The following is a 57671-nucleotide window of genomic DNA, read 5'->3' on the forward strand; positions in this document are numbered from 1 at the left end:
CGCATCACCCCTCCGGGCCACATGGCAGGAAGCGCCACCGGAGAAGATCATCCCTTGGTCCCCGAGACACATCCAGGGAATTGGGCAACAGAGTCATCGGTCTGGACAAAACCCATCTGCAGCACGTCTTCACTGCAGCGGCCGTAGACTTCATGCGCGTCCACGCCTGGCCGGCCGGGATACCGCTGGCCATGACCAGAACCTCATCGTTCACCCGGCTCCGGCCTTCCTGGAGCACCGATGAATTCGCCAACAGTGTCCTCCGAGGACGCGACCGTCAGTGAGCCAGCCGTCCGAGCATGGCCGAAGCGGCAGCGATCCCGACAGCGGAGGCCACGGCTAGCACTGCGAAGTCCAGCGGCAGGGCGGAGGGGACCCCGAGCAGCAAGCCGCGCAGCGCGTCGACCTCGTAACTGAGCGGGTTGATCGCGCTGATGGCCTGCAGCCACTCCGGCATGGCCGTGATCGGGTAGAGGGCGTTGGAGGCGAAGAAGAGCGGCATGGTGATGGCTTGCCCGATGCCCAGCATGCGGTCGCGGGTCCGGACGATGCCGGCGATTGTCATGGACAGGCAGGAGAAGAACACCGAGCCGAGGACCACCGCCGCGATCACCCCGAGCAGGCGCAACGGGTGCCAGCCCATGCTCACGCCCAGCAGCGCGGCGATAAGCACCACCACCACGGCCTGAACGATCGCCTTGACCCCGGCCGCGAACGCCTTCCCGGCGATCAGTGCGGCACGCGGGGTCGGGGTGACCAGGAGTTTGGTCAGCACACCGGAGTCCCGCTCCCAGATGATGTGGATACCGTAGAAGATGGCGACGAACATGGTGGACTGCGCGATGATCCCGGGCGCCAGGTAGTCGCGGTAGGCCATGCCACCGGTCGGGATCACGTTGAAGCGAGTGAACGTCTCCCCGAAGATCAGCAGCCACAGGGCGGGCTGGATCGCGCGGGTGTAGAGCTCGGTGCGGTCGTGAGACAGCTTCTGCAGCTCCACCACGCACATCGCGACGACCCTGGCCGGGATCAGGCGCCACGCCGGCCGGGGTCGCGGTGGGACGAGCAGGAGCCCGAACCCGCCGTCAGCCGACGCGGGAGGCGGTGATGCGGGTGCGGCGGACATCGTGGAACTCCCCTTCCTGATCGAGGCCGCTGCCGGCGACGTCACGGAAGACGTCCTCCAGTGTCGGTGACGAGCCGTCGCCGAGACGGGTACGCAGGTCGTCGACGAGCCGGTGCGGCGTGCCGAGCGCGCGGATCCGGCCCCGGTGCATGAGCGCGACCCGGTCGCAGTACTGGTCGGCCTCATCCATGTAGTGCGTGGTGACCAGGACGGTCATCCCGATGGCGGCGCGTACCGCCATGATGTGCTCCCAGACGCCGGCTCGAGCGATCGGGTCGAGCCCGATCGTGGGCTCGTCGAGTATGAGCAGGCGCGGCGAGCTGACCAGCGCCTGTGCCACCTCCAGGCGTCGCACCATGCCACCGGAGTAGGTGCCGGCCAATCGGTCGGCGGCGTCGGAGAGCCCGACCGCGTCCAGCGCCTGGGCGACGCGGGCGGCACGCTCGCGTCGCGGTACGTCGAAGACGCGGGCGAAGAGCGAGACGTTCTGGCGGCCGGTCAGGCTCGCGTCCGCCGACAACTGCTGCGGCACGTAACCGAGCAGGCGGCGCACCGCCATCCGCTCAGAGGCCACGTCGTGCCCGAGGACCCGCACCATGCCGGGCGGAACGCGCAGCAGCGTGGTGACGCAGCGGATCGCGGTGGTCTTGCCCGCGCCGTTGGGCCCGAGCAGGCCCAGCACCTCACCCGAGGCGACCGCCAGGTCGAGCCCGTCGACGGCCTTGGATCGGCCGAAGGAGAAGCTCAACCCGGTGATCGTGACCGCGTCTCCCTCCGGAGGCATGCTGCCCGTCATGCGAAAGTGATGCAGTCCGGGTTGGGGACGGACATGGATTTTCCGGTATCTGTCAGCTTGCCGGAGTTCCGATCGATGCTGAACAGGTTGACGGTGCTGCTCGCCTGGTTCGCCACGAGCATCCATCTACCACTGCGGTGGATCGAGAAGGTCCACGGAGTCAAGCCACCACTGGGAATGCGCTGGACGAGCGTGAGCCGGCCGCTTCCCCGGCCGACCGCGTAGACGACGATGGCGTTCTCAGTGCCTCGGCTCGTGGCGTAGAGAAAGCGCCCGTCACGGCTCATGCCCAGTTCGGCCCCGCTCTTGGTGCCGGTGTAGTCGGGCGCGACGATCGACAGGCTCTCATCGAGCGTGATCTGCCCCTTCCGGGGATCCCAGCTGAGGATCTGCAGGTCGGCCGAGAGCTCGTTGAGCAGATAGAGGGTCCGGCCGTCGGGGTGGAACAGCAGGCGTCGCGGACCCGACCCGGGGTTGACCGCGTAGGTCCGTGTGCCGGACAGGACGCGGGTTCTCCGGTCGAAGTCGTGGATGAAAACGCGGTCCGCCCCGAGGTCCGGGACCAGCACGAACCTGCCACCTGGATCCACCACCGCGTGATGCGGGTGCGGGCTGGCCTGCCGCGGGTGCGGGCCGGAGCCGGTGTGCACCACGACGGAGGCCGGAGCGTCGACCCCGCCGTCATGGCGGATGGGCATCGCCGCGGTCAGGCCCGCCGCGAAGTTCGCCGCCAGGACGGTGTCCGAGCGCCGGTCGATCCCGATGTACGACAGTCCGCCCGGCGTGCCTGCGCTGTCCGACTTCGCCTGGCCGATCAGGTCGAGCGCGCCGCTCGACCGGTCGACACGGAACGCCGAGACGGTGCCGCCGGCGTCGCCGCTGCCGACGTAGAGAACCGGCTTCGACGGATGCGTCGCCTGCCAGCTCGAGTTCACCTGCGCCACGATCCCGAACGGGGTCATGATCCCGTCAGCGGGATCGAACCAGGCGCCGTTCACCTGGGTGCCCCGCCATGTACCGATGTAAAGGAGTTCCTGCCTCCTCCTCGCCGACGCGTGTGCACTCTGCGCACCGGCGAGCATCGGCACGGCCGCCGCCGCGGCGGAAGCCGCCAGTGCGCCCAGCGCTTGTCTACGGGAAGGCCGCCAGACGGATCCGGCCGGCGAAGTCTCGGGTTCGGCGTGTTCGGAGTCCCACATTGTCGCGATGACCTCTCTGTTCGTGAAGTACACCAGTCGAGGACCAGCCGGGCGATCCATGAGAACGCCCGACGCGCTGATGGGTCGGCTGGAGTAGATCATTGACGGCTTCCGGCGATCCCAGGAACCCCCTCCGGCGCAACGTAAGGTTGCGCCGTCCGAGGCTGCCGCAGGAGCGGGCCGGAGCCATCCTCGTGTCGGGCGACCGTCCTGCCTGCAGACGATCCACATGCAGGACGGCCCCTTGATTGTTAGACAATCAAGGGTGCGAGATCAAGTGTTTTGCCCTGAAACCTTGCAGGTATGAGTCGGCGCTGTTACGTTTCGCTCAATCGCTTGTCGGACAATGTTGAACGAGTCTCAAGTGAATGGATCGGCGTGTGAACGCCGGACGAACCAACCGCGAGCTACGCACCAGCGACTGCGCGAGTGCGGGTGACACACCCGGATACGCGCGCAGAACTTCCCTACCCGCCACCTCTGCGCGGTCAAGGAGGCACACAGATTGTCGAACGACCATCCCGCCCCCCATCCGGAGGCGCTCCGCTTCGAGAACGTCACCTTGGAGTTCCCCGGTGCCCACCGGCCGGCCATCGAGGACGTGTCATTCCAGGTCGGACGCGGCAAGTTCGTCGCCGTGATCGGACCCAGCGGGTGCGGCAAGAGCACCCTCCTCAACCTGGCAGCCGGACTGCTCTCCCCGACACGGGGCGAGGTTCACTTCGACGGCCGGCCGGTCACCGGCGTCAACTCCGCGGCGGCCTACGTGACCCAGCAGGCCCACCTGCTGCCCTGGCTCAGCGTCAGGGGCAACATCGGCCTGGCGCTGAAGTTCCGCAAGACCCCGAAGGAGGAGCGGAACGAGAAGATCGACCACTGGATCAAGCTGGTCGGGCTCACCGGATTCGAGGACCACTTCCCCCGGGAGCTCTCCGGTGGCATGCAGAAGCGCGTCGCGATCGCGCGAGCGCTGATCTACGACCCCTCCATCGTGCTCATGGACGAACCGTTCGGCCCGCTGGACGCCATCACGCGGCTCAGGCTCCAGCAGGACCTGCTCAACCTGTGGGAGGAGCAGCAGGGCACGCTCGTCTTCGTCACCCACGACCTCAACGAGGCGATCTACCTCGCCGACGAGGTCGTCGTGATGTCCGAAGGGCCCGGCACGATCCGCCGGGTGCTGCCGGTCCCGTTCGAGCGGCCGCGCCAGATCGGCTCGCTGGTGGAGTCGCCGGAGTTCTCCGAGCTCTACAACGACCTGTGGAGCCTGTTCAGTTCCGAGGATGTGCGGCATTGATAACGATCACTGAGGAGATCGCCGTCCCCAGCACCCCGTCCCGGGTCTGGGAGATCATCTCCGATCCCGCCGAGGTCGTCTCCTGCATCAGCGGCGCCGAGCTCGGCGCCTCCCACGAGGACGGCTCGTTCGACGGAACCCTGGTGGTCAAGTTCGGCGCGGTCCGCGTCAAGTTCGCCGCGGTGGTCGCGCTGGAGCTGGACCCGGAGACGCTGGAGGGTCGCCTGACCGCGCGCGGCCGGGACGGCCAGCGGGCCACCCGCTTCACCGCCGAGGCCACCTTCCGGGTACGGCAGGGCGACGGAGAGACCCGGGTGCAGGTGGACGGCGAGATCAGCCTCAACGGCAAGCTCGCCTCGCTGGTCGAGGCGGGAGCCGGGGCCGTGGTCTCGCGGATGACCAAGGAGTTCTCCGACCAGCTGATCCAGCGCTGCGCCCCGGAAAGGGCCCCGGAGGCCGCGCCGGGCATTGCCTTGGTGACCACCACCACCACCCCGCCCGCCCGCAGCCTCTTCGGCAGGTTGCGCGCCTGGTGGGCCCGTCTACGGAGGAAGGAAGCCCATGCCAAGGCTGAATAGAGTGATCAGCGGCTTGGCGGAGAACACCCACGTCTTCGCCTCCTTCTCCGCCGCCGATCCGGCGGCCGCCGCCGAGTTCAGCACCACCGGCTACGACGCCCTGATCTTTGAGGGCGAGCACAAGCCGTGGGACGTTCCCGCGCTGCGGGACAGCCTGCAGTACCTGCTGACGAGAGACCGAACCCCGATCACCCCCCTGGTCCGGGTCCCCGCCAACGGCGCGGAGAAGTCGCAGTGGCACGCCAAGCAGGCCCTGGACCTGGGCGCCTACGGCATCGTGTGGCCGCACATCACCTCGGTGGACGAGGCTCGCAACGCGGTCTCCGCCTGCCGCTACCCGAGCCTGCCCGGCACCTCGCGCCACGAACCGGCGGGCGTGCGCGGCGACAGCCCCGCGGCGGCAGCCCGCTACTGGGGCATCTCCGCCAAGGAGTACTACGCCAGAAGCGACGTCTGGCCGCTCGACCCCGACGGCGAGATCCTCGTGGCGATCATGATCGAGTCCCAGCGCGGGATCGACAACCTGGGGGACATCCTCGACCAGGTCCCGGGCATCGGCCTGGTCCTGCCCGGGGAGGGCGACCTGAGCCAGGAACTCGGAGTGCCCCGCCAGTACGACCACCCGCTGGTCACCGAGTCCAAGCGCCGCATCCTCGACATCTGCGCCGAGCGAGGGGTCGCCGTGGGCCACCCCCATGTCACGGCCGACAACGTCAAACAGGTCATCGAGGACGGCTACCGCTTCCTCATGACGGCCCCCGTGCGCTCCTACCCCGGCCTGGAGCTGGGCCGTACCCTGACAGGGAGAGACTCGTGATCATCGACTGCCATGGGCACTTCACCACCGCCCCGCCCGCGCTCGGGCAGTGGCGGGAACGGCAGATCCGGGCGTTCGAGGAGTCGGGGGCCCGCGTGTCGCCCGACGAGTTGGTCATCACCGACGACGAGATCCGAGCCGCCATCGAGAACGGCCAGCTCAAGCTGCAACTGGAGCGCGGCACGGACCTGACGATCTTCTCCCCGGGAGCGGGGAAGATGGCCCACCACTACGGCGACGCGCAGACCAGCCTGGACTGGTCCCAGGTCAGCAACGACCTGATCGCCCGCGTGTGCGAACTGTTCCCCGGCCGGTTCGTCGGAGTGTGCCAGCTCCCGCAGTCGCCGGGCGCGGGGCTCGAAGCCTCGATCGGCAACAGCGTCGCCGAGCTGGAACGCTGCGTGGAGGAGCTGGGGTTCGTCGGCTGCCTGCTCAACCCGGATCCCTCCGACGGCTACTGGCAGGCGCCCCCGCTGACCGACCGGCTCTACTACCCGCTCTACGAGAAGATGGTGGAGCTCGACGTCCCGGCGATGATCCACGTGGCGATGTCGAGGAATGAGGCACTGCAGGGCACCTGCGCGCACTACCTCAACGGCGACACCGCGGTGTTCATGCAGCTGTGCATGTCGGATTTGTTTACTGATTTCCCGACTTTGAAGCTGATCCTGCCGCACGGTGGCGGCGCCGTGCCGTACCACTGGGGCCGCTACCGGGGCTGGATGCTCGACCAGAAGCGCCCGCCGCTGGAGACGATGCTGAACAACGTCTTCTTCGACACCTGCGTCTACCACAAGCGCGGCCTTGAGCTGCTGCTGGACGTGATTCCCGAGAGCAACGTGCTGTTCGCCTCGGAGATGATCGGCGCAGTCCGCGCGGTGGATCCCGAGACCGGCCGCCGCTTCGACGACACCAGATTCCTCCTGGACCAGATCCCCATCAAGGACCGCCAGGCGGTCTACGGCGGCAACGCCCAGCGCGTTTTCGGAAGGCTGAAATGAAGGTTTACGAAGTACTCGCCCAGGCGTTCGTCGCCGAGGGGACGAGCGATGTCTTCGGCATGATGGGCGATGCCAACATGCACTGGATGAACGCCCTCGCCCAGCGCGGCGTGCGGTTGTACGAGGTGCGGCACGAGGGTTCCGGCCTGGGCATGGCCGACGGGTGGGCGCGGGCGGCCGGACGGCCGGGAGTCGTGACGACGACCAGCGGCCCGGGCGTGGCGCAGCTGGCCACCTCGATGATCTGCGCGAGCCGGGCGCGCACCCCGCTGGTGGCCTTCTGCGGCGAGACGCCCTGGGGTGACCAGAGCGCCGTGCAGTACCTGGACCAGCGGCGCTTCGCCGCCGCCATCGAGTGCGGCTTCGTCCACGTGTCACGGCCCGACCTCGCCGCGGAAGCCGTACAGAAGGCCTTCTACCTCGCGCGGACCGAGTCCCGGCCCATCATGCTCAGCGCCCCCATCGACGTGCAGAAGCAGGAGTGCGAGAACGACGACTACGTCCCCTCCCTCAACCTCCTCCCGCGGGTCCGCTCGCTGCCCGACCCTGCGGGCATCGAGGCGGCCTGCGAGATCATCCGGGACAGCAAGCGCGTGGTGGTCATCGCGGGGCGCGGGGCGCGCCGCGCGGACGCCGGCGAGCAGATCCTGCGGCTGCAGGAGCAGACGGGCGCCCTGCTCGCCACCACCCTGCAGGCCAAGAACTGGCTGTGCGACCGGACCGGTTACCACGTGGGCATCGCCGGGCTGTACGGCAACAAGGCGGCGATGGAGCTGCTACAGGAAGCCGACTGCGTGATCGCCGTGGGCGCGAGCCTGAACCACTACACGATCGAGCACGGCTACCTGTTCCCCGAAGCCCGCTACATCCAGATCGACACCGCACCGCACGTCGTCATGGGCAACGGCGCGGTCGCCGACTGCTACCTCCAAGCCGACGCGGTCACCGCCCTCACCCAGCTCAGCCAGGCGCTGGAGAGCCGCTCGGTCAGGCTGGACGGCTACCACACCGCCGACGTCCGAACCAGGCTGACCATCCCGCCCGTGGAGTTCCGCAGCGAGCCCGGCCGGCTCGACCCGCGCGAGGTGATCCAGGTCCTGGACACCGAGCTGCCCGGCGAGATCGGCCTGGTGCTCGGCAGCGGCCACCAGACCGACTTCGGCACCATGCTCTTCCAGCGCTCACGCGAGGTCATGTCGAACTACGGCATGTTCGGCGCCATCGGCCAGGCCCCGCTGCTGACCATCGGGGCGATCGTGGCAGGCGGCAACAAGCCGGCCTTCGTGGTCGAGGGCGATGCCAGCTTCCTGATGCACCTGCCGGAGTTCGAGACCGCCTGCCGCTACGACATCCCGGTCCTGGTCGTCGTGATGAACGACGAGGCGCTGGGCGCCGAATACCACAAGGCGATGGCCAGCGGGCTGGACCCGGAGCTGGCTGTGATCCCCACGCCGGAGCTGGGCCAGGTCGCGGTGGCACTCGGCGGAGGTGGAGCCACGGTACGGACTGCGGAGCAGCTGCGTGCCGCGCTCAACGAGTACGTGCGCAACCCCCGCCCCACCGTGATCGATGTGCGGATCACCCGTGATGTCGTGAGCGTGCCCTACCGTCGCCTGCTCTACGGCGAAGACGTATGAAGCCGCTCACGGTCGTCCTCGGCTCGCGCAAGGACCTACCGGGCTTCGAGTTCCCGCAGGTCTCCCCGCTGTATCCGGCCTTCGCCCGCATGGTCAGGAACCTGGAGTTCGACGTCTGCGAGCTGGCCCTGGCGACCTACCTGCAGGCGCGGGGGGCGGGCGTTCCGATCACCCTCATCCCGGCGGTGATGGTCGGCGGCACGCACCACCGCTCGCTCACCCGCCTGCCCGACGGCCCCGAGCTCACCCCGGGCGACCTCGTCGGCAAGCGGATCGGGGTGCGCTCCTACAGCCAGACCACCGGCCTGTGGGTGCGCGGCATCCTCAGCGAGGAGTATGGCATCGCCGCCTCGGACATCACCTGGGTCACCACCGAAGAACCCCACGTGGCGCAGTACGAGGAGCCTGCGTGGGTGACGCGCTCATCGGCTGGACGAGTCGCCGATCTGCTTCACCGAGGCGACGTGGCGGCAGCCGTACTCGGTCCTCGCGCGATCGGCGGTCAGGGCGAGGGCCTGGTTCCGGTCATCCCCGATGCCGAGGCGGCCGCGCGCGCCTGGGTGGATCGGCATGGTTTCGTGCCGGTCAACCACGTGGTCGTGGTCCGCGATGACGTGCTGCGTGCCGTACCGGACCAGGTGCGCGAGCTGGCGCAGGCGCTCGGGGCGGGGTGGAGCGACGAGCTGCGGGCCTGCATGGAACTCGCCGCCCGTTACGCCCTGGAGCAGGAACTGCTGCGCGAGCCCATCGATCTCGACGTGATTGAGAAGGAGGCGACCCGGCTGTGGAGTTGAGACAGCGAGGCGACACCCCCGCTCGGCGGCCGGCCGTGATCTCGCCGGAGTTGCAGGCGAAGATCGACTGGCGGCGGCGAGCGGCCGACGAGCCTTTCCGCGGAGTGGTCACCTCGGATGGCCTAAAGTCCGGACTTTTCCCCCTGCGAACGACCGGGCTGGACGTCACCGGTGTCCGGCGGGCGGCCGAGGACTACCTGGCCGCGCTGGCTCCCGGAGAGCTGGCCGAGGCCCGCTTCGCCATGGACGATGTCAGCTGGCGGCACTGGGTCAACGGGATGCGCTACTTCCTGCGCCACGGTCTGTGCCTGGAAGACCTGGAGGAGGCTAAACGGGACAAGGCGCTGGCCGTCATCCGCCAGAGCCTCAGCGCCTACGGCTACACGCAGGTCATCGACCTGATGCACCTCAACTTGACGATGGGGGAGCTGCGCGGCGAGGAGTACCAGCTCAACGAGTGGCTCTACTGGTTCAGCGTCTACGGCTCGCCCGAGGACGGCGGCCCGTGGGGCTGGCAGCTCGACGGCCACCACGTCTGCGTCAACTGCGTTTTCGTCGGTGACCAGATGACGCTCACTCCCACCTTCCTCGGCGCGGAACCGGTCGTGGCCGAGGCCGGCAAGTACGCCGGTACCGTCGTTTTCCGCCGCGAGGAGGCCATCGGCCAGCGGCTCTACACCAGCCTGACCGCCGAGCAGCAGGGCAAGGCGCTGATCTCGGCGGAGCTGCCGCCCGAGCTGTTCACCGGCGCCTTCCGCGACAACTTCGAGCTCGACTACGCCGGCCTGCCGTTCGGTGATCTCACCGGGCCGCAGCGGCAGATCGCCGTCGACCTGCTCGGCCTCTATGTGGGCAGGGCTCGCGAGGACCAGGCCGGAGTGCGGATGGAGGAGGTGCTCGCCCACGAGGCCGACACCTACTTCGCCTGGGCGGGACAGCCCGGCGGGGTGTTCTACTACCGCCTGCACAGCCCGGTCATCCTCGCTGAGTTCGAGCACATGGCCGGCGTCCTGTACGCCAACGACTATCCGACACGCAGGCACATCCACACCGTGGTGCGCACGCCCAACGGCGGCGACTACGGCATCGATCTGCTGCGTCAGCACCACGAGCGGTTCCATCGGGAGGATTCCAAGTGAAGTTAGTCCTGGGTCGCGACGACCTCGCGGAGGCGGCTGTCAACGCGATCGGCACGCAAGCCGAGCGCCTCGACATCCGTCCCGTGCACAAGGCGGCACGCGGCATGATCGCCGAGTCCTCGGTGGACATCTGCGAGCTGCCGATCGTGACGCTCCTGCAGGCTGTCGCCCACGACAGGCCGGTGCTCCTGCTCCCGGTCGTCGCGCTCGGCCGTCCCCAGCACCAGACCCTGGTGACCTGCGGCGAGCTGACCGTCGAGAACGTCGAGGGCCGCAGCGTGGGCGTGCGCTCGTGGAGCCAGACCACCGGAGTCTGGATGCGGGGCTTCCTGGCCGAGCAGTACGGCGTCGACCTGCGCAAGGTGGATTGGGTGGTCTACGAGGGCGCCCACGTGGCCGAGCAGCGCGACCCCTTCTGGGTGCGCCGCGCCCCGAGCGGCTGCCGCCTGCAGTCGGATTTCCTCGACCGCAGTCTCGACTTCGCGATCATGGGCAACGAGCTGCCGGTGGACGAGCGCATCCGCACCGCCATACCGGAGGCCGCCCAGGTCGCCGCCGCCTGGTCGAAGGAGAAGGGATTCGCTCCGGTCAACCATGTCGTGGCCGTCAGCGAGAAGGCCGCGCGAAAGCACTCGGCGGACGTCTGCGCCGCCTACGACGCGATGCGGGAGCTGGTGGCCGCGGAGCTGGCGGGCTTCGAGGCGCTGCGTGGGCCGGTGACGCAGGTCGCGTCCTACGCGCTGGAGCAGGGGGCGCTGCCGCGGCTGGTGGAGTTCGACGAACTGGTCGCGCGGAGCTGTGAGGCTCTGGGCGTTTCTCCGGACCGCTTCGAAACGGAGGCCGATCGATGAAGGTGGCGCTCGGGGACTACCCCCACGCCCGGTTCGAGGTGGACGGCTACAAGGTCGAGCCGGTGGAGGTCAAGCCGATCATCGCCGCCTACCGGCGGATGATCCGGGACCTCGAGTTCGACGTGTGCGAGCTCGCCCCGGTGTCCTACCTGATGGCACGCCAGGAGGGGGTGCCGCTCACCGCGATCCCGGTCTTCCTCAACCGGCGCTTCCACCACGAGGACGTCCAGTGCGCCGCGTACTCGGGCATCCGTGTGCCGCGCGACCTGGAGGGCCGGAAGGTCGGAGTCCGCGCGTACACGGTGAGCACCGGCGTGTGGGTGCGCGGCGTCCTGTCCGAGGAGTACGGCGTGGCCCACGAGAAGATCACGTGGGTGGTCGACGACGACGACCACGTCGAGGGACGCGTCCCGGCCAACGTCGAGCGGGTCACCGACAGCCGCTCCCTCGGCGAGCTCCTGCGTGCCGGGGAGATCGACGCCGCGCTCACCGGCAACGCCGGGACCGGCCGGGCGGGCGCCCCCCGGGCGAACTGGACCGCCGCCCAGCAGGACACCGGCGACTCCTACCCGCTCTTCCCCGACGCCGAGGTGCTCAGCGCCGACTGGTACCTGCGCACCGGCATCTACCCCCTGCACTCGGTGATCGCGATCCGCTCCGACCTGGTCGAGCACGACCCCGGCCTGTCGACCGCGCTGTACGCGGCGCTGGCCGAGAGCAAGCGCCGTCACCTGGCCGCCGACCCGGACTGGGCCGCACTTCCTCGCCTCGCCCGCCAGGCGCGGCAGATCGGCGGTGACCCGATCCCGTACGGCATCGCGGCCAACGAGCCGAGCCTCAACGCAATGGTCCGCTTCGCTCGCGACCAGGGCCTGCTCGACCCGGACTTCCCCACCGACGTCCGCGAACTGTTCGCCCCCGGCGACTACCCCGACGCGTGAAAGGAGCATCGGTCATGCACGTGGTCGACGCGCACTGCCATATCATCTCCGACGACCTGACCGCCTACCCGCGAGCGCCGATCGGCGGCAAGCAGTCGGAGTGGGCCGAATCCCGGCCGGTCACCGCCGACGGCCTGGCAGCCCTGATGGACGAGACCGGCATCCGGCAGGCCGTGCTGGTGCAGGCCACCACCGCCTACGGCTACGACAACTCCTACGTGCTGGACAGCACCAAGCGGCGGGCCGACCGTTTCGTGGCGGTCGGCACCTTCGACCCGCTGCGCCCGGATGCGGCATCCGCTCTGGAGGACGCGACCGGCGACGGCGGCCTGGCCGGAGTACGGCTGTTCACCAGCGGCAGCACCGTGCCCGTCCAGGGCGAGTGGTTCGCCGCCCCGGAGACCTACCCCTTCTGGGAGAAGGCAACGGAGCTGGATGTGCCCGTCTGCCTTCAGATGCGCCTCGGGCCGGCCACCAAGCAGTTGGAGGAGGTGCTGGAGAGGTTCCCCGGCGTGCGGGTGCTCCTCGACCACATCGGCTACCCGGACATCGCCGCCTCACCATCGGGCGCGGGCAGCGAGGTGGCTGAGCTCGCCCGGCACACCAATCTGTACCTCAAACTCACCCATCGCAACCTGGAGCGGTTGCAGGACGCGGGAAAGGAGGCCGCTGGTTTCCTTGAGCCGGTAATGGAGGCGTTCGGTGCCCGGCGGATCGCCTGGGGCTCGAACTGCCCGGCCGCCGAGCAGTCCCTGCCGGAACTGCTGGCGCTCGCCGAGGAGGTCCTCGCGGAGCTGCCGGACGGTGACCGGGAGGAGATCTTCTCGGGTACGGCACGGCGGTTGTATCCGGGCCTGGCGCAGGTCCCACCCCTGGAAAACTGAGGGCCATGGTAGATGACGTGCAGGTTGTGGACTCCGGGAAAGCCTCGCAGACCCGGGAGATCTCGGCATACGAAGGACTGCGTTCGCTGCTGCTGTCGGGCAGCCTCACACCGGGCACCCGCCTCACCGAGGCGGAGCTGACGAAGAAATTCAACGTCTCGCGCAGCACCATGCGCTCGGTGCTGGTCCGGCTGACCCAGGAGGGTTACGTCACCAGCGAGGTCAACCGCGGGGTGCGGACCAGGTACTTCTCGGTCGAGGAGGCGCTCGACATCCTGGAGGCGCGTGAGGTGCTCGAGTCCGCCCTGGCCGGCAAGGCGGCGGAGCGGGCCACCGAGGAGGAGATCCGCGAACTGCGCGCCACCCTGGACGCGATGCAGGACTGCGACCGGCGCGGCGACTCGGCCGCCTACTCGCGCGGCAACCGCCGATTCCACCAGCAGGTCAAGGAGGCCGCCCATCAGCAGACCCTGGCCCGGGCCTACGACACGCTGCTCTACCCACTGGTCATGCGCCAGTACCGCAACCTGTCCGCCCAGCACCCGAGGAGCGGGTCGCTGGAGGAACACCAGGCGATCCTGATGGCCATCGTCACCCGCAACCCGGACGCGGCCGTGGCGGCGATGCGCCATCACGTCGCCTCCGCCCGCCGGGCGCTGCTGCTGCAGACGGCCGAGCCAGGGCAACACCCCCCGAGTTCGATGCGCTCATCCAGCATGGATGAAGCTTTGTGACAGGAGATGTCATGCGATTCCACCCCCCCTCTCGCCGTACCGCGTTAAAGGCGCTGACGGCGCTCGCGACCGCTCTCTCCCTCGCCACGCTGACAGCCGCATGCGGTGGGTCCGCTCCCGAGGAGGGCGCCCAGGCCGGCCAGGGCGGCCTGACCAAGATCACGATCGGCTCCGGCGACAACATCATGGACCTGCCGATGAAGGTGGCCGAGGCCAACGGCTACTTCCGCAAGCAGGGACTCGAGGTGACGTTCGTCCAGACGAACGCCTCGACCGGCCCGGCGGCACTGGAATCCGGCTCGGTGCAGTTCCTCAACTCCAGCCCCACCGGCTTCCTGTCAGCCCTGGCCAAGGGCATCCCGCAGGTCGCCATCGCCGCGGACGGCCTGGGCAATCCGATCGCCATCGTCGTCAGCAAGAAGTTCGCCGACGCCAACAAGATCACCGCCGACACCCCGATGGAGCAGGTGGTCAAGGCGCTGGGCAACTCCACCGCCGGCGCCAGCTCGGCCAACACCAAGGCCCAGGCGAGCCAGTTCCTCCAGTCCCGCGGCGTCGACCCGGCCAAGGTGAAGTGGGTCCAGCTGCCGAGCCCGGCGGCGAACAAGGCCTCACTGAACAGCGGCCAGATCGACTGGTTCATGACCGGCCAGCCGACGCCGCTGTCCATCGAGGCGGCCGGAGAGGGCCTCGTCGTGGCCGATCCGCTGCGAGTGCCCGAATGGTCCCCCGACCGCGCCGGCTATGGGGAGCTCGTGGTGGCGCGCAAGGACTACCTGGAGAAGAACCCCGAGATCGCCAAGAAGGTCGTCGCCGCGATCCAAGAGGCCACGGCGTACATGAACGCGCATGTCGACGACCCGGCGCTGGCAGAGCTTGCCGCGAAGGCGATGGAGGGCGTCCCGGCCCCGGTCCTGCAGGCCACCCTGAAGCAGGTCGGCTGGCCGACCAGCGCCGCGATGGACGAGGCGACCTGGAAGAAGACCCTGGACTTCGTCAACGGGCTCGGCGTGCTGACCAAGGAGATGACCGTCACCGCCGAGACCGATTGGACCAACACGTACGTGCAGCCGGGCGGCGGATCGTGAGCGCCGTGACCGCCACCGACAGGCCGGCGGCTGCCGTCGCCGACAAGCAGAAGGGCGACTGGAAACAGAGCCAGGTGGTCCTGGTGCTGCTGCGCATCGGGGTGATCGCGCTCGCGCTGTTCCTCTGGCAGGTGCTGAGCGGGCCGGTCCTGCCCGAGTACGCGGTCAGCAAGCCCACCGAGGTGGCCGGGGCCCTGGGCGAGATGCTCGGCTCGGCATCCGGGTGGAACGACATCCGAGTGACCGCGATCGAGATAGCGGCGGGCTTCGGCCTGGGCGTGGCGTTCGGCGCCGTGGTGGGCCTGGTGCTGGGCTCCTTCCCGCTGCTCGGTCGGGTGCTGGAGCCCCTCATCGCGGCCTTCAACGGCATCCCCAAGATCGCGCTGGCGCCGCTGTTCCTGCTCTTCTTCGGCATCGGCGCCTGGTCGAAGATCACGATCGCCATGATCGGACCGGCTTTCGTGATGTTCTACAACGTCTACCTCGGCCTGCGTCTGCGGGAGCGGGAGCTGGTCGAGATCGTGCAGGTGATGGGCGGCCGACGGCACCACCTGCTCATCTACGTGACGATCCCCACCCTGGCCGCGCCGTTTTTCGCCGCGCTCAAGACCGGCGGCCCGCTGGCCATCCTCGGCGTCATCGGCGCCGAGTTCATCGCCTCCACCGAGGGCATCGGCCACGGGCTGTTCACCTCCGCGATGAACCTCGACGCGGCCAACACGTTCGCCGGCCTGATCGCCCTGATCACGATGACGCTCACCCTGAACGGGACGCTGACCTGGCTCGACAAGCTCGCCCTGCGACGGCTCGGGCTCACCGCCCGGCGCCGCCCGGCCGCCGAGGGCGCCTGACCGACCACCGGACCCCGGAAAACCTCCTTCTCCGGGGTCTGGCTTTCCCACACCTGCAGCGAAGTCTCTGCGGCGTGCCTTCATTCGGGGACCGATTCTCAAACCACGTGAAATCCGATGCCCGCCTCGGGTGGGCGCCCTCGCAAGGAAGCTGGTAAAGCCATGGAAACTGGGATGAGGCGTCGATCGTTTCTAGCGGCCGGCGCGGCTGCCGTCGGTGCCGCTCTGCTGCCCACGCACTGGGCGGTGGCGGCTGCCGCGGGCGGCAAGAAGGGCGTCATGCTGATGAACCGCATCGGCCCGTCGTCATCGGACCTCTACATCTCCACCATCGACGGCTCCAACGAACGCCTCCTGCTGGGGACCCGGGGCTACGACTACAACGCGAGCTTCGCCGCCAACGGCCAGTCGGTGGTCTTCACCTCCGAGCGGTCGGGCGACGGCAACTCCGGCCTCTACCGTGCCAGGACCGACGGAACGGGCGTTCAGTCCCTGGTGGCAGGCCCGGCGATGGACGACAGCGGCGTCCTGTCCCCGGACGGGACCAAGCTGGCCTTCGTCTCCACCCGCGGCGACCGCCGGGCCCAGATCTGGGTGCTGGATCTGCGCGCCAACAGGCTGAAGTGCCTGACCAACACCGCCGGGGTCGCCGGTGATCCCACCCTGCCCGACGGCCACTTCCGCCCCTCCTGGTCACCCGACGGCCGGTGGATCGCCTTCTCCAGTGACCGCAACACCCCGTGGCGCGGTCACGACAACGGCCGGGGCTGGGAGCACACACAGGAGCTCAGCGTCTACATCATCCGGCCGGACGGCACCGGCTTCCGCCAGGTCGCCACCAAACCGGGCTACTGCCTGGGCTCGCCCAAGTGGTCACCCGACGGCAGCCGGATCGTCTTCTACGAGATCACCACCGAGGGCACCTGGGGCGCCCACCGGCCCGAGTACATCGGACGGGTCTCCTCCCAGATCGTCTCGGTCGACGTCGCGACCGGCGAGCGCGTCGAGCACACCTCCGGCCCTCATCTGAAGGTCTCGCCCCAGTACGTGACCGCCACCGAGATCGGCTACCTCATCAAGAACGGCCCCGAGGAGGGCCTGCACTACACCTCTGGCACGCTGCCGCCGGTCAAGCGGGCGGTGCGGGCTCCGGTCTGGTCGCCGGACGGCCGGTCGGTGATCTACCAGAAGGTCGGCTGGGCCATCCGTCCGCTCGACACGCCCCTCTACAGCTGGGACTCCGATTGGGAGTACCGTCACTGCGACGTCTTCCCCGTCCTGTCCCGGCAGGGCCTCATCGCCTACACGGAAAAGCAGCTCGGCCACTCCTCGATCGTCACCATGAAGCCGGACGGCACAGACCAGCGCGTCGTCTTCGACTCCATGGGCAAGGGCCTCGACCCGGCGCTGCTCCAGCGGGGCCTGGCGGGCGCCTTCCGGCCCGCGTGGTCGCCCGACGGCCAGTGGATCTCCTTCGGCCTGGGCGGCTGGTTCATCCTGCGCGGCACCAGCACGGCCGTGGTGGCGCGCGTGCGCAGTGACGGCTCGACCTGGGAGGTGCTCACCGACGGCACCACCAACGCCGGCTTCCCGAGCTACTCACCCAACGGCAACGAGATCGTCTACCGCGTGTGGGGCGCGGAGAACAAGGGTCTGCGCATCCTCGACCTGCAGACCCGGACGACGCGCGTGCTCACCAGCGAGTACGACAACCTGCCCGACTGGTGCCCGAAGCGCAATCTCATCCTTTTCACCCGCAAGACCAGCGAGACCAACTTCGACGTGTGCACCATCCGGCCCGACGGAAGCGATCTGAAGATCCTGACGGCCAGCAGCGGCGCGAACGAAGGCCACGCCGTCTGGGACCACGACGGGCGCATCCTCTACAACAGCGGCGTGTACGGCTTCCGCGAGGAGGCCGCGCTGTACGACAACACCTTCCAGCCCTACGGCCAGATCTTCAGCATGAACGCCGACGGCTCCGACAAGCGCATGCTGACCGACAGCGTCTGGGAGGACTCGATGCCTCTCTACCTTCCCCAGTCGCTCCTGTCCTGACCCCACTCCAGGAGACACCCCCCACCCTCCGCCATGCAACTCCGGAGTGGCGGAGCACTCCCCATCAGGAGGAATCAATGAAGCTCGACCAGGCAAGGCCCATCTCCCTGCTCCTGGCACGCATCGCCATCGGAGCGATCTTCATCGTCCACGGACTCGAGAAGCTGAACGAGCGAGGTGTCGGCGGCACCATCGACTACTTCGACTCCCTCGGCATCCCGCTGGCCGTGGTCGCCGCGCCCGCGGTCCTTCTCCTCGAAGTGGTCGGGGGCGCGGCCGTCATCCTCGGCGCCGGGCTGCCGATCGTCGGCGTCATGCTCGCCGTCGACATGATGGGCGCCATCTTCTTCGTCCAGGGCCCCAAGGGATGGAAGGCGAGCGAGCTCTGCCTCTCCCTCCTGGTCGGATCCCTGGTCCTTGCCTTCAGCGGAGGCGGAGCCCTGGCCGTCGACAAGCTCTGGATGAACCGGAAGCGTTCGACGGCCGCTTCATAACCCCCACTACCGCTCGCTCCCATTCGGCAGCGGATGCGAGATTTCCTTCTCGGCTGTGTCGGCGTGGCCGGACTGCCGAATGGGAGCGAATGGCGGTCCCGTCGAACGGGCACAGCACCACCTCCGTGCCCCCTCGGCGGCATCCCGCCCTGGCTCGCAGGTAGGGACACTGGTGTTCCAGCGAGATCATGACGGAATGCCTGGTCAACACACATGCGGGCCAGGTGTGGGAATAAGACGGCCACCAATTCCCTGGTCAACACGCCGCAGATCTTCATGATCAAAGAGTGGGCGTCGAATGCGGATCGGCTCAGGAAACCGGGGTGGATGTCGATGTGCACGGTGAGGCTGGGGAATCCCAGCAACTCTCGGTCTTGTAGAAAAGGACTTCGCCGTGACCGCCACATCCGCGTCCCCCGCTGTGAGTGTGCGCCGCAACCGCCTGCTGGGATGGTTCGCCGACCGCCGTATCAACACCAAGATCCTCATCGCGGTGAGCATCGTCGCCGCGCTGAGCGCCGTGAGCGGCACCGTCGCGATCAACGAGATGAGCGGGCTCAACGGCGATCTACAGGCGATGAAGCAGAGCAACACCAGCCTGCGGCAGCTCGGTGACATGCGCGGCCGGATCGGCGACATGTTCGAGGCCAACGTCGCCTACCGGAGCGTCCCGGACCCCACCCGCAGGGCTGAGGCCGAGCAGGAGATGCGGGACTACACCAAGGCCGCCACCGCCGCGTTCGAGATGTACGAGGCCGGCGCCCGGCACACGCCGGAATGGCAGGAGAAGGCGGCCACGTTCGAGAAGGTCTGGCGTGAGTACCAGGGCCTGCGCAACACCATCACCTTCGAGGACCCCCTCCCGGTGGGACTGACCGTTTCCACCGGGCCTGGCGGGATGATGAAGCAGTTCAACGAGACCACCACCGCGCTCAACACCGCCATCGAGGACCTGGCCGCCCACGAGGCGGCGCAGGCCGAGACGATGGCCGCCGAAGCCACCACCGGCTACGAGAACTCCCGAACCATGACCATCGGGCTGCTCGCGGCAGGCCTGATGATCGGTCTCGGACTGGCCGTCGCGGTGGCACGACTGATCGTGCGCCCGCTGGCGGCGGTCTCCCGCACGCTGGACGCGGTGGCGCACGGCGATCTGACCGGACGGGTCGAGGTGACCTCCCGCGACGAGGCCGGCCAGATGGCCGCAGCGGTCAATCAGGCGAACAGCGCCCTCCGGCAGACGATGGAGTCGCTGGCCTCCAGCGCCGACACGCTGGCCACCAGCTCCGGCGAACTGGCGGCAGTCAGCGACCGCATCGCCACCTCCGCCGACGATGCCTCCGTACAGGCAGGGAGTGCCGCCGCCGCCGCCGACGAGGTGTCGCAGAACGTGCAGACCGTCTCGGCAGGTTCGGAAGAGATGGGCGCCTCCATCCGCGAGATCGCCCACAACGCCGGCGAGGGCGCCAAGGTCGCCTCCCAGGCGGTGGCAGTCGCCGAAGCGACCAACGACACCGTGGCCAAGCTCGGCGCCTCCAGCGCGGAGATCGGCTCGGTCATCAAGACCATCACCAGCATCGCCGAGCAGACCAATCTGCTGGCGCTGAACGCCACCATCGAGGCCGCCCGCGCCGGCGACGCAGGCAAGGGCTTCGCCGTCGTGGCCGGGGAGGTCAAGGATCTGGCCCAGGAGACCGCCAAGGCGACCGAGGACATCTCCCGCCGGGTGGAGGCCATCCAGGCCGACACCGAGAGCGCGGTGGCGGCGATCGCCGAGATCAGTCAGATCATCGGCCAGCTCAACGACTACCAGCTGACCATCACCTCCGCGGTGGAGGAGCAGACGGCCACCACCAACGAGATGACCCGCAGCGTAGCTGAGGCCGCGCAGGGCAGCACGGACATCGCCGCCAACATCGCGGCGCTGGCGAGCTCGGTGCAGACGACGGCCGGGAGCGTGACGGAGAGCCGGCAGGCCGCGGTGAACCTGGCCGAGCTGTCGAGCCGCCTGCGCGAACTGGTCTCCGGTTTCCGCTACTGACAGTGATGATGTAGATGAGCGCCTCCCGGCGAGGTCTGACCCGGCTACTGGCTGATCTCGGGTCCTCAAGCCGATCTGCCGGCCCCGTCGGGGAGGCACTCATCGGACAGGACCTTCACCGTCCCTGGAGTTCGACACCCGGCCGTCGGGTCGCCACTCCAGCGGCCGGCATCATCCGGACGTCCCGGTCAGCTTCGCCCGCCCATCTGGTCGGCGGGGGAGAGGTGCTCCACGGTGATCCCCGTGTCGGTGAAGGTGCGGGTCACCGTGCCCGAAGTGTAGACCCACAGGATCCTGAGGGGGACCTGGCCGACGTTGCGGAACAGGTGGGGGATGGGCGAGGGGATGTACGTGGTGTCGAACTGCTCCAGGCGGGTCACGGACCCCTCCACCAGGACCTCGGCCTCGCCCTCCAGCACGGTGACGTGCTCGTCGCAGTTGTGCGAGTGCATCGGGGCGCCGGTGCCGACGGGGTAGACGCTGATGCCGCTGGTGATCCGGTTCTCTCCGCCGGCCGAGGTCGTCGTGATCAGCGGGGTCGTGACGACCGAGCCGCCGCGGTCGAGAGTCCGGACCTCGGACACCTTGATGATCACTGTCATGATATTTACCCTTCGTCCGGTCCTGTATGTCGTCCGAGGTTAAAGCCGGATCCCTGCCCGCCGGCGTCACATGCCGTGCAGCTTTACGTTGCGTCAGGCGGTATGTGAGCACTCCCACATGCGCTGTACCGTCTTCCGAAATCGCCCCTCTCGCCCCTGGGGCCCAAGGTAAAGGTGGTAGCCACTCATGAGACTTCCCATCCTCGGCCCCGACGACATGAACGAACGCCAGCGGGAGATCGCCGGGCGCATCGCGGGGCGCCGGGGCGCGGTCCGTGGACCGTTCCGGGTATGGCTCCAGAGCCCCGAGCTGTGCGACCGGGTCGAGTCGCTGGGAGCGTTCGTCCGGTTCGAGTCCAGCCTGCCGCTGCGGCTGCGCGAGCTCTCTCTGCTGATGGCCGCGCGCCACTGGGACGCGCAGTACTCGTGGAACGCCCACGTCGACAAGGCCGTCGAGTCGGGCATACCCGCCGAGGCCGTCCAGGCGATCGCCGAACGCCGTGAGCCGGTGTTCGACCGGGAGGAGGACACCGCCTTCTACCGGTTCTGCCACGAGATCCTCGAAGAGCACTTCGTCCGGGACGAGACCTTCCACGAGGCCGAGAAGCACTTCGGGGCCCAGGGACTGGTGGACGCGGTCGGCTCGCTGGGCAACTTCAGCATGCTCGGCATGTGCCTCAACGCGTTCCAGGTCGACCTGCAGCCCGACCGCACTCCGCCCTTCCCCGACATCCGCGGCTACGGCCGCGTGACGCCGGACACTGAAGGATCCCGGTGAGGTCGGCTCACCTTACGGCCACCGAACGGGGGATCAGGTATGACGAGCACCATGCTTGACTCCATAACCGGCGTGGGTGGTCCTTCCCCCGAGGCGGTCATCCGCGTCCGCGACGTCACCAAGAGCTTCGGCGGCGCGGCAGCCCTGAAGAACGTCTCCCTCGACGTCCACGCCGGAGAGGTCCACGCCCTCATGGGCATGAACGGCGCGGGCAAGTCCACCCTGGTCAAGATCTTGTCGGGCGCGCACAACCCCGACCTCGGCCACATCGAGGTCGCCGACCGGGTGCAGACCCAGCTGACGCCCCGGCGGGCACGCCGGCTGGGCATCTCGACCGTTCCCCAGCGGAGGGAACTCGTCATGAGCCTCACGGTCGCCGAGAACATCATGCTCGGCGACCTGCCCAACCGGCGGTCGGTCGTGCGGTGGCGGTCGGTGGCGGACGAGGCGCGGGCGGCGCTCGACGGGCTCGGCATCAGCATCGACGTCGGCCACATCGCCGGCGACCTGACCGTCGCCGAGCAGACCATGGTCGAGGTGGCCCGTGAGGTCCGCAGAGGCGGCCGGGTGCTCATCCTCGACGAGCCCACCGCCTGCCTGGGAGCCGATGCCGCCGAGCAGATCCGCGCCCTGGTGCGCAGGCTGCGCGACGGCGGCGTCGCCGTCGTCTACATCTCGCACCACATCGACGAGGTCCTCGGGATCGCGGACCGCATCACCGTCCTGCGGGACGGCGCCGTCGTCCGGAGCGGAGTAACGGGTGACATCGACGAACGCGGGCTCGTCCGCGACATGGCCGGTCGCGACGTGGTGTCCGAGCGCCCGCAGCGGGCGGCCGCCTCGCGGGACGTCGGGCTCGCCGTACGGGATCTGAGCCACGGCCGGAGCATCGACGGATTCCACGTCGAGGTGCGCAAAGGCGAGATCGTGGCGGTGCTGGGACCGGCGGGGGACGCCCAGTCGCGCCTGTTCGACCTGCTGTCGGGACGCCGCCGGCCCGATCGCGGAGCGCTCTGCGTGGACGGCAGGCCCGTCCCGCTCGGGAGCGTCTCCCGAGCTCTGGGCAGCGGCCTGCGCTGCGTGACCGGAGACCGCCGGAGCCTCGGCCTGATCCCCGACCTCTCCATCGACGAGAACCTGCTCCTCGCCCAGGACCGCCTGGCCGGCCGGCGCCTGCACCGGTCGAGCGCCCTCGCCCGCCGCGCCGCGCCGCTGCGCGACGACTACAGGGTGGTGTCACTGGCGAAGAACCCTCCGGTGGGAAGGCTGTCCGGGGGCAACCAGCAGAAGGTGCTCCTGGCCAAGTGGCTCGGCACCCGTCCGGCGGCGTGCTTCCTGGAGGACCCGACCAACGGGGTGGACGTCGCGGCCATGGCGGACATCCACACGCTCATCGACGCGCTCGCCCGGGAGGGCGTGGCGGTCCTGCTGGCCTCCTCCTCCGCCGAGGAGGTGATGCGCCTGGCCGACCGCGTCATCGTGGTGCGCGGCGGGCGGATGGTCGCCGAACACGAGATCAACGGCATCACACGCGACGAGCTGGTCGCCACCGTCCTGGGAGGAGAACTCTCGTGAGCATCGGTTCCCCCGCTCGCACCGGCGCCTCGGAGACCGCGCCCCAGGCGCCCGACCGCAGGTGGAGGCTGCCGGACATGCGTATCCCGCACTCCGGCCTGATCCTCATGCTGATCCTGGTCGTCGCGCTCGCCAGTTTCCAGACCGACTCCTTCCTCACGACGACGAACCTGCTCAACGTGCTGCGGCAGGTCAGCGCGGGCGCCGTCATCGCGGCCGGGCTGACCTTGCTCATGACGGCCGGAGGCATGGACTTCTCCATGGGGAGCGTCGTCGCCGTCACCACAGCCGTCGCGGCGCAGCTCATCGCGCACGACCAGCCCGTATGGCTGGCGATCGTCGTCTCCATGGCCGTCGCCACGGTGCTCGGTCTCGTGAACGGTCTGGTCGTGACCTTCACCAAGGTGGCGCCCTTCGTCGTCACGCTGGCGACCGCGACGCTGCTCGACGGAGTGTTCCTCGTCATCCTGGAAGGCCTCAGCGTCTCGGTCGGGGCCGAACTGTCCGAACTCGGCAACGGCACCACGCTGGGCGTGCCCAACCTCCTCGTCGTGGCGGTCATCGTGCTGGCGGCCACCGCCTTCGTCATGCGGTACACCGTGTTCGGGCGTGACGCCTTCGCCATCGGCGGCAACGAGGACGTCGCCCGGCTCAGCGGGATCAACGTCGTACGGGCCAAACTGGTCCTGTACGGCCTCGCCGGCGCGCTGTCCGGCCTCGCCGGGATCATGCTGTTGTCGCGCCTGGCGGGCAGCAGCCCGGGCACGGCCGGGCTGCCCATGCAGCTGACCGCGGTCGCCGCGGTCGTCATCGGCGGCACCTCGCTGCACGGAGGCCGCGGGACCGTCGTCGGCACGACCCTGGGCGTCCTGCTCCTCGGCGTCGTCGCCAACGTGCTCAACCTGCTCCAGATCTCCAGCTACTACCACCTGATCTCCGTCGGCGCCGTCCTGCTGATCGCGGCCGTCGCGAACCAGCTGCACAACCGCCGAAAGTGATCGTTTCCTCATATCCGAGAAAGGCCGCATCCCCATGCGCCCATCCGTCCGCCGTTCCCTCGGCGTCCTCACCGCGGCAGTGAGCTCCGCGGCCCTGCTGACCGCCTGCGGCTCCGGCTCCGAAAGCGCCGCGGGCGGCGACTCCTCCATCACGCTCGGCTTCGTCAACGGGGCCAACACGGAGTTCCACACCTGCCTGCAGCGGGCCATCGCCAGCGAGGCCAAGGCCAGCGGCGTGGAAGTGCTCACCGCCAACTCCAACCAGAATCCAGGCACGGAGCTGTCCAACATCGAGGACATGATCTCCCGCCAGGTCGACGCGCTCATCGTGCAGACCGTCAACGTCGACGCCCTGGAGGGAGACATCGCCAAGGCGAAGAGCGCCAACATCCCGATCTTCCTGACGTCCGTGGTCGCCAAGGACACCACCGACATCCTCGGGGCGGTCGTCGTGGACCTCCCGGGGGAGGGGAAGCTGAACTCCGACTGGGTGGCCGAGGACGCCGCCGGGGCGCAGGTGAAGGCCGGCGTGATCGCGGGTGCTCCGGGCGCCGCCTCCGACCTGCTCATCAAGGGATTCACCGACGCCCTGCCCGCCAACGTCACGGTCGTGGCGAACCAGCCGGGCATGTTCAACCGCACGAAAGCGCAGGAGGTGGCCGAGAACATGATCCAGGCCCACCCCGACCTGAACTACCTGTTCGTCGCCAACGAGGAGATGGCCTTCGGCGCGCTGAACGCCTTCCAGGCCGCGAACGCGTCCGTCAAGATCGTCACGATGAACGGCACGGACGCGGGCCTCGTGGCCATCAAGGAGGGGAAGTTCTCCGCCACCGTCGCCAACTCCCCCACGACGACGGGCACGATGGCGGTGAGGAACACCCTCGCGCTGCTCAAGGGCGAGAAGATCGAGAAGATCGCGCAGAGCCCGATCAAGCTGATCACCAAGGAGAACGCGGGTGAAGCGCCCGCTTATTGCCTGGAGTCCTGACCAGGTACCGTGATTCGGGGATAAGTGCAGAAAAAAATCTATTTTTAGGACATCCCCTCTATCACCCCCGCGCCGGAGGAACCATGGATCGCCTTCTCATCATGCGCAGCTTCGTCACGGTCGCGAAGGTCGGCAGCTTCAGCGGAGCGGCCAAGCTGCTGGGAACCTCGGGCTCGCTCATCTCCCGCCATGTGGCGGATCTCGAAAAGCAGGTCGGTGTCCGGCTGGTCAACCGCACCGCCCGATCCGTCAGCCTGACCGAGCCCGGCATCCGCTACAGCCGGTTCGCCCAGCGGATCCTGGACGAGATCGACGCGGAGGACGAGGGCATCGCGGAGCTCCACGACCGTCCGGAGGGGCCGCTGTCCATCATCTGCCCCAAGTGGATCGGGAGCCTCGACCTCGGTGACGCCATCGCCGCGTTCTCCGTCGCGCACCCGAAGATCACGGTTCGGTTCGAGCTCGGCGGCATGTCGGACCGGACGTACGACTTCCTGGACAGCGGGTTCGACGTCGCCTTCCACACCCGTGACCTCCGGGACTCCAGTGTGAGGTTGAAGAAGATCGCCTCGCTGCCGTTCGTCCTGTGCGCCGCGGAGTCGTACATCAAGGATCACGGAGCCCTGCGGACGCCCAACGACCTCGCGGCCCACGACTGCCTTGTCCACGTCAACGACCCGGTGTGGCGGATCGGCCACGGCCATGCGAGCACGCTGCACAAGATACGCAACGTCGTCTTCCAGTCGAACTCGTATCTCGCGCTGCAGAAGGCCGCCGTGCACGGGCGGGGCATCGCCCTGCTGCCCCAGCGGCCGGCCTACGACGACCTCATGAGCGGAGCCCTGCGCGTTCTCCTGCCCGAGTTGGCCGTGCCGGACAGGCCCCTGTACGCGATCTACGGGCCGGCCCAGAGCACGCCGCGCAAGGTCAAGGTCTTTCTGGACTTCCTGACCACCTGGTTCGCGGGCAACCCCATACCCGCGTTCGAACAGTAAAAGAGCAGTCGCGACCTATCGCTACGCGCAACTAACGGTTGAGCTATTCGCGGTGCTCAGGGCGTTGATTGCCGAGTTGCCGGGTTTCTAGGATCGATGCGTGCCGGTGGCCCCTCACAACTGGCACCTGCAGGAAAGGTGACGGCGGTGGGAATCCAGCGCATCGAGTCAGTTACTTATAGTGTTGAAGATCTTTCGGAGAGTGTTCGATTCTTTGAGGACTTCGGACTCACGCTCGTCGAACGCGACAGCACCCGGGCCGTCTTCGAGACCCTCGCCAAGCAGACCCTCCACCTCGACACTGAGCCCGACCCGGCGCTGCCGCCGCCGGTGGAGCCGGGGCCCACGATCCGCGAGGTCGTCTGGGGCGTCGACACCCCGGCCGAGCTGGAGCGGCTCGTCGCCGCGGTCGCGGCCGACCGTCCGGTGCGGCGCACGGACGACGGGGTCTGCCACAGCGTGGACGAGACGGGCTTCGGGCTCGGGCTGACGCTGGCGCGGCAGGACGGCTTCGAACCGGCCGAGCCGCGCATCGGCAACACCGCCGGGCACGTCAGGCGCTGGAACGAGTCGGTGACGTCCGTCGGGCGGGTCCGGCCGATCCGGATGTGCCACGTCGCGCTCAACATCCGCAAGGAGGGACGCGAGGAGGCGACGGCCTTCTACGTCGACCGCCTAGGTTTCACCCCCACCGACATCGTCAAGCCGATGGGCGTGTTCATGCAGTGCGAGGGCGACGACGACCAGCACAACCTCCTGCTCTGCCACCGACCCGACCGGGCCGGGGTCAACCACACCTCCTTCGAGGTGCCCGGCTTCGACGACGTCATCGAGGGCGGCAACCACATGATCAGTCAGGGGTGGCGGGAGGCCAGGCGCCTGGGACGGCACACCGTCGGGTCCAACGTCTTCCGGTTCATCCACGCGCCGTGCGGCGGCCGCGTGGAGTACGCCGCCGACATGGACCGGGTGGACGCCTCCTACGGCACCCGCGTCCACGAGACCACCCCGCCCCACCACATCTGGACCCTGCGCAGTTCGCGGGATGCGCCGGACGGCGCAGAGTCCTGACCGAGAGAGGGCAGCCATGACCACAGACTTCAGCTATCCCCACATCCAGATGTACATCGCCGGCCAGTGGTGCGCCGGCGGCGACGGGCAGAGCGCCCAGGTGCTGAACCCGGCCACCGAGGAGGTGATCGGGCAGGTTCCCCTGGCCACGATCGCCGACCTCGACCGCGCCGTCGAGGCCGCCGTGGCGGGCTTCGAGGTGTGGCGGGCGACGCCGGTCGCGCAACGTACCGCGATCCTGCGCGACGCCGCGGACCGGCTGAGCGCCAGGAGCGCGCAGGTGGCCCGGGTGATGACCACCGAGCAGGGCAAGCCGCTGGCCGAGGCGCGCGGCGAGGTGCTGCGCGTGGCCGACGCCCTGCGCTGGGACGCCGACGACGCCCGCCGCGCCTACGGACGGATCATCCCGTCGGCCCCCGGTACGCTGCTGTCGGTCCGCCGCGAGCCGATCGGGCCGGTCGCCGCCTTCACCCCGTGGAACTTCCCCGCGGGCTCACCCATGCGCAAGATCGCCGCCGCGCTCTCGGCCGGCTGCTCTATCGTCATCAAGGGCTCGGAGGAGACGCCCGGCACGGTCTGCGAGCTCGTCCGCTGCTTCGCGGAGGCCGGAGTACCGGCCGGGGTGCTCAACCTGGTGTTCGGCGAACCCGCCAAGGTCTCCGCGCACCTGATCTCCTCGCCCGCCACGCGGCTGGTCGCCTTCACCGGTTCGGTCCCCGTGGGCAAGCTGCTCGCCTCGGCCGCTGGCGCGGCGATGAAGCCGTCCATCATGGAGCTGGGCGGACACGCACCGGTGATCGTCTGCGAGGACGCCGACCCGGTCGTCGCGGCCCGCCGCGCCGCGGCGGCCAAGTTCGCCAACGCGGGGCAGGTGTGCACCTCGCCGAGCCGTTTCCTGGTGCACGAGAGCGTGTACGAGGAGTTCACCGCGGCGTTCGTCGAGGCGGCCGGCGCGCTCGTCGTCGGCGACGGACGCGAGGACGGCGTGACGATGGGGCCGCTCGCCAACGAGCGGCGGCTGGTGGCGATGGAGGAACTGGTGGCGGACGCCGCCGCCCGCGGCGCCAAGATCCGCTGCGGCGGGGAGCGGCTGGACCGGCCGGGGTACTTCTTCCCGCCGACCGTGCTCACGGACGTTCCGGCGGATGCGCGGATCATGTCCGAGGAGCCGTTCGGCCCGATCGCCCCGATCGTGCCGTTCACCGAGCTGGATGAGGCGCTGCGCGTCGCCAACTCGCTGCCGTACGGCCTGGCGGCCTACGGCTTCACCCGGTCGTCGGCGACCGCCGAGCGGCTGGTGCGGGGCTTCGAGGCGGGGATCCTGTCCATCAACCACTGCGGCGGCTCCGTGCACGAGGCGCCGTCCGGCGGCGTCAAGTCCAGCGGCTACGGCCGTGAGGGCGGCCCCGAGGGGCTGGACGCCTACCTTGTCACCAAGCGCGTCTCCCACATCCTCGAGGACTGATCCGGCGATGAGAATCTGCCGCGTCGCGATCGACGGGCGCCCGTCCTGGGGCCGCGTCGACGAGGACGTCATCCACCTGCTGCACGGATCACCCTTGGACGGCGAGCACACCCCCACGGGCGCGACCGTACCCCTGACGGGGGCCGTGTTCCTGCCGCCCGTCGTGCCGCCGGTGTTCTACGCCGTCGGCCTGAACTACAAGCGCCACGCCGCGCACGCGCTGTCCACCGGCTACGCGAGCGCGGTCCCGGACCGGCCCGAGGTCGGCTACCGGGCCAACAACGCCCTGACCGGCCACGGCGCGCCCATCGTGAAGCCCGCCGGGGTCGAGGGGCGGTTCGAGGCCGAGGGCGAGGTGGTCGCCGTCATCGGCCGCCCCCTGCGCCGCGCGAGCTACGCCGAAGCCCAGGAGTCGATCTTCGGCTGGACGATCGGCAACGACGTCAGCGCCCGGGCCTGGCAGCACCGGGACCGCTCCTTCTGGCGTAGCAAGAACAGCGACACCTTCAAGCCGATGGGCCCGTGGATCGAGACGGACGTCGATCCGCTGGCCCAGACGACCACCGTGCGGGTCAACAGCGACGTGCGCGCCGAGTTCCCCACCGGCGACATGATCTTCGACCCGTACGAGTACATCGTCGAGACCACCAAGTACATCACGATGAACCCCGGTGACGTCCTCTGGATGGGCGCCGACAGCCTCTGCCAGCTGGAACCGGGGGACACCGTCGACATCGAGATCAGCGGGATCGGCGTCCTGTCGAACCCCGTCCACGCAGAGTAACGATCCCCCAGCAGAAAGGGAGAGTCGATGAGCAACCGGCCCCGCTACATCCACCACGTGAACTTCCCGACCACCGACCCCGACCGGACCGCGGAATGGTACGGCAAGGTCTTCGGCCTCAAGCGGATCCAGCCCAAGAGCAACACCCGGGTCGTGCTGATGACGCGCGGCAACTTCGACCTGCACTTCACCCCGGTGGAGGAGATGGACCGGATGGCGCCGTACCACTTCGCGATCGAGGTGGACGACTGGGACGGCTTCCTCGCCCACCTCAAGGAACTGGGCATCCGGCACACCCGGCCGATCGAGCGCCCGGAGAACCAGTCGAAGTTCTGCTACATCCACGACCCCGACCACACCATGATCGAGCTCGTCTACCACGGCAACCGCCCCTCCTGAGCACGGGCCGGAAGAACACCTAGGAGGCACACATGGGCGTCGCCAAGTCTGAGGACGGCACATCCATCTACTACGAGCGCCACGGGTCCGGCCCGGCGGTCCTGTTCATCCACGGCTCGGGCGGCCACCACGCCGCCTGGTGGCAGCAGGTCGCGGCGCTGCGTGACCGCTACACCGTGGTCACGGTCGACCTGCGCGGCTTCGGCAACTCCGACTCGTCCATGCCGGAGTTCGACGGGCAGGACTTCCCCGGTGACGTCCTGGCGGTCCTGGACCAGGAGGACCTGACCGATGTGCTGCTGGTGGGCCAGTCCATCGGTTCGGTGGCCGCGCTGCGGGCGGGCCTGAGCCGTCCCGACCGCGTCAGCGGGGTCGCGCTGGGCCACTCCATGGGCGGCATCGACCACCCGGAGCTGAGCGAGCTGGTGGCCGCCGACCGGGCCGAGGCCGTCAAGCTCCCGGTCATCGACCGGTTGCTGAGCAAGGGGTTCCAGACCGGCGAGCCGGCGCGCACGTTCCTGTTCCAGCAGATGGGCACGTTCAACGTGGCCAAGATGGCCGACCTGCGCAACCTGTCGACGGGCGGCCCGAGCATCGAGGAGGTCGTCGCCTCCCCGGTGGTCGTGACCTTCCTCGCGGGCGAGAACGACGCGGTGCTGCGGGTCTCCACCGTCCGGCGCGCGCACGAGCTCGTCGAGGGCTCGCGCCTGGAGATCGTCCCGAACGCCCCGCACTCCATGTACTGGGAGATGCCGGAGCAGTACAACGCCGCCATCGTCCGCATCCGTGAGGACCTGACCCAGCGAAAGGCCCAGGCATGAAACTCACATTGGCAGAGGCCGAGCAGATCGTCGACGCCGCGATGAAGGGCGGCCAGAGCATCGGCAAGGCCTTCAGCATCGCCGTGGTCGACGCCGGAGGCTTCCCGCTGCTGGTCAAGCGCTCGGACGGCGCTCGGCCGCTGACCCCCAGCATCGCGCTCGCCAAGGCCTACACCGCGGCGGTGATGGAACGGCCCACCCGCATGCTGCACGACTGGGCCAACAGCAACCCCGGGTTCTTCGCCCAGCTTTCCACGATGGGGACCCACCCCATCGTCGCGACCGAGGGCGGCGTCACCATCAAGCGCGACGGCGAGATCCTCGGCGGGCTCGGCATCTCCGGCGGCACCGCCGCCGAGGACCAGCAGGTCTGCGACGAGGTGCTGGGCGCGCTCGGCTACCAGCTGGAGTTCCCGGCGTGGGCCGGCGCCAAGCAGGCGGGGGAGGCGAACCGTGGCTGACGCGTTCAAGTACCACATCGACCACCACGGGAGCCTGATCCGGCCGGCGGGACTGCTGGAGGCGCGCCGCAGGCACGCCGCCGGCGCGATCGACGACGCCGAGCTGCGCGCGACCGAGGACGCCGCGATCGCCGAGGTCGTCACGATGCAGCGCAGGCTGTTCCTGACCGCGGTCACCGACGGCGAATTCCGGCGCGAGGACGTCCGCAGCGCGGTCACCGATACCGTCGGCGGGTTCCGCCGGACCGACGCCGTCGACAAGCACGGCCGCGCCCAGTGGGTGGTCGACGGCGAGCTGAAGGTCGGCGGGCAGGGGCTGGGCGTCGCCGAGCAGACCGCGTTCGTCGCCTCCCAGACCGTGATCGCGGCCAAGGCGACGCTGCCGTCGCCGGCGTTCCTGGCGGCGACCTGCTACGACCCGGCGGTCACCGGCGCGGTCTACGGCAGCCCGGTCGAGCTCGGCCGGGCGCTGGCCGGGATCATCCGAGCCGAGATCGAGTTGCTCGTCTCCCGCGGCGTCCGCTACATCCAGCTGAACAACCCGCGGTACGCGACGTACCTGTTCGCCCGGGGCGGGCAGGCGCTGACCCTGGAGGAGGCCATCGCCGTCGACTCCCTCGCCGTAGAGCTGGACTCCCGGCCCGAGGAGGTGCGCATCGGCCTGTGCCCGACCCACCAGGCGGCGGACACGGTGGACAAGGCCGCGGCCGAGCGCCTGTTCGCCGAACTGCCCGTGGACCGGTGGCTGCTGCCGTACCTCACCGGGTCGGAGAACGAGCTGGACCTCCTGCGCGCGGTCCCCGCCGACCGGGACGCCTGCCTGGGCGTGGTCGACCCGGCGAAGGCGGAGCTGGAGGACATCGACACGGTCATGGAGCGGATGGACCGCGCGGCCGAGTTGAAGGACATCGACGACCTGGCGCTCAGCCCGAACGCGGGCTTCTCCGACGTCGCCGGCCGGGCGGCCGTCGGCTACGAGGACCAGCGCCGCAAGCTGGTCCTGGTGGAGACCCTCGCCCGCATGTGCTGGGGCAACGAGCTCTAGCCCCACGCGGGGCCGGGAACGGTCCCGCGTGGAGACGGAACCGCCCGTCCACGGGAGACCGTGGACGGGCGGTTCCGTCTCCCGGGGGCCTGCGCCGGCCCGCTCCAGGGGCTAGACGATGATGACGGTCTTACCCCGGGCCTGGCCGGTACGGGCGCGGGCGATCCCCGAGGGCGCCTCGGTGAGCGGGACCTCGGCCTCGATGTGCACGCGGAGCTCGCCGGTCGCGGCGAGGCCCGCCAGTGTGGCCAGGAGTTCGGCGGTCGCCTGGTGGAACAGGTTGACGCCGCGGATGCCGCGGGCGGCCGATGCCTCGGGGTCGGCGGCGCCGAGGGTGCTGACGACCACGCCGCCGGGGCGGAGCAGGCCCGTCATCCGGGCGGCGCCCTCGCCGGGGAAGCTGACGAGGTCCAGGAGGACGTCGATGCCGCCGGGGTGGGCGGCGGCGACCTGGTCGGCCGTGTCCTTCCCGGTGAAGTCGACGATCTCGGCGGCGCCGAGGCCGCGGAGGTGGTCGGCCGCGTCGGGCGTGGCGGTGGCGAGTACGCGGGCGCCCCTGGCGGCGGCGAACTGGACGGCCGACTGGCCGACACCGCCGGTGGCGCCGTTGATCAGGACGGTCTGGCCCGGTTCCGGCCCGGCGGCCTCGACCGCCTGGTAGGCGGCCGTACCGGCGGTGGGAAGCGCGGCGGCGAGCGTGTACGGCAGGCTGTCGGGGATGCGGGCGACCTTGCCGGACTGCTCGGCGAGAGCGTATTCGGCGAAGGCGCCCAGCCCGGCGGGCAGGCGGAGGAACTGGCCGAAGACCCGGTCGCCGGGGTGGAAGGCGGTGACCCCAGGCCCCACCCGCTCGACCGTCCCGGCGGCGTCGGAACCCATGGTGAAGGGGAAGGCGTGCGGGACCTTGTCCCTGAGCGCCCCACCGGCGACCTTCCAGTCGAAGGGATTGAGGCCGGCGGCGTGGATCCGTACCAGGAACTCGCCCTCACCGGGCTCCGGGACCGGCAGGTCGGCGAGTTCCGGCTCGGCGCCGAAGTCGGTGACGATCACGGCTTTCATGGATGACTCCTTGCTGGGAACCGGCGCGGACGCGCCGGGAACGGCGACGCCCGGGCGGGTGGCGCCCGGGCGTCGGATCTGTGGATCGGCGGCCGCGCGGATCAGCCCGCGCGGCCGGCCGGCGGCGTGCCGTACAGGTGGCAGGCGACCTGGCTGCCGTCGGCGAGCCGCCGTACCGGGGGTGTGGTCGTGTGGCAGACGTCCATGACGCTCGCGCAGCGGCCGCGGAACGGGCACCCCGCCCCGCCACGGGGGATGACGCTCTGCTCGTACCGGTTGACCTCGTAGTTGGCCCGGCGGGCCCGGCGCCGCTCCCGGCCCTCGGGATGGGTGGTCGGACTGGCCGCGATCAGGGAACGCGTGTACGGATGCTTCGGCGACTCGAACAGCAGCCGGGCGGGGGCCAGCTCCACGAGCCGGCCGGCGTGCAGGACGGCGATCCGGTGGGAGATGTGGCGGACGACGCGCAGGTCGTGCGTGATGAACAGATAACTGACGCCCGTCGACTCCTGGAGGTCGGCGAGCAGGTTGACGATCTGGCTCTGCGTCGACACGTCGAGCGCGCTCACCGCCTCGTCGCACACCACCAGCCGGGGCTCCAGGGCCAGCGCCCTGGCGATGGCGACCCGCTGCCGCTGCCCGCCCGACAGCTCCGTGGAGTACCGGTCCAGGTGAGCGGGGGAGAGCCCGACCCGCTCGAACGCGGCGGCCGCCACCTCGGCACGCTTCGCGCGGTCTCCCAGGCCATGCCGCCGGAGGGAGGTCGTCACCGCCTGGGAGACGGCATGGCGCGGGTTCAGCGAGGACATGGGGTCCTGGAAGACCGCCTGGACCTCGCGCCGGTAGGCCAGCGGCGTCCGGTGGCCCAGCGCCGTCACGTCGAGCCCGTCGAAGTGGATCGTGCCGCTCGCGGCGTCCACCAGCCGCAGGATGGCGCGGCCGATCGTGCTCTTGCCCGATCCCGACTCGCCGACCAGGCCGAGCGTCTCGCCCGGCCGGACGTCGAAGCTGACCGCGTCGACGGCGACGGCCGGCCGGCGGCGCCACTGCATCGCGCGCCCGGCCTCGTAGGTCACCGTCAGGTCGCGGACGTCGAGGAGTTCCTCTGCCGGGTCGCTCACCGCTTCAACACCTCCAGGATCAGTTCGTTCGCACGCAGGCAGCGGACGTCGTCGGCGAGCGGGACGTGGTGCTGCGTGCAGCCCTCCCGGGAGTGCGTGCAGCGGTTGGCGAAATGGCAGCCGGAGGGCCACTGGCCTGCCAGCGGCACCCCGCCGGGGATGGTCGGCAGGCGCTCGACCTCGACGTCGTCGGAGGGGTTCGCCGCGAGCAGGGCGGCGGTGTAGGGGTGGCGGGGACGGGAGAACAGCGGCTTGACCTCGCCGATCTCCACGATCTGGCCGGCGTACATCACCGCCGCCCGGTCGCAGCTCTCGGCGACGACGCCGAGATCATGGGTGATCATGAGGATCGCCGTGCCGAACTCTTCCCGCAGGTCGAGCAGGAGGTCGATGACCTGGCTCTGGGTGGTGACGTCGAGGGCGGAGGTGGCCTCGTCGGCGATCAGCAGGCGCGGCTCAGCGGCCAGCGCCATCGCGATCGCCACCCGCTGGGCCATGCCCCCGGAGAACTGGTGCGGATAGTCGTCGAGGCGGCGTTTCGGGTCCTCGACGCCGACGCGGTGCAGCAGCTCGGCGGCCCGTTCCCGCGCGGCCGGGCGCGACAGCTTCAGATGCGCGCGCAGCGGCTCGCAGAGCTGGCTGCCGATGGCGTGCACGGGGGAGAGCGCGGCCATCGGATCCTGGAAGACCACGCCGATCCCGCAGCCGCGGACCTCCCGCAGTTGCCGTTCGGAGAGGCCGACGAGTTCCCGGCCCTCCAGCAGGATCGAGCCGGCGGCGAGCCGGGTGGCGGGCGGGAGGAGACCGAGCACCGAGCGCGCGAGCATCGACTTGCCCGAGCCGGACTCACCGAGCAGCCCGACCACCTCGGCGCGGCCGATCGAGAGTGACACATCCTGCACCAGCGGCACGGACTCGCCCTCCGGCCGCACCAGGTCGACCGTCACGCCACGGACCTCCAGGACGGCGTCCGGCCGGGTCGGCCCGCCGTCCACGGCTGCGCCGGGAGCGCCCTTGACAAGCGCGGCGGCACGGGCGCCATCGACGGGTGCGGCGCCGGTCCGCGGGCGGCGGGGCCTGCCCGCGGGCTTGCGGCGCTCACCCGCGAGCGCGTCGCCGATGCCGTCGCTGACCAGGTTGAACGCCAGGACGGCGGCGACGATCGCCACTCCCGGCGGGAAGGGCAGGAAGGGCTGCTGCGCCTGCTCGTTCGCCGCGACGCCGAGCATGCCTCCCCAGGTCGGCACCTCCGAGTCGAGGCCGAGCCCGAGGAAGCTCAGCGCCGCCTCCACCCCGATCGCGGAGCCGAGGAAGACGGCGCCCTGCACCAGGAGCGGGCCGGTCAGGTTCGGCAGCACCTGGAGGAAGAGGATCTCGGGGGTGCGCAGCCCGGCGACGCGCGCGGCGTCGACGTAGAGCTTCCCGCGCTCCGCGAGCGTCACCGCGCGGGTCATGCGCGCGAAGCTCATGCAGAAGATCAGCCCGATCGCCACGATCAGATTGAGCAGTCCCCGGCCGAGGATCGTGATGACCGCGAAGCCGACCAGCATGCCCGGCAGCGCGTCGGCGACGTCGAAGGCCCGCGAGCCGAGCCGGTCCCACCAGCCGCCGCGGTAGCCGAGCAGCAGCCCCAGCGGCACGCCGATCGCCATCGCGACGACGACCGAGCCGAAGGCCACCAGGAGCGCGACCCGCGTGCCGTACAGCAGGCGGCTGAGCGTGTCGCGGCCCATCTCGTCGGTGCCGAGGAGATGCTCCGCGGTGGGGCCCAGGAGCACGGCGTCGAAGTCCTCCGCCAGGGGGTCGTACGGCGCGATCAGCGGTGCGATGAGCGCGACGACCACCAGCAGCAGCAGGAAGGCGATCGACGCCATCGTCATGGGCTGCCGCACCAGGCGCCGCCACACCCGGCGCGAGCCGGCCGAGCCGGAGGGGGCGGGGACGTGTTCCGTCAGCAGGTCGCTCATTGCGGACGCACCTTGGGGTTCAGGAGGCCGTAGCTCACGTCGATGAGCAGGTTCAGGGCGATGACCAGCGCGGCGATCACGATCACACCGCCCTGGACGACCGGGAAGTCCTTGCCGATCACGCTTGTCAGCAGCAGGCGCCCGGCGCCGGGGAAGGCGAAGATCTGCTCCACGACGAAGCTGGTGCCGATCAGGATGCGGAAGGTGAGCCCGGTCGTCGCCAGCACCGGCACCATCGCGTTCTTGAGCGCGTAGCGCAGCACGATCCGCCGGCGCGAGACGCCCGCCGCGGTCAGGGTGTCGACGTACGGCGAGGCCAGCGCCTCGACCATCGCTCCGCGCGTCTGCCGGGCGATCAGCGCCGCCGCGCCGATCCCGAGTGCGATGGACGGCAGGATCATCCCCCGCAGCCACGCCAGCGGGTCGTCGGTCAGCGGCACGTAGGCGACGACCGGCACCCAGCCCAGCTCCACGGCGAACACCAGCAGGAGGATCATCCCGAACCAGAACTCCGGGATGGACAGGCCGACGGAGGTGGCCGCGCCGATCACCCGGTCGGGCAGGCCGGCCCGGACGGCGGAGAGCACCCCCAGGCCGATGCCGAGCGCCAGCGCGACGACCATGCCGCCGACGGTCAGGGAGAGCGTGGCCGGCATCCGCTGCAGGAGCATGTCGGTGACCGGGAGCGTCGTGACGAAGGAGACGCCCAGATCGCCGTTGAGCGCGTTCCACGCCCAGTCGATCAGTCGCTCGAAGGCGGGCCGGTCGAGGCCGAGCTGGGCCTCGACCTGCCGGATGCTCTCGGGGGTGGCACTCGCGCCGAGGATGGCCGCCGCGGGGCTGCCCGGCACGAGGTATGTCATCGAGAAGACCACGAACGCCACGATCACCAGTTGTGGCACGGCGAGGGCCAGGCGGGAGACGACGAGTTTCCTCATCGACGCCACCGCCCCGGCCCTCGCCGCGTGATCGACGCTCGTCGCGCGATCGTCACTACCTACTCCCCCTTGGGCTTGAGGTCCCGGTAGTTGATGAGGTTCGTCTCCCACGGCTGCGAGGGCGCCTTGGCACCCTCCACACGCTGGGACTGCCACACGACCAGTTCCTCACCGGCGAGGTGACCGCAGGTCAGGGCCTCGTCGGAGATGATGCGCGTGACCTCGCCCCACAGCTGGGCGGCCTCGGGGGAGGTGCCGGCCGCGATCGCCTTGTCGGCCGCGGCCTTGAGCTCGGGGCTCTCGGTCTTGGACGGGTTGCCCGGGGCGTCGGCGGCGAACCAGGCCTTGTACCAGTCGAAGGGGGTCAGCTCGTCGTTGCTGCCGAGCCCGAGCGCGTAGCGGCCGCTGTTCCACGTCGAGTTGTACTGCGGCGGCGGCGCGGTCTGGACCTTGACCTCCATGCCGATCTCGGCGAGCTGGGAGGCGTATACGTTGAACTGCTTGGCGTTGTACGGCGCGGCGATCACTTCGATCTTGACCGGCGGGTTCCCCGCCTTCGCGTACAGCTCCTTGGCCTTGGCGAGGTCGTGCGTGTATCCGGCGGTCGCCTGGTTGTAGCCGGTCTCGCCCTCGGCGAAGTGCTGCGTCCTGGCCTTGAAGTCGGGTTCGAGCTTCGTGACCACGCTGGTGTCGAGGGCGTAGCAGGCGGCGCGGCGCACGTCGGCGTCGGCGAAGACCCCGCCGGGGCCGCGGTCGAAGAACATCGGGTTGTTGCGGATCGCGGGGTAGGCGACCGACTCGATACCCGGGGTGCTCTTGATGCGCTCCAGCATCGCCGGGTCCATGTCGGTGATGTCGATCTCGCCGCTGGACAGCGCTCCCGCGGCCGCGTTGTCGTCCGGGATCGCGAAGAGCTGGATCGTCTGGAAGCCGACGCTCTGCGGGCCGCCCCAGTACTTGGGGAAGAACGTGAAACTCATCCGGGTGCCCGGGGTCGAGGAGGCCGCGTCATAGGCCCACGGGCCGGTCCCGGCGGGCGTCTGGGCGACGGTCCCCGCCGCGATCGCCTTCGGGCTGGCCATCGGGGCGACGCGGGTGGTCAGCGTGGTGAGCAGCGACGGGGTCGGCGAGGCCAGGTTCAGCCGGACGGTGAGGTCGTCGACGGCGTCGATCGACTCGATGACCTTGAGCGGGCCGGCGAACGCGGTCTTGCCGTCGCGGACGCTCTCCAGGTTGGCCTTGACCGCCTCGGCGTTGAACTGGGCGCCGTCGTGGAACACCACGTTCTCGCGCAGCTTCAGCGTCAGCGCCTTGTCGGTCTGCTCCCACGAGGTGGCCAGCACCGGCGTGACCTGGCCCTGCGCGTCCAGCGCGACGAGGGTCTCGTACGGCACGCGCATGTAGCCGGCCTCCATCTCGGCGCCGGGGGCCCAGCTGTCGGGGAATCCGCCCCAGTTGACCTTCAGCGTCCCCGAGGGGCCGCCGGCGGCCGACCCGGCCGCCGAGGGGTTCGCGGACGGCTCCGAGCCGCCTCCGCACCCCGCGAGCGCCAGAGTGGCGGCCACGGCGGCAATGATCGGTGTCTTGGCTATTCTCTTCGCTGCTTTCGTCTTCATGGTGACGGACGCCTCCTCGCGCCGGGCAGTTCAGGGGGTGATCGAAGGTCCGCTCTCAAGGGCGTGAATCCGCGAACCGATGGCGAACAGGCCTCATGCTGCGCCGGGGGGACTCCGCGTTCCAGTGGAGGAGTCGCAAGTTTAGAATGCGCGTTTCGCACACGTAACGGCTGAGTGAACAGCCGGGCGGTCACCGGAGCCGGACGGCGCCCCGGTTCCGGCATCGGTGACCGGCCCGATCGCGTCGCGCGGCCGGTCCGCGGGACCCGCCGCGCGTCGTGAGGAGAGACTCAGCCGAGGACCTCGCCGAACCACACGGTCCGCTCGGTCAGCTTCGGGCGGACCGTGGCGAGGATGTGCTCGGCGAAGTGCGCCGAGGCGGCGTGCGCGTCGAACGCCGCCCGGTCGACGTACTGTTCGTACAGTGTGAACGCCCCGTCCGCGTCGGCGTCCGCGTGCACCACGTAGGCGAGGTTCCCCGGCTCGCGCAGCGTGTGCTCCCGCATCTTCAGCAGCGCGTCGCGGACCAGGCCCGCGTCGTCCGGTTCGCACCGGTAGTGAGCCACAACGGCGTAAGGCATTTCTGCCTCCTTCTTCATGATTGTGTGATCGATCCGGCAGATTCCACCACGATGAGCAGCTTCTGCTCGGTGCGGAGTGTGCAAGCAATGCATACCGCCGGGCGCGTGGTCGCCGTTCCCGCGCATTCCTATCGTTGCCCTCAGGCGCGGTCTCCCGCGAAACCCTTTCAGCAGTAATGAGGAGCAGTCATGTCCGTGCGTTCAATGGAGACCCTCGCGGGAGGGCGGTGGGTGAGTTCCGGCGAATGGGTGGACGTGTTCGACCCCACCGACGTCCGCGAGCCCGCCGTGCGCGTCCCGGCCCTGACGGCCGAGGACGTCAGACGCGCCTACGACGACGCTGAGGCGGGCTTCGCCGTCTGGCGCGGGACCTCCCCCTTCTCCCGTGCCCGGGTGATGTACGACGCGGCCGCCCTGCTGCGCGCGCGGGTGGCGGAGATCGCCGAGGACCTCGTCACGGAGATGGGCAAGACCCGGGCCGAGGCCCAGGGCGAGGTCGGCAAGGCCGCGGACTTCCTCGAGTACTACGCCTCCGTCGCCCGCGACGGATACGGCACCCTCATCCACGACGCCCGGCCGCAGACGAAGGCGAGCTTCCACCGCGAGCCGATCGGCGTGGTGCTGGCCATCACCCCGTGGAACGACCCGCTGCTGACTCCCGCCCGCAAGCTCGCCCCCGCACTCGCGGCGGGCAACTCCGCGGTACTCAAGCCGGCCAGTGAGACCCCCATGTCCTCGCTCCACCTGGCGCGGGCACTGCACGACGCGGGCCTGCCCGCCGGTGTGCTCAACGTCGTCACCGGCCGCACGGCCGACATCTCCGACGCCCTGCTCGGCGACGAGCGGATCGCGGCGCTCACCTTCACCGGGAGCAACGCGGTCGGCGACCGCATACGCCTGGCGCTGGCCGCCCGCAACGTCCGCTTCCAGGCGGAGCTGGGCGGCAAGAACGCCACGGTGGTGCTGGCGGACGCGGACCTCGACGCCGCGGCCGGCGCCGTCGTCGCCGCCGCGTTCGGCCAGGCCGGCCAGCGGTGCACCGCCACGAGCCGCGTCCTCGTCGAGCGCTCCGTGCACGACCGGTTCGCCGAGCTCCTGCGGGAGAAGGCGACCGCGCTGCGCGTCGGCCCCGGCAAGGACCCCGCGACCTCGGTCGGCCCGCTCGTGAGCCCCGCGCAGCGCGACAGCGTGCTGGGTGACATCGCCCTCGCCGTCAAGCAGGGCGCGACCGTCTGCACCGGCGGCGACGTGCCGGCCGGCGACGCCCTCGCGAACGGGTGCTACGTCAGCCCCACGATCCTGACCGGCGTCACGCCAGAGATGGATATCTGGCGCCACGAGGTCTTCGGCCCGGTCCTCGTCCTGCGGCCGGTCGACGGCCTCGACGAGGCCATCGACGGGGTGAACGACTCCGACTTCGGGCTCGCCGCCGCCGTCTTCACGCAGAACCTGGCCGCCGCCCACCGCTTCATCGACGAGGCGGACTGCGGGCAGGTCGCGGTCAACACGACCACGTCCGGCTGGGACGTGCACCACCCCTTCGGGGGGTTCCGCGACTCCGGCTCCCCCTTCAAGGAGCAGGGTTTCGAGGCGCTGCGCTTCTACACCCGGGTCAAGACCGTCGCGATCCACTTCGGCGCATGACGGCTCTCATCCACGCGGAGCACCGTGAGCGGGGGGACGCCGCACATGGCTGACCAGACCGTCGGCATCATCGGAGCCGGTATCGTCGGCCTGGCGATCGGCCGCGAGCTCACCCGCAGGCGGCCGGGCACACGCGTCCTCGTGCTGGAGAAGGAGGAGCGGGTGGCCGCCCATCAGACCGGCCACAACTCCGGCGTCGTCCACGCGGGCATCTACTACACGCCCGGCAGCCTCAAGGCCCGGTTGTGCACCCGCGGTGCCGCCCTGCTGCGCGAGTACTGCGCCGACCGCGGGCTGCCGTACGACGAGTGCGGCAAGCTGGTCGTGGCCGTCACCGGCGAGGACGTGGCCCGGATGGACGCGCTGTACGCCCGTGCCGGCGCGAACGCCGTGCCGGGGCTGCGTCGCATCGGCGCCGCCGAGATCCGCGAGATCGAGCCGCACGCCACCGGCCTGGCGGCCCTGCACTCGCCCCGCACGGCCATCACCGACTACACGCGCATCGCGCAGTCCTTCGCCGACGACATCGCCGCGGCCGGCGGCGAGGTACGGCTCGGCTTCCCGGTCACGGGTATCACCACCGAGACCGGCGGCGCGCTGCGGGTCGCCTCCGGAGAGGCGTCGGTGACGGTGGACCAGCTGATCGTCTGCGCCGGCCTGCACTCCGACGCCGTCGCCGGACTGGCCGGGGACGCCGCCGCGCCGCGGATCATCCCGTTCCGCGGCGAGTACATGCACATCCGCCCGGAGAAGGCCCCCATGGTGCGCGGGCTCATCTACCCCGTGCCCGATCCCCGCTACCCGTTCCTGGGCGTGCACTTCACCCGGCGGGTCTCCGGCGCGGTCGAGGTCGGCCCGAACGCGGTGCTGGCCTTCGCCCGCGAGGGCTACCGCCTCACGGACGTGTGCCTGGCGGACCTGCGCGGCATCGCGTCCTGGCCCGGCATGTGGCGCATGGCGGCGCAGCACTGGCGGACCGGCGTCAAGGAGATGTACGGCTCGCTCTCCAAGCGCGCCTACATGAAGGCCGCGCGGCGGTACGTGCCCGAGATCGGCGCCAAGGACGTCGTTCGCGCCGGAGCGGGCGTCCGGGCGCAGGCCCTCGACCGCGACGGCAGCCTGGTCGACGACTTCCGCATCCACCGGCTCGGGCCGGTCACTGCGGTCCGCAACGCCCCCTCGCCGGCGGCGACGTCGTGCATGGCCATCGCCGAGCACGTCCTCGACGCCATCGACGGCGAGAACGGGTCGTGACGCGCTCGGGAACCGTCCGGTTCGCGCAACAACCGATTGCGCGTCGCGGACTCCGCAGAGCCCGGTTCCGGCTCTAACGTCTAACTCACATCCCACCCCCACACCCCGCTCACCACAGAAGGAAGTGCACATGTTCGTCGTCGACTCCCAGGTCCACATCTGGAAGGAAGAGACCCCCGACCGCCCCTGGGTCCCGGGCGCGCGCGAGCGCATCCGCCTCAACGGCCACCGGGAGGACCCGTTCAGCTTCGAGGAGTGCCTGGAGCTGATGGACGAGGCCGGTGTCAACCGGGCGCTCATCCTGCCGCCGTCGTGGGAGGGCGACCGCGTCGACTACGCCCTGGAGGCGTGCGAGGCACACCCCGACCGGTTCGGCATCATGGCCCGCGTCCCGCAGAACAAGCCGGCCGAGGGCGCGGCCATGCTGCGCGACTTCGCGCAGAACCCGTACATCAAGGGCACCCGGCTGACCTTCCACCGGCCCCAGGACCGCAACTGGATGATCGACGGCACCAACGACTGGTACTGGCCGCTCGCCGAGGAACTGGGCATCCCCACCATGGTGCACGCGCCGATCTGGAAGGCCGAGCTGGGCGCCATCGCCGAGCGCCACCCCGACTTGAAGATCATTATCGACCACATGGGCATCATGGCCCGCTGCGTCGACGACGCCATCGGCTACTGGGTGCAGGAGACCGCGGACCTGCACAAGCACCCGAACATCTACGTCAAGGTGTCGGCGCTGCCGGGTTACTCCACGCACCCCTTCCCCAACCTCAACATCGAGAAGTACGTCCGCGAGATGGTCGACAAGATGGGGCCCCAGCGCTGCTTCTGGGGCACCGACATCACGCGGCTGCTCGGCCACGGCCTGACGTACACCGACACGATCGAGCAGTTCACCAAGCACTTCGACTTCACTGCCGAGGAGCTTGAGTGGATCATGGGGCGGGGCATCTCCGAGTGCCTCGGCTGGCCGATCGAGGGCTGAGGCGTCGTGACACACCGTGCCGACGGCGGCGACGCCGTCATCTCAGCGTTCAACGCGATCGGCTCCGACTACGTCTTCTCCTCACCCGGCTCCGAGTGGGCGCCGGTGTGGGAGTCGCTGGCCCGGCGCCACCGCGACGGACTGCCCTGCCCGAAGTACCTCGACCTGACGCACGAGACCGTCGCCGTCGGCATGGCCACCGGCTACGGCCTCGTCACCCGCCGCGCCCAGGGCGTCCTGCTGCACGCCGGTCCCGGCCTGCTGCAGGGCTCGTGCGCCATCCACGGCGCGCTCCTGGCCGGCGTCCCGATGGTGGTGGCCTCCTCGGAGTCCACCACCTACGGAGACGGCCCCGGGCCGGACCCGGGCGGGCAGTGGTACCGCAACCTCTCGGTCGTCGGCGGCCCGCACCTGCTGGCACAGCCGTTCGTGAAGTGGGCCAACCAGGCCGCGAGCGTCTCCACCCTGTTCACGATGACGACCCGCTCGGCCGAGATGGCCGAGCGGGCCCCGGCCGGGCCGGTCTACCTCAACGTCCCCCTCGAGGTCCTGCTGGAGCCGTGGGAGGAGCGCGAGGAGACGCCGGTCGCCCCCAAGGGCTCGACGGTCAGTTCTCCCGCCGAGATCAGGACGGTCCTCTCCCTGCTCGCCGAGGCGGAGAACCCGGTCATCGTCACCGAGACCGCCGGCCGCGAGGCCGGCGGCATGGAGGCCCTCGTCGAGCTCGCCGAGGCCCTGAGGATCCCGGTGGTCGAACCGAACTCGGCCGTGTGCGTGAACTTCCCCCGGACGCACGAGCTCCACGCCGGCGGCGACATCGAGCCCTTCATGGACACCGCCGACCTGATCGTCCTGGTCAACTGCCGGGCGCCGTTCTACCCGCCGAGCAGGCGGCCGGCGCACGCGAAGATCGTGGTGATCGACGAGGTCCCGCAGCGCCCGCACATCGCCTACCAGGTGCTGTACGCCGACCACTACCTGGAGGGCGGGGTCGCCGCCACCCTGGCGGAGATGGCCCGGCTGGCCCGCGAGACGCCCGTGCCCGCGGACCTGCTCCTGCGGCGGCGCGAGGCGCAGTCGGCCCGGCGCGCCGCGGAGACGGCGGCGATCGAGAAGGCCGAGGAGCGGGCCGCGGGCGTCCAGGAGATCGATCCGGTCCTGGTGGCCGCCACGCTGCGCGAGCTGCTCGCCGACGACGACCCGATCATCGTCGACGAGACCATCACCCACAGCCGGGTCGTGCAGCGCCACCTGCTCCGCTCGACCCCCGACTCCTACTTCTACGTGCAGGGCGGCCTCGGCCAGGGGATCGCCGTGGCGCTGGGGGTCAAGCTCGCCGCGCAGGAGCGGCCCGTCGTCCTGACGATCGGCGACGGCGCGTTCATGTACAACCCCGTCATCCAGTCGCTCGACGCCGCACGGGCCAACGGCCTGCCGCTGCTGATCGTCATCTTCAACAACCGCAAGTACCTGTCCATGAAGATGAACCACCTGCGGTTCTATCCCGACGGCGCGGCGGTGCAGACCGGCGAGTTCCTCGGGGTGGACCTCAGCGGTCAGCCGGAGCTGGCGAGCTTCGCCGAGCCGTTCGGCATGCACGCCGAGGCCGTCGAGCGCGCCGACGAGCTGGCCGGGGCCCTGTCTCGGGCGCTGAAGTCCGTACGCGACGGCACGACCGCGGTCGTCAACATCTCCGTTTCCCGCTGACGCCGCACCACCGAGGACGCCCCACCCGCGGCGCCGTACCACCGACCACAGACCGGAGCACCATCCATGCCACCAGCGGCGAAAGTCGTGATCCCCGCCGACGAGCTGACCGCCTTCGTGACCGACCTCTTCACCCGGTCCGGAACCAGTCCCGACCACGCCCGTACGATCAGCGACGTCCTGATCTGGGCGAGCCTGCGCGGCGTCGACTCCCACGGCGTCTCCCGGGTTCCCCGCTACCTCGAACTGCTCGGCTCCGGCGAGGCGAACGCCGCGCCGGACATCCGGACGGCCTCGGGGGCGTCCGGGGTCGCCGTCATCGACGCCGACCGGGCTCCCGGTCCCGTCGCCCTCACCGCGGCCGCCGCCGAAGCGGGGGTCCGAGCCCGCTCGTGCGGCATCGGGGCGGTCGCGGTCCGCCGTACCGTGCACACCGGCGCCATCGGCTACTACACCTCGAAGATCGCCGAAGAGGGGCTCATCGGCATCGGCTTCGTCGCCGGGATGCCCAACATGAGCTACACCGGGGCGAAGGGCGCGGCGGTGGCGACCAGCCCGCTGGCCATCGCCGTACCGGCTGCGGGGCGCCCGCCGGTGCTGCTCGACATGGCGACCGCCACGATCGCGCTCGGCAAGATCGCCCAGTACCGGAACAGCGGGCAGCCGCTGCCGGAAGGCGCCGCGGCCACCGCCGACGGCGTCCCCACCACCGACCCGAACCTCGCCAAGATGCCACTGCCGATGGGCGGCGCCAAGGGCGCGGGCATGTCGCTGGTGTTCGAGCTGATCACCAGCGTCCTGGTCCAGGCGCCGATCCTCGCCTCGTTCCACAGCAACGACCCCGAGGGCAGGGTACATCGGCAGAACGCCCTGATCATCGCCATCGACCCGGCGGCGTTCGGCGCCGGCGACGAGTTCGCCGCCGCCGTCGGCACCACGGTCGAGACGCTCAAGGGGCTGCCGAGGGCGGACGGTGTGGACGAGATCTTCTACCCCGGCGAGCGCAGCGCGGGGACCGCGGTCGCCCGAGCCGCCGACGGCATCCCGGTGGGGCCGAAGGTGTGGAAGGAACTCGTCGCCGCCGCGGACGGACTGGGCGTGAAGGTTCCCGGCCCGGTCACCGCCCCCGGGCATTCCTGAGCCGCAGACGGTCACCGAGGAGCGCACATGACCGAACGTCCGGGCCGCAGGAACCCGCGGGTCACCCACGCGCGGGTGCAGCGCGTCGAGCGGCTCACCCCCCATATGATCCGCGTCGTGCTGGGCGGTCCCGGCCTGGCGGGATTCCCCGCGGGCCGGTACACCGACCACTACATCAAGCTGCTGTTCCCCGCCGAAGGCGTGACCTACCCGGAGCCGTTCGACCTCCAGCGCATCCGGGCCGAGCTGCCGCGCGAGCAGTGGCCGCGGATGCGCACCTACACCGTGCGCCGCTGGGATGCGGAGGCATGCGAGCTCTCCGTCGACCTCCTCCACCACGGGGAGGAGGGTCTCGCCGGACCGTGGGCCGCCCGCGTCCGGCCCGGCGACGAGGTGCGCTTCGCCGGGCCCGGCGGTGGGTACGCGCCCGATCCGGCCGCCGACTGGCACCTGCTGGCCGGTGACGAGAGCGCGCTCCCCGCCATCGCGGCCGCCCTGGAGCGGTTGCCGGAGGGTACGCGGGCGTACGCGTTCATCGAGGTCGGCGGCCCCGAAGAAGAGCAGAAGCTGGACATCTCCGGCGGCGTCTCGGTCACCTGGCTGCACCGGGGCGACGCCCGCGTCGGTGACGCCCTCGTCCGCGCGGTCCGCGACCTCGACTTCCCGCCCGGCGAGGTCCAGGCGTTCGTGCATGGGGAGGCGGGCTTCGTCAGAGAACTCCGCCGGCTCCTACGCATCGAGCGCGGCGTGCCCGCCGAGCGGCTGTCCATCTCGGGCTACTGGCGCGCGGGCCAGGACGAGGACGGCTGGCAGGCCGCCAAGCGTGAGTGGAACCGCCGGATCGAGGAGGAGCAGGAGAAGGGATGAGCCCGTCGTACGCCCTGCCGCCCCGCACCGGACGAGGCAGGGCGTACGACGGTGCTTTTCCGATCCGGAGGGACGGGCGCGCGCCATCGGGGCGGCATCGGCCGGGATTCGGCCTGCGAGCGGGCCTGGTCGATCTTCTGCGCCGGGACCCTGCGGAGGTGTGCCGCCCGGCGCCACCCGCCCGGTACCGCACGCACCGGAGACCTTGATTCGCGAGTTCCGTGATGCATGCGTTTCCTGTGATGTTTGCTTGCACAGTGCGTCATTGACGGTCATTTTGGCGGCCCATAGCCTCCCTGAATCTCGGGGATCCGGGAACCGATCCATCGGTGATTCCGAGGAGGACCAATGGTTCTGTCGTTCTCCGCATGCCCGTCGCGGGCGGTCCGCGCCCGGACGGCCCTGGCGGCGACCGGTCTGCTGGCCGTCGCGTGCGGCGGCCCGTCGTCCGCGAGGGCCGGGGCGGGCGGTGGAGAAGCGGACGGCAAGGCTCCCGAGGACATCAGGATCGCCTACGTCGGCGCCGCTCGGAACCTCAACTATTCGACCGAGATGATGCGGGGAGCCGCCTACGCGGGCAGGGAGGCAGGAGTCGACGTCGAGGTCGTCGCCCCACCGGGCCCCGATGGCCCCGGGCAGGTCGCCCTCTTCCGCCGGGTCGCCGCCGACGCCGTGGACGGCATAGCGGTCATGACCCTGAACCCGGACCTGTTCCCGGCACCCATCGCGGAGGTTGCGGGCCGGGGTGTCCCGGTCATCGCGGTGAACACCCCTGTGGCGGGCGTCAAGACCGTGGTCAGTAACGACAACGAGGCGGCCGGCCGCCTGGCCGCCTCCACCGTGCTGGCGAACATCCCTCCCGGCACCGAGGGTGAGGTCGTCATCGGCATCACCAGCCCCGGAGTGCCCGGCCTCGAACTGCGGGCCAGGGGCATGGCCGAGGAGATCCGGGAGAAGAACCCCGACCTGAAGGTCCCCGACAGGCCTGTCGAGACGAAGCAGGCCGCCGAGGACAACTACCGGGCGTGGAGCGGTTACGTCCGCGCCCACCCCGATGCCGTGGCCTTCATGGACACCGGAGATCCGGCCACCTTCAACCTCCCGAAGATCAAAAAAGAGACGGGCGGCACCTGGCACAACATCGCGTTCGACCTGAACGACGACGGCCTGGCCGCGCTGAAGCGGGGCGATTCCGACGGCGTTGTCGACCCGCAGCACTGGTTGAAGGGCTACATCGCGGTCCGTTTGCTCATCGAGAAGGCACAGGGCAAGCGCGTCGCGATCCCCGAGGGCCTGTGGGACAGCGGCGTGAACGTCCTCACCAAGGCCAACGTGGACGACATCATCGCCCGTCAGAAGAGCGACGATTCCCGCGCGGCCTGGTACGGAAAACTGATCACCGAACAGTTCGCCGATATCGACGCGCGCATGAAATCGCTGGGTTAGCCATGGCGGCCGCATCTCTTCTTTCTTTTCTTCGCGGCGGATCCATCGACCGTCAGGGCCGGACGTCGATGTCCTCCGGGAACGACGCCGCCCGGGGTCTCCGCCGCCTGCCGGTGTTCCGGGTGAGGTCGCGGCTGTTCGCGCTCATCCTCGTCCCGACGGCCGCCGCCATCATGATCAGTGGTCTGCGGATCGTGTCCGCGCTCGATACGGCGGCCGAGTACCGGCGGTTGACCCAGGCGGCCGAGCTGGTGCAGAGCCTCGGCGCGCTCGCCCACGAGTTGGCCCTGGAACGGGACCGGGCGGCCTGGTACCTGGCCCAACCTCGCAGCCGGAGGCTCCTGACCGCGGTGACCGACCAGTTCCCGGTCACCGACGAAGCGGCCCGGCACACCGTACAGAAGATCACTTCCCTGGACGGAGACCAGGACCGGAGGATCGTCGACGCCGCCATCCAGGTCCGCCGGTGGATCGTCGCACTGGACGGGGAGACCCAGATCCTGGAGGACATCGACGGCACGGCTCCGCTGAGCCTGCGCCACCAGATCACGGGCGGCGCGGGAGTGACCAGGATGACCGTGCGCGCGGCGATCAGGACGTACTCAAGGATGATCGACGACATCTCCGCAGTGCGCCGGAAGCTCGCCGACGAGATCACTGACGACGCCCTGGCCGCCCAGGTGTCCGCACTGACGAACCTGACCGACGCCGCGGAGGAGGCGTCCCGGCAGCGGGCGATCGTCGCCGGGGCGCTGGTCACAGGCAGCATGGAGTACGACGACCTGACGGACTTCCTCGCGTCGCTGTCGCGCGGCCAGACCGCCCGGGCGGACTTCCAGTCCCAGGTGCCGCAGGGCGTCCTGCAGTTCTCCACCGCGACCTTGAACGACCCCGAGGTCAGCCAGAAGATCAACCGGACCGGCACCACGCTCACACTGGTGCAGCAGCGACTCCGTGAGAACGGAACGTTGCGCGACCTCGACCGGAACCCGGCCGTGGACGACGCAGGCACGTGGTTCGAGTCGGCAACCGCGTACGTGGACGCGCTGCGCACGGTCGGCAAGCGACTGGAGAGCGAGGTCGTCACCACCAGCCGGGACCTGTCGTCCGCCGAGCGGACCACCGCCGTGACGCTCGGCCTGTCTCTCCTCGCGCTGCTCGGCGTCGTCCTCGCCGTCACGCTCGTCATCGCCTGGACGATCGTCACACCGCTGCGGCGGCTGCGCCGGGAGGCGCTGGAGATCGCCGGCTCCCGGCTCCCGGACCTCGTGCGGTTGGTGCGCACGTCGGACGGCTCGGGCGTGACACCCGAGATCATCCCCATCGACGTCACTTCGCGTGACGAGGTCGGCGAGGTGGCTCGAGCCTTCGATGAGGTCCACCGCGAAGCGGTACGGCTGGCCGCGGACGAGGCCGTACTACGCAACAACATCAACGCGATGTTCGTCAACCTGTCGCGCCGTATCCAGACCCTGGTCGGGCGGCAACTGGCCCTCATCGAGAGTCTGGAGAAGACAGAGGAGGACGCCGACCGGCTCGGCGATCTGTTCAGACTCGACCACATGGCCACCCGCATGCGGCGCAGCAGTGAGAATCTGCTGGTCCTGGCCGGGCAGGAACCGGCCCGCCGGATGCGCCGGCCGGTGCCCCTGATCGACGTGATCCGCGCCGCGCTCGCCGAGGTCGAGAACTACGAACGGGTCGAACTGCGGGCGGACCCGGGTGTGTCGATCTCCGGTGCCGCGGCCAACGACATGGTCCACCTGCTGGCCGAACTGATCGAGAACGCCATCTCGTTCTCGCCGAACACCACGAAGGTCTCCGTGCGAGGTGATCTGGTCCACGGCGCCGGGGCGATGATCTCGGTCGGCGACCGGGGCATCGGCCTGATCCCCGAGGAACTGGCCCGGCTCAACGAGCGGCTGGCCGATCCGCCGGCCGCGGACGTGGAGGTGTCACGGCGGATGGGCTTGTTCGTGGTCGGCCGCCTCGCGCTGCGCCACGGCGTCAGGGTCCGGCTCCGCGGTCAGGACGGCGGCGGGCTCACCGCGATGGTGATGCTGCCCGACGACGTCCTGGCAGGTGGCGGAGCACGGCAGCAGGCGTTCGGCCCTTCCCCCGCGCCGCAGCGCCCCCCGGCCCCGCCGGACGTGCCGGCGACGATGGGTGGACCGTCCTTCGAGGCTGCGCTGTACGCGCCCGGTCCCGTGGTGCCGGCCCCCTCGGTGAGCACCGGTGGTCCCGGCACCGGCGACGACTTCTTGCCGATCTTCGAGTCCGTCGGGTCGGACTGGTTCCACAGCGCGGTACCGCCGCAGAGTCCGGGGGAACCACCGCGGCCGGAGACGGTGCGTGGCCGGTTCGCCGAGTTCCAGCGAGGCGTACGGCGGGGCAGGACCGAACCGGGCGGCCGGGACCGCGACCGGGGCCACCCCTGAGGGCCACAACTGACGGGAGTAGCCGACCATGTCGCAGAACTGGAGCGAGGACCCGAAACAGGCCTATGGCGGTGGGCGGGACGGCGTTCCCGACGATGGCTCCGACGAGGTGTCGTTCGTGCGGCCGTTCGCCGTCACCGGCGGCCGCACCGGGGCACGGGTGGATCTCGCACTGGAGGCTCTGGTATCCGTGACCGTCCCGGAGCATACGCTGGCGGCCCATGTCCCGGAGTACCAGGCCGTCGGCCGGCTGTGCTGGCAGCAGGTGCGCTCGATCGCAGAGATTTCCGCGCTCCTCGGCCTGCCGCTCGGCGTGGCCCGCGTTGTGATCGCGGACATGGCGTCGGCCGGCCTGGCCCAGATCCACCAGACCCGGTTGCCGACGGACGAGGTCGACGTGGATCTGCTGGAAAGGGTGCTCAGCGGGCTGCGCAGGCTCTGACCGTGTGGGTGCCGGAAACTCGGCCAGCGAGGTGACCTGCGGTTTGGTGCCTGAGCGTTCGCTGTGCATGATCGGTTTTCATGGCGTTGCAGCTGCTCTATCTGACCTTTCTCCGGCTCGCGGGCTGGCTGGTGCTGCTGGGCAGGAGCGAGGCGGCCAAGGACGTCGAGATCATGGTGCTTCGGCATGAGGTGGCGGTGCTGCGGCGTCAGGTCGCCCGGCCGAAGCCGGACTGGGCCGATCGAGTGGTCCTGGCCGCGCTGGCGCGGTTCTTGCCCTCTGCCCTGCGTGCGCATCGGCTGGTGACGCCGGGCACCCTACTGGCCTGGCACCGCCGCCTGGTCCGACGCCGATGGACGTATCCGCACCGGTCCGGCCGCCCGTGGACGAGCAAGGAGATCCGGGAACTGGTGGTGTGGTGCGCCTGGCGCGGGAGAACCCGGCCTGGGGATATCGCCGGGTGCAGTTGACCGGTCGAGCGGTGATCCGGGTGAGGTGGTGGGGGTGGCTGTTCAGATGGTGGTCTGGTCGAGGAGCTCCAGGAGATGCCGGTAGGTCTGGCCGGTGGCGCGGGTCAGGCCCAGCTCGCAGGTGCGGTTGACCGAGGCGTGCGCGGCGCAGCCCGCCTCGGCCACGGAGGCGGCCTCGGCGCGGGTGGCCGAGGCGGTCAGCTCGGGGTGCAGCAGGCCGCGGTCGCCGGCGAAGCCGCAGCACTGCCATCCGTCCGGGATCACGACCTGCTCGGCGACCGCCTCGGCGAGGCGGGTGACGGCGGCGTCCAGGCCGAGGCGGGTGGAGGAGCAGGTCGGGTGGAGCGCCAGCGACGGCAGGCGGCGTGCCTGCGGCAGGCGGGGCAGGACGTGCTCGGCGGTGAAGGCGACCGCGTCGACCACCTGGAGGCCGGGCACCAGATGGGCGTAGCCCTCGGTGCAGGAGGCGGCGTCGCTCACCACGGGCAGCCGGCCGCCGTCGGTGGCCCGCGCGAGCACGTCCCGGACGCGCTCGCCCATGGCCTCCTGCCCGCCGGCGAAGCCCTTGGACGACCACGGGGTGCCGCAGCACAGGCTCGCGATCTTCTCCGGGACGTGCAGCGTCAGCCCGGCGCGGGCGGCCAGGCGCTGGAAGGCGGTCATCACGCCGGGGCCGCCGTCCGCGGGGGCGAACAGCGTGTTCAGGCAGGACGGCAGGTAGACGGCGTCGGCGCCGTCCACCGGGGACGGGCGGCGCCTGGTGCCGCCGCGCGGCAGGTCGCGGCTCCACCGCGGGACGTCGTCCGCGCCGGCCAGGGCGCGGGCGGCGCGCGAGGCGGCCTCCGGGAGCGCGGGCGGGACCGCGGCGGCGGTGTCGAGGGCCAGGTTCATCGCGCGGGTGACGCCGTCCCAGTGGCGGGCGGCGCTCGTCCAGGCGCGGCGGGCGGCGCGGCCGTGGCGTCCGGCGCGCAGGCGTTTGGTCAGGTCGCCGGTGTTGATGAGGACGGGGCAGGCGGTGGCGCACATGCCGTCCACGGCGCAGGTGTCCACAGCGTCGTAGGCGTAGGCGTCTTCCAGCTCGCGGGCCAGGGCGTGGTCGCCGGCCGCCTGGGCCGCGGCCAGCTCGCGGCGCAGCACGATGCGCTGGCGCGGGGTGGTGGTCAGGTCGCGGCTGGGGCAGACGGGCTCGCAGTAGCCGCACTCGACGCAGCGGTCGACCTCGGGCTCGACGGTGACGACGGTCTTGAGGTCGCGCAGGTGGGCCTCGGGGTCGTCGGTGAGGACGACGCCGGGGTTGAGCGTGCCGGCCGGGTCGCACAGGCGTTTGACCTCGCGCATCACCTCGTACAGCTCGTCGCCGTACTGGCGGCGCACGAACGGGGCCATGACGCGGCCGGTGCCGTGCTCGGCCTTCAGCGTGCCGCCCCTGGCCAGGACGGCCTCCACCATGTCCTCGGTGAACTCGGCGTAGCGGTCGAGGCCGGCGGCGAACCGCTCGTTGAGCATGAAGTGCAGGTTGCCGTCCTTGGCGTGGCCGAAGACGACGCTGCGCTCGTAGCGGTGCTCGGCGAACAGCCGGGTCAGGTCGTCGCACAGGTCGGCCAGCGCGGGCACGGGGACGGCGACGTCCTCCAGCAGGGCCGTCGTGCCGCTGGGGCGGGCGCCGGCGACGGTGGCGTACAGGCCCTTGCGGATGTGCCACAGCGCGGCCCGGCCGCCGGCCTCCCTGCTCAGCCGGGCGGGGGCGGCCAGGCGCAGCCCGGCGAAGACCCGCTCGGCGGCCTGCTCCCGCTCGGTGAGCAGCCCGGCGTCGGACTCCTGCCATTCGACCAGCAGCGCGGCGTGCTCGGCGACGGTCATCGCGCGCAGCGTCTCGTCGGCCTTGGGGTCGGTCCGGGCGACGCGCAGGGACTCGGCGTCCAGCAGCTCGACGGCGGCGGGCCCGGCGGCGACCAGCTCCGGCACCGTGGCCATCGCCTCCCGCAGCGTCGGGAAGACGAGCAGGCCGGTGGCGGCCAGGCGGTGGGCGGGGACGGTGCGGAAGACGGCCTCGGCGACGAAGCCGAGGGTGCCCTCGCTGCCGATGACCAGGTGGGCGAGGATCTGCGCCGGGCCGTCGTGGTCGAGGAAGCTGTTCAGGCCGTAGCCCATGGTGTTCTTCAGCGAGAACTGCTCCTGGACGCGCCGCACTGAGCCGGGGTTGCCGCGGACGCGGTCGCGCAGCCGTTCCAGGCCGGCCGCGAGGTCGGGTTCCAGGGCGCGCAGCCGCTCGTCGGCGTCGGGGGCGCCGGTGTCGAGGACGGTGCCGCTCGGCAACACCAGCGTCATCGACTCCAGCGTCCGGTAGGTGTTGGCGTGCGTGCCGCAGGTCATGCCGCTGGAGTTGTTGGCCACGACGCCGCCGATCGTGCAGGCCGACTCGCTGGCCGGGTCGGGGCCGAGCTTGCGCCCGTACGGGGCCAGGCGGGCGTTGACCTGCCGCAGCACCGCGCCGGGCTGGACGCGTACCCGGGCGCCGTCGTCGAGCACCTCGATCGAGCGGAAGTGCCGGCGGGTGTCCACGAGCAGGTGCTCGCTGACTCCCTGGCCGCTCAGGCTGGTGCCGCCGGAGCGGAAGGTCAGCGGCAGGCCGGTGCGCAGCAGCGCGGCGACCTGGCCGGCGCTCTCGGCCACCAGCACGGCCTGCGGGGTCAGCAGGTAGTGGGAGGCGTCGTGGGCCATGCCGAGCCGGTCGCTCGCGCGGGCGCGGGTGATCCCCGGGACGGCCGTCTCGACCGCCGCCAGGACGGCGGCGTCCGGCGCGTTGAGCCGTCGCGGTTCACGGTGGGTCATGCTCGTGCTCTCTTCCAGGTTCATTGCCGGGGATCGATGTGGATCTTGGGCCCCGGGCCGGCGCTGGGCGGTCGCCGTCCGGCCAGGACGCCGGCCGTCTCGGCCAGCCCGACCGTGGCGGCCACCAGCGGACGGGCGTCCACCGAGCCGCCGGCGTAGGCGTCGATGGCCCCGGCCAACCCCGCCGAGCCGCCCAGGACGCCGACCGCGGTGACGTCCTTGAGCACCAGATGACGGGTGTCGATGGCGGATGGTGTACCGGCCAGGCCGATGCAGACCACCCGCCCGGCCGGTTCGACCAGCTCAAGCGCGAGCGCGGGCAGGCCGGGGGCGTTGGAGGCGTCCACCACGGCGTGCCAGGCCAGCTCCGGCAGTGACGGCTTGGTCCAAGCGCCCTCGAAGCCGAGCGTCCGGGCCAGGCGCAGCCCTTCGGGATCGCGGCCGAGCAGGTGGACCTCGATCCCGCGGGCGCGTGCGAACAGCGCGGCCAGCAGGCCGATCGTGCCGGTTCCCAGAACCAGCAGGCGTTCACCGGCTGCCAGGCCGGTGCTCTCGATGGCGCGCAGCGCGTTGCCGCCGGGTTCGACGAGCGCGCCCAGCGTGAGGTCCACGGTGTCCGGCAGCGGTTGCAGCGCCGAGGCGGGGACGGCGAGCTGTTCGGCCAGCGCGCCAGGACGGCCGCGGCTGATGCCGATCTCGGCCACATCGGCGCAGATGTGATGATGGCCGGCACGGCAACGGTGGCAGCGGCCGCAGCCGAGCATGGTGTCGCCGGTGACACGGCGGCCCAGCCAGTCGGCCTGCACGCCCTCGCCGAGCGCGGTGACCGTACCGCACCATTCGTGGCCGGGGCGCAGCGGATACCACGAGCGGCCGCTGTGCAGGTAGCTCATCTCGCCGCTGAACAACTCCATGTCGGTGCCGCACACGCCCACCCGCTCGACGTCCACGATCACCTCGCCGGGCCCAGCGATGGGCGGTTCGGTCTCCTGGACCTCGGCCTTACCCGGTCCGGTGACGACCAGTGCGCGCATTACCGGGCGCCCAGGACATGCTGGCGCTGGCTGCCGAGCCCGTCGATGCCGAGCTCCATGACGTCGCCCGGTCGCAGCCAGATCTGCGGGTCGTGGCCCATGCCGACGCCGGGCGGGGTGCCGGTGTTGATCAGGTCGCCGGGCTCCAGCACCATGAACTGGCTCAGGTGGTGCACGATGACGTACGGGTCGAAGATCATCGTCTTGGTGCTGCCGGTCTGGCGGCGCACGCCGTTGACGTCCAGCCACATGCCCAGGTTCCGGACGTCGGCCAGCTCGTCGGGGGTGACCAGCCAGGGGCCGGCCGGGTTGAACGTCTCGGCCGACTTGCCCTTGCTCCACTGGCCGCCGCGTTCCATCTGGAAGGCGCGTTCGCTGACGTCGTTGACCACGCAGTAGCCGGCGATCGCGGCCGCGGCCTCCTCGACCGAGTCCAGGTAGGAGGTGCGGCGGCCGATCACGATGCCGAGCTCCACCTCCCAGTCGGTCTTGGTCGAGCCGCGCGGGATACGCACGTCGTCGTCCGGGCCGACCAGGGTGTTGGGCGACTTGGTGAACAGGATCGGCTCGGCGGGCACGGCCTGGCCGGTCTCGGCGGCGTGATCGCTGTAGTTCAGGCCGATGCACAGGATCTGGTGCGGGCGGGCGATCGGCGCGCCGATCCGCTCACCGGCGAATTCCCTCACGTCCCCCCGGGTGACCCGGTCGCTGAGCAGGGCCGGGCCGCCCGCGGCGAAGAAGCGCTCGTCGAAGTCGGGGGTGACGTCGGAGACGTCGATGTAGTGGGTGTCGTCCACGCGGACGACCGGCTTTTCGGCGCCGGGCGCGCCGATGCGCATGAGATACAAGGCGGTTCTCCGGAGATCAGAGGGGGTTCCAGTAGGGCGTGGGCAGGCCGCGGACGCCGACCTTCGCCGTGAACAGGCGGCCGCAGCCGGGGCCCGGCTCGGTCAGGTGCTGGGTGGAGGTGGTGATGACGAGGGTGTCGAGGCTGGGACCGGCGAAGGTGGCGCTGGAGGTGTGCGGAGCGCCGGTCTCGACGGTGGCCAGCAGCTCGCCCTTGGGTGTGCGGCACTCGACGCGGCCGCGACCCCAGATGGCGATCCACAGATTGCCGTCGGCGTCGACGCACATCCCGTCGGGCTTGCCGTCGGTGATCGTGAATGCTTCCCGTCGCGGGCCCGTCCTGCCGGTGGCGGGGTCGTAGTCGCGTGCGCAGACGGTGCCGGGGACGGTGTCCACGTTGTAGAGCCGGTCACCGAACCAGGCCAGGCCGTTGGAAAGGACCAGGTCGGTGTCGAGGTAGATGAGCCCTGTCTCCTCCAGCCGGGCCAGTACCTCCTGCCCGAAGCGGTCGTCCTGTGCCAGGCTGCCGATCAGGAAGCGCCCGGCCGGGTCCACGGCTCCGTCGTTCAGTCTGCTGTGGACCCCGGCGGGCAGCACCCGGGCCAGCTCGGTGCGGCGACCGTCAAGGTCCACGCGGATCAGCGTCGCCTGCCCGGCTACGATCAGCCGGCCGTCCTCGGAGACGGCGACCGCGCCCACGGTGCCGTCGAAGGTCTGGGCGCCGGTGCTGGTGACCTGGCCGGTTGCGGCGTCGAGCAGGCCTTCGTGCACGGTGCCGGTGATGATGTCGACCCACAGCAGGCGCTGCCGCGCGGCGTCCCAGACAGGGCCCTCGCCGAGGGCGTAGACCCCGGCCGAGGCCGGGGTCGCGGTCAGCTTCACCAAGGATCCTTTTCGGTGACGATAGCGCGGATGGCGGGCAGGTCATTGACGAGTTTCCGCAGCGGGGTGCGGTAGGCCAGCCCGC

General features: G+C 70.4%; 53 protein-coding genes (1 of these 53 running past the window's edge). 38 read left to right on the plus strand and 15 right to left on the minus strand.

All coding sequences use genetic code 11. The features are described 5' to 3' along the window. Nucleotides 1-277: 277 nt before the first annotated feature. From FHS22_RS32795 to FHS22_RS32805, 3 genes are read right to left on the minus strand one after another with little or no spacing between them, the layout of a single operon-like run. Entirely contained in the window at nt 278-1126 is an 849-nt protein-coding gene (locus tag FHS22_RS32795; protein WP_184948080.1) for an ABC transporter permease, read from the minus strand. Further along, nucleotides 1086-1922: an ABC transporter ATP-binding protein gene (locus FHS22_RS32800; RefSeq protein ID WP_221474415.1), complete on the minus strand. Its 837-nt coding sequence runs from the start codon at nt 1920-1922 to the stop codon at nt 1086-1088. Before FHS22_RS32800 ends, FHS22_RS32795 begins: the two co-directional genes overlap by 41 nt. Further along, the gene (locus FHS22_RS32805) at nt 1919-3223 is read right to left on the minus strand and encodes a lactonase family protein (protein ID WP_221474416.1); all 1305 of its coding nucleotides are present in this window, start codon (nt 3221-3223) and stop codon (nt 1919-1921) included. The genes FHS22_RS32800 and FHS22_RS32805 overlap by 4 nt, the downstream gene beginning before the upstream one ends. Before the next feature lie 403 nt (nt 3224-3626). On the opposite strand from FHS22_RS32805, the gene FHS22_RS32810 reads away from it, so the two are divergent. From FHS22_RS32810 to FHS22_RS32885, 16 genes are all read left to right on the plus strand, one after another. After that, nucleotides 3627-4418, plus strand: coding sequence for an ABC transporter ATP-binding protein (locus FHS22_RS32810; protein ID WP_184948081.1), 792 nt, complete (start codon nt 3627-3629; stop codon nt 4416-4418). Then, nucleotides 4415-4996: an SRPBCC family protein gene (locus FHS22_RS32815; protein WP_184948082.1), complete on the plus strand. Its 582-nt coding sequence runs from the start codon at nt 4415-4417 to the stop codon at nt 4994-4996. Before FHS22_RS32810 ends, FHS22_RS32815 begins: the two co-directional genes overlap by 4 nt. Before the next feature lies 1 nt (nt 4997). Further along, complete coding sequence (locus FHS22_RS32820) at nt 4998-5813, plus strand: HpcH/HpaI aldolase family protein (protein ID WP_221474417.1); 816 nt, start codon at nt 4998-5000, stop codon at nt 5811-5813. Then, nucleotides 5810-6814: an amidohydrolase family protein gene (locus FHS22_RS32825; protein ID WP_184948084.1), complete on the plus strand. Its 1005-nt coding sequence runs from the start codon at nt 5810-5812 to the stop codon at nt 6812-6814. Before FHS22_RS32820 ends, FHS22_RS32825 begins: the two co-directional genes overlap by 4 nt. Next, on the plus strand, nt 6811-8451 hold the full coding sequence (locus FHS22_RS32830; protein WP_184948085.1) for a thiamine pyrophosphate-binding protein: 1641 nt from the start codon (nt 6811-6813) through the stop codon (nt 8449-8451). The genes FHS22_RS32825 and FHS22_RS32830 overlap by 4 nt, the downstream gene beginning before the upstream one ends. Further along, entirely contained in the window at nt 8448-9245 is a 798-nt protein-coding gene (locus FHS22_RS32835; protein WP_184948086.1) for a substrate-binding domain-containing protein, read from the plus strand. Before FHS22_RS32830 ends, FHS22_RS32835 begins: the two co-directional genes overlap by 4 nt. Next, entirely contained in the window at nt 9236-10384 is a 1149-nt protein-coding gene (locus FHS22_RS32840) for a DUF3500 domain-containing protein (protein ID WP_184948087.1), read from the plus strand. The genes FHS22_RS32835 and FHS22_RS32840 overlap by 10 nt, the downstream gene beginning before the upstream one ends. Beyond that, nucleotides 10381-11235 (plus strand): hypothetical protein, encoded by an 855-nt coding sequence (locus tag FHS22_RS32845; protein ID WP_184948088.1) that lies wholly within the window; start codon nt 10381-10383, stop codon nt 11233-11235. Before FHS22_RS32840 ends, FHS22_RS32845 begins: the two co-directional genes overlap by 4 nt. Continuing rightward, complete coding sequence (locus FHS22_RS32850) at nt 11232-12176, plus strand: ABC transporter substrate-binding protein (protein WP_184948089.1); 945 nt, start codon at nt 11232-11234, stop codon at nt 12174-12176. Before FHS22_RS32845 ends, FHS22_RS32850 begins: the two co-directional genes overlap by 4 nt. 14 nt (nt 12177-12190) lie before the next feature. Then, entirely contained in the window at nt 12191-13060 is an 870-nt protein-coding gene (locus FHS22_RS32855) for an amidohydrolase family protein (protein ID WP_184948090.1), read from the plus strand. 17 nt (nt 13061-13077) lie between these two features. Next, nucleotides 13078-13794 (plus strand): FCD domain-containing protein, encoded by a 717-nt coding sequence (locus FHS22_RS32860; RefSeq protein WP_221474418.1) that lies wholly within the window; start codon nt 13078-13080, stop codon nt 13792-13794. Between the two features lie 11 nt (nt 13795-13805). Next, on the plus strand, nt 13806-14882 hold the full coding sequence (locus tag FHS22_RS32865) for an ABC transporter substrate-binding protein (protein ID WP_184948092.1): 1077 nt from the start codon (nt 13806-13808) through the stop codon (nt 14880-14882). 5 nt (nt 14883-14887) lie between these two features. Further along, a complete protein-coding gene (locus tag FHS22_RS32870; RefSeq protein ID WP_184948093.1) occupies nt 14888-15733 on the plus strand; it encodes an ABC transporter permease subunit in 846 nt (281 codons plus the stop codon). A 246-nt stretch (nt 15734-15979) separates the two neighbouring features. Beyond that, nucleotides 15980-17791 (plus strand): hypothetical protein, encoded by a 1812-nt coding sequence (locus FHS22_RS32875; RefSeq protein ID WP_221474419.1) that lies wholly within the window; start codon nt 15980-15982, stop codon nt 17789-17791. Nucleotides 17792-17868: 77 nt separating this feature from the next. Further along, a complete protein-coding gene (locus FHS22_RS32880; protein ID WP_184948095.1) occupies nt 17869-18285 on the plus strand; it encodes a DoxX family protein in 417 nt (138 codons plus the stop codon). 394 nt (nt 18286-18679) lie between these two features. Further along, entirely contained in the window at nt 18680-20326 is a 1647-nt protein-coding gene (locus FHS22_RS32885) for a methyl-accepting chemotaxis protein (RefSeq protein WP_184948096.1), read from the plus strand. A gap of 188 nt (nt 20327-20514) precedes the next feature. Here the strand turns inward: FHS22_RS32885 and FHS22_RS32890 are convergent, their stop codons facing one another. Then, nucleotides 20515-20928 carry a cupin domain-containing protein gene (locus tag FHS22_RS32890; RefSeq protein ID WP_184948097.1) on the minus strand — a complete coding sequence of 138 codons (414 nt, stop codon included), beginning with the start codon at nt 20926-20928 and terminating at the stop codon, nt 20515-20517. 187 nt (nt 20929-21115) lie between these two features. Here FHS22_RS32890 and FHS22_RS32895 point away from each other — a divergent pair, with 187 nt between their 5' ends. The 12 genes from FHS22_RS32895 (at nt 21116) to FHS22_RS32950 (ending at nt 32311) form a co-directional block, all read left to right on the plus strand. Further along, nucleotides 21116-21706: a carboxymuconolactone decarboxylase family protein gene (locus FHS22_RS32895; protein ID WP_184948098.1), complete on the plus strand. Its 591-nt coding sequence runs from the start codon at nt 21116-21118 to the stop codon at nt 21704-21706. A gap of 51 nt (nt 21707-21757) precedes the next feature. After that, nucleotides 21758-23281, plus strand: a complete 1524-nt coding sequence (locus FHS22_RS32900) for a sugar ABC transporter ATP-binding protein (RefSeq protein WP_221474420.1) — start codon at nt 21758-21760, stop codon at nt 23279-23281. Continuing rightward, on the plus strand, nt 23278-24279 hold the full coding sequence (locus FHS22_RS32905; protein ID WP_221474421.1) for an ABC transporter permease: 1002 nt from the start codon (nt 23278-23280) through the stop codon (nt 24277-24279). Before FHS22_RS32900 ends, FHS22_RS32905 begins: the two co-directional genes overlap by 4 nt. A 34-nt stretch (nt 24280-24313) precedes the next feature. After that, on the plus strand, nt 24314-25270 hold the full coding sequence (locus tag FHS22_RS32910) for a sugar ABC transporter substrate-binding protein (RefSeq protein ID WP_184948100.1): 957 nt from the start codon (nt 24314-24316) through the stop codon (nt 25268-25270). A gap of 83 nt (nt 25271-25353) precedes the next feature. Next, a complete protein-coding gene (locus FHS22_RS32915; protein ID WP_184948101.1) occupies nt 25354-26265 on the plus strand; it encodes a LysR family transcriptional regulator in 912 nt (303 codons plus the stop codon). A gap of 147 nt (nt 26266-26412) precedes the next feature. Continuing rightward, entirely contained in the window at nt 26413-27336 is a 924-nt protein-coding gene (locus tag FHS22_RS39440) for a VOC family protein (RefSeq protein WP_184948102.1), read from the plus strand. 16 nt (nt 27337-27352) lie between these two features. Further along, complete coding sequence (locus tag FHS22_RS32925; protein ID WP_184948103.1) at nt 27353-28801, plus strand: NAD-dependent succinate-semialdehyde dehydrogenase; 1449 nt, start codon at nt 27353-27355, stop codon at nt 28799-28801. A gap of 7 nt (nt 28802-28808) precedes the next feature. Further along, nucleotides 28809-29585 carry a fumarylacetoacetate hydrolase family protein gene (locus FHS22_RS32930; RefSeq protein ID WP_184948104.1) on the plus strand — a complete coding sequence of 259 codons (777 nt, stop codon included), beginning with the start codon at nt 28809-28811 and terminating at the stop codon, nt 29583-29585. Between the two features lie 27 nt (nt 29586-29612). Then, nucleotides 29613-29984: a VOC family protein gene (locus FHS22_RS32935; protein ID WP_184948105.1), complete on the plus strand. Its 372-nt coding sequence runs from the start codon at nt 29613-29615 to the stop codon at nt 29982-29984. A 32-nt stretch (nt 29985-30016) separates the two neighbouring features. Next, the gene (locus tag FHS22_RS32940) at nt 30017-30805 is read left to right on the plus strand and encodes an alpha/beta fold hydrolase (RefSeq protein WP_184948106.1); all 789 of its coding nucleotides are present in this window, start codon (nt 30017-30019) and stop codon (nt 30803-30805) included. Continuing rightward, on the plus strand, nt 30802-31266 hold the full coding sequence (locus tag FHS22_RS32945; RefSeq protein ID WP_184948107.1) for a GlcG/HbpS family heme-binding protein: 465 nt from the start codon (nt 30802-30804) through the stop codon (nt 31264-31266). The genes FHS22_RS32940 and FHS22_RS32945 overlap by 4 nt, the downstream gene beginning before the upstream one ends. Beyond that, complete coding sequence (locus tag FHS22_RS32950) at nt 31259-32311, plus strand: methionine synthase II (cobalamin-independent)-like protein (RefSeq protein ID WP_184948108.1); 1053 nt, start codon at nt 31259-31261, stop codon at nt 32309-32311. Before FHS22_RS32945 ends, FHS22_RS32950 begins: the two co-directional genes overlap by 8 nt. Before the next feature lie 111 nt (nt 32312-32422). Here FHS22_RS32950 and FHS22_RS32955 read toward each other — a convergent pair whose 3' ends face one another. The 6 genes from FHS22_RS32955 to FHS22_RS32980 form a co-directional block, all read right to left on the minus strand. Further along, complete coding sequence (locus FHS22_RS32955; RefSeq protein ID WP_184948109.1) at nt 32423-33370, minus strand: NADP-dependent oxidoreductase; 948 nt, start codon at nt 33368-33370, stop codon at nt 32423-32425. Nucleotides 33371-33471: 101 nt separating this feature from the next. Continuing rightward, the gene (locus FHS22_RS32960; protein ID WP_221474422.1) at nt 33472-34491 is read right to left on the minus strand and encodes an oligopeptide/dipeptide ABC transporter ATP-binding protein; all 1020 of its coding nucleotides are present in this window, start codon (nt 34489-34491) and stop codon (nt 33472-33474) included. Continuing rightward, the gene (locus FHS22_RS32965; protein ID WP_184948110.1) at nt 34488-36458 is read right to left on the minus strand and encodes a dipeptide/oligopeptide/nickel ABC transporter permease/ATP-binding protein; all 1971 of its coding nucleotides are present in this window, start codon (nt 36456-36458) and stop codon (nt 34488-34490) included. Before FHS22_RS32965 ends, FHS22_RS32960 begins: the two co-directional genes overlap by 4 nt. Then, nucleotides 36455-37396 carry an ABC transporter permease gene (locus FHS22_RS32970; protein ID WP_184948111.1) on the minus strand — a complete coding sequence of 314 codons (942 nt, stop codon included), beginning with the start codon at nt 37394-37396 and terminating at the stop codon, nt 36455-36457. The genes FHS22_RS32965 and FHS22_RS32970 overlap by 4 nt, the downstream gene beginning before the upstream one ends. A 59-nt stretch (nt 37397-37455) precedes the next feature. Then, nucleotides 37456-38961: an ABC transporter substrate-binding protein gene (locus FHS22_RS32975; protein ID WP_184948112.1), complete on the minus strand. Its 1506-nt coding sequence runs from the start codon at nt 38959-38961 to the stop codon at nt 37456-37458. A gap of 341 nt (nt 38962-39302) precedes the next feature. Next, entirely contained in the window at nt 39303-39593 is a 291-nt protein-coding gene (locus tag FHS22_RS32980; RefSeq protein WP_184948113.1) for a putative quinol monooxygenase, read from the minus strand. 189 nt (nt 39594-39782) lie between these two features. Between FHS22_RS32980 and FHS22_RS32985 the strand changes: the two genes are divergently transcribed. The 10 genes from FHS22_RS32985 to FHS22_RS33030 all read left to right on the plus strand — a co-directional run bounded on the left by FHS22_RS32985 (nt 39783) and on the right by FHS22_RS33030 (nt 51992). Beyond that, complete coding sequence (locus FHS22_RS32985; protein ID WP_221474423.1) at nt 39783-41237, plus strand: aldehyde dehydrogenase family protein; 1455 nt, start codon at nt 39783-39785, stop codon at nt 41235-41237. A 45-nt stretch (nt 41238-41282) separates the two neighbouring features. Continuing rightward, nucleotides 41283-42491 (plus strand): L-2-hydroxyglutarate oxidase, encoded by a 1209-nt coding sequence (gene lhgO / locus FHS22_RS32990; protein ID WP_184948114.1) that lies wholly within the window; start codon nt 41283-41285, stop codon nt 42489-42491. 130 nt (nt 42492-42621) lie between these two features. Then, nucleotides 42622-43482, plus strand: a complete 861-nt coding sequence (locus FHS22_RS32995; protein ID WP_184948115.1) for an amidohydrolase family protein — start codon at nt 42622-42624, stop codon at nt 43480-43482. Between the two features lie 6 nt (nt 43483-43488). Continuing rightward, nucleotides 43489-45189: a thiamine pyrophosphate-dependent enzyme gene (locus FHS22_RS39445; RefSeq protein ID WP_184948116.1), complete on the plus strand. Its 1701-nt coding sequence runs from the start codon at nt 43489-43491 to the stop codon at nt 45187-45189. 66 nt (nt 45190-45255) lie between these two features. Further along, complete coding sequence (locus tag FHS22_RS33005; protein WP_184948117.1) at nt 45256-46329, plus strand: Ldh family oxidoreductase; 1074 nt, start codon at nt 45256-45258, stop codon at nt 46327-46329. Nucleotides 46330-46356: 27 nt separating this feature from the next. Beyond that, nucleotides 46357-47196 (plus strand): siderophore-interacting protein, encoded by an 840-nt coding sequence (locus FHS22_RS33010; protein ID WP_184948118.1) that lies wholly within the window; start codon nt 46357-46359, stop codon nt 47194-47196. A 348-nt stretch (nt 47197-47544) separates the two neighbouring features. Beyond that, nucleotides 47545-48642, plus strand: a complete 1098-nt coding sequence (locus tag FHS22_RS33015) for a sugar ABC transporter substrate-binding protein (RefSeq protein ID WP_184948119.1) — start codon at nt 47545-47547, stop codon at nt 48640-48642. Nucleotides 48643-48710: 68 nt separating this feature from the next. Continuing rightward, nucleotides 48711-51080, plus strand: coding sequence for a sensor histidine kinase (locus FHS22_RS33020; protein WP_221474424.1), 2370 nt, complete (start codon nt 48711-48713; stop codon nt 51078-51080). Nucleotides 51081-51108: 28 nt separating this feature from the next. After that, nucleotides 51109-51522 (plus strand): DUF742 domain-containing protein, encoded by a 414-nt coding sequence (locus FHS22_RS33025; RefSeq protein WP_184948121.1) that lies wholly within the window; start codon nt 51109-51111, stop codon nt 51520-51522. A gap of 80 nt (nt 51523-51602) precedes the next feature. Continuing rightward, a complete protein-coding gene (locus FHS22_RS33030; RefSeq protein ID WP_221474425.1) occupies nt 51603-51992 on the plus strand; it encodes a hypothetical protein in 390 nt (129 codons plus the stop codon). 42 nt (nt 51993-52034) lie between these two features. On the opposite strand, the gene FHS22_RS33035 is transcribed toward FHS22_RS33030, so the two are convergent. The 5 genes in view from FHS22_RS33035 to FHS22_RS33055 are tightly spaced (at most 20 nt apart) and all read right to left on the minus strand, a layout consistent with a single transcriptional unit that may run on beyond the window. Next, the gene (locus FHS22_RS33035; RefSeq protein ID WP_184948122.1) at nt 52035-54824 is read right to left on the minus strand and encodes an FAD-binding and (Fe-S)-binding domain-containing protein; all 2790 of its coding nucleotides are present in this window, start codon (nt 54822-54824) and stop codon (nt 52035-52037) included. A 20-nt stretch (nt 54825-54844) separates the two neighbouring features. Next, nucleotides 54845-55858 (minus strand): zinc-dependent alcohol dehydrogenase, encoded by a 1014-nt coding sequence (locus FHS22_RS33040; RefSeq protein ID WP_184948123.1) that lies wholly within the window; start codon nt 55856-55858, stop codon nt 54845-54847. Then, complete coding sequence (locus FHS22_RS33045; protein ID WP_184948124.1) at nt 55858-56706, minus strand: fumarylacetoacetate hydrolase family protein; 849 nt, start codon at nt 56704-56706, stop codon at nt 55858-55860. The genes FHS22_RS33040 and FHS22_RS33045 overlap by 1 nt, the downstream gene beginning before the upstream one ends. 16 nt (nt 56707-56722) lie before the next feature. Further along, entirely contained in the window at nt 56723-57586 is an 864-nt protein-coding gene (locus FHS22_RS33050; RefSeq protein WP_338048051.1) for an SMP-30/gluconolactonase/LRE family protein, read from the minus strand. Beyond that, nucleotides 57583-57671: the end of an IclR family transcriptional regulator gene (locus FHS22_RS33055; protein ID WP_184948126.1), read on the minus strand. 670 nt of this gene lie beyond the right edge of the window; only the last 89 of its 759 coding nucleotides appear in the window; its start codon lies beyond the right edge, outside the window; its stop codon occupies nt 57583-57585. The genes FHS22_RS33050 and FHS22_RS33055 overlap by 4 nt, the downstream gene beginning before the upstream one ends.

This window comes from Thiemannella venezuelensis (genome assembly GCF_014203605.1).
GTDB lineage: Bacteria > Actinomycetota > Actinomycetes > Streptosporangiales > Streptosporangiaceae > Planomonospora_A > Planomonospora_A venezuelensis.

Excerpts from the sequence above, each read along its gene's own strand:
- FHS22_RS32795 (WP_184948080.1), bottom strand. The coding sequence starts at position 1,126 with ATGTCCGCCGCACCCGCATCACCGCCTCCCGCGTCGGCTGACGGCGGG.
- FHS22_RS32800 (WP_221474415.1), bottom strand. The coding sequence starts at position 1,922 with ATGACGGGCAGCATGCCTCCGGAGGGAGACGCGGTCACGATCACCGGG.
- FHS22_RS32805 (WP_221474416.1), bottom strand. The coding sequence starts at position 3,223 with ATGATCTACTCCAGCCGACCCATCAGCGCGTCGGGCGTTCTCATGGAT.
- FHS22_RS32830 (WP_184948085.1), top strand. The coding sequence starts at position 6,811 with ATGAAGGTTTACGAAGTACTCGCCCAGGCGTTCGTCGCCGAGGGGACG.
- FHS22_RS32835 (WP_184948086.1), top strand. The coding sequence starts at position 8,448 with ATGAAGCCGCTCACGGTCGTCCTCGGCTCGCGCAAGGACCTACCGGGC.
- FHS22_RS32850 (WP_184948089.1), top strand. The coding sequence starts at position 11,232 with ATGAAGGTGGCGCTCGGGGACTACCCCCACGCCCGGTTCGAGGTGGAC.
- FHS22_RS32855 (WP_184948090.1), top strand. The coding sequence starts at position 12,191 with ATGCACGTGGTCGACGCGCACTGCCATATCATCTCCGACGACCTGACC.
- FHS22_RS32865 (WP_184948092.1), top strand. The coding sequence starts at position 13,806 with ATGCGATTCCACCCCCCCTCTCGCCGTACCGCGTTAAAGGCGCTGACG.
- FHS22_RS32880 (WP_184948095.1), top strand. The coding sequence starts at position 17,869 with ATGAAGCTCGACCAGGCAAGGCCCATCTCCCTGCTCCTGGCACGCATC.
- FHS22_RS32890 (WP_184948097.1), bottom strand. The coding sequence starts at position 20,928 with ATGACAGTGATCATCAAGGTGTCCGAGGTCCGGACTCTCGACCGCGGC.
- FHS22_RS32895 (WP_184948098.1), top strand. The coding sequence starts at position 21,116 with ATGAGACTTCCCATCCTCGGCCCCGACGACATGAACGAACGCCAGCGG.
- FHS22_RS32900 (WP_221474420.1), top strand. The coding sequence starts at position 21,758 with ATGCTTGACTCCATAACCGGCGTGGGTGGTCCTTCCCCCGAGGCGGTC.
- FHS22_RS32910 (WP_184948100.1), top strand. The coding sequence starts at position 24,314 with ATGCGCCCATCCGTCCGCCGTTCCCTCGGCGTCCTCACCGCGGCAGTG.
- FHS22_RS32915 (WP_184948101.1), top strand. The coding sequence starts at position 25,354 with ATGGATCGCCTTCTCATCATGCGCAGCTTCGTCACGGTCGCGAAGGTC.
- FHS22_RS32925 (WP_184948103.1), top strand. The coding sequence starts at position 27,353 with ATGACCACAGACTTCAGCTATCCCCACATCCAGATGTACATCGCCGGC.
- FHS22_RS32930 (WP_184948104.1), top strand. The coding sequence starts at position 28,809 with ATGAGAATCTGCCGCGTCGCGATCGACGGGCGCCCGTCCTGGGGCCGC.
- FHS22_RS32935 (WP_184948105.1), top strand. The coding sequence starts at position 29,613 with ATGAGCAACCGGCCCCGCTACATCCACCACGTGAACTTCCCGACCACC.
- FHS22_RS32940 (WP_184948106.1), top strand. The coding sequence starts at position 30,017 with ATGGGCGTCGCCAAGTCTGAGGACGGCACATCCATCTACTACGAGCGC.
- FHS22_RS32945 (WP_184948107.1), top strand. The coding sequence starts at position 30,802 with ATGAAACTCACATTGGCAGAGGCCGAGCAGATCGTCGACGCCGCGATG.
- FHS22_RS32955 (WP_184948109.1), bottom strand. The coding sequence starts at position 33,370 with ATGAAAGCCGTGATCGTCACCGACTTCGGCGCCGAGCCGGAACTCGCC.
- FHS22_RS32965 (WP_184948110.1), bottom strand. The coding sequence starts at position 36,458 with ATGAGCGACCTGCTGACGGAACACGTCCCCGCCCCCTCCGGCTCGGCC.
- FHS22_RS32970 (WP_184948111.1), bottom strand. The coding sequence starts at position 37,396 with ATGAGGAAACTCGTCGTCTCCCGCCTGGCCCTCGCCGTGCCACAACTG.
- FHS22_RS32980 (WP_184948113.1), bottom strand. The coding sequence starts at position 39,593 with ATGCCTTACGCCGTTGTGGCTCACTACCGGTGCGAACCGGACGACGCG.
- FHS22_RS32985 (WP_221474423.1), top strand. The coding sequence starts at position 39,783 with ATGTCCGTGCGTTCAATGGAGACCCTCGCGGGAGGGCGGTGGGTGAGT.
- lhgO (WP_184948114.1), top strand. The coding sequence starts at position 41,283 with ATGGCTGACCAGACCGTCGGCATCATCGGAGCCGGTATCGTCGGCCTG.
- FHS22_RS32995 (WP_184948115.1), top strand. The coding sequence starts at position 42,622 with ATGTTCGTCGTCGACTCCCAGGTCCACATCTGGAAGGAAGAGACCCCC.
- FHS22_RS33005 (WP_184948117.1), top strand. The coding sequence starts at position 45,256 with ATGCCACCAGCGGCGAAAGTCGTGATCCCCGCCGACGAGCTGACCGCC.
- FHS22_RS33010 (WP_184948118.1), top strand. The coding sequence starts at position 46,357 with ATGACCGAACGTCCGGGCCGCAGGAACCCGCGGGTCACCCACGCGCGG.
- FHS22_RS33015 (WP_184948119.1), top strand. The coding sequence starts at position 47,545 with ATGGTTCTGTCGTTCTCCGCATGCCCGTCGCGGGCGGTCCGCGCCCGG.
- FHS22_RS33020 (WP_221474424.1), top strand. The coding sequence starts at position 48,711 with ATGTCCTCCGGGAACGACGCCGCCCGGGGTCTCCGCCGCCTGCCGGTG.
- FHS22_RS33025 (WP_184948121.1), top strand. The coding sequence starts at position 51,109 with ATGTCGCAGAACTGGAGCGAGGACCCGAAACAGGCCTATGGCGGTGGG.
- FHS22_RS33030 (WP_221474425.1), top strand. The coding sequence starts at position 51,603 with ATGGCGTTGCAGCTGCTCTATCTGACCTTTCTCCGGCTCGCGGGCTGG.
- FHS22_RS33035 (WP_184948122.1), bottom strand. The coding sequence starts at position 54,824 with ATGACCCACCGTGAACCGCGACGGCTCAACGCGCCGGACGCCGCCGTC.
- FHS22_RS33040 (WP_184948123.1), bottom strand. The coding sequence starts at position 55,858 with ATGCGCGCACTGGTCGTCACCGGACCGGGTAAGGCCGAGGTCCAGGAG.